The organism is Rickettsiales bacterium, assembly GCA_035765535.1.
GTDB lineage: Bacteria > Pseudomonadota > Alphaproteobacteria > Rickettsiales > JABCZZ01 > JABCZZ01.
The window spans coordinates 342,917-400,587 of sequence record DASTXE010000001.1; the positions used below are offsets into that span (position 1 = coordinate 342,917).

Below are 57,671 nucleotides of genomic sequence, written 5' to 3' on the forward strand. Positions count from 1 at the left end.
TTATTTTTTTAGTACGAATCACAGCGCTTTACCGTATTTGAAGCGCATAATATAGCAGGCAAGTTGCTAAGAATAAACAAATATTAATGTAACCCAATCTGATGGAGATACTATAGGAAGTAATTTATAGAGAGATTAATAATCCCCACGCATCGTTATTCAATGATAATTTTTTAGGCATGCTATTTGGCAGCTAGAATAGATATGCTGTCTGTAATGCTATGATTTATATAGAAATAAATAATAAAATGGCGGAGAGGAGAGGATTCGAACCTCCGAGACGGTTGCCCGCCTAACGGTTTTCGAGACCGCCGCATTCGACCACTCTGCCACCTCTCCGCGCGCGTAAGCGAGGGCTGTAGCTATAGCAGACCTGCACGCATTGTCCAGCCTGTTATTAGAGGCTCGACGAAATCGCATCGATGATGTTATAACCAGCCTTATCAATAGATTGAGGCTGGAATATGGCAAGCGAAGCGGTGACCGTAAGGGAATTAAAGGGCTTGGAAGAAATAAGCATTATATTTCCACTAATTACCCAATTAAATCCGGATGTGGACGAAGCCGCTTTTGCATCGCGCTTGAAAGTGATGCTGAAGGAAGGCTATCGCTGCATCGGGGCGTTCCAACAGGGCAAGTTGGTGGGCTGCACAGGCTTCTGGATCGGTACGCGTATGTGGTGCGGTGCATTCATTGAGCCGGATAATCTCGTGATCGACCGCGATCATCGCCGTCAGGGAATAGGCGAACAGCTTATGGCATGGGTGGAGCAGGAGGGCAGGCGGCATAACTGCCAGATAGTGAAGCTTGAAACCTATACGGTAAATGAAAAGGCCCGCGCTTTTTACGCCGGGCAGGGGTATGACGAGCCGGGAATCGTGATCGTGAAGCCATTGATGATCGACCCGGAAACCTGGCGCAAGAATCTGGAATCCAAAGCAAAATAATTAACCTATAAGCTCAAGCCACTCATCCTCGCTCAGCACATTCACACCGAGTTCCTTGGCCTTCTTAAGCTTGCTTCCGGCATCGCTGCCGGCAACCACATAATCCGTCTTGGCCGAAACACTACCTGCAACCTTCGCGCCGAGCGCTTCCGCCCGCGCCTTGGCCTCGTTGCGCGTCATGCGCTCCAGCGTTCCCGTAAATACCACCGTCTTGCCGGACACCGGGGAATCGGATTGCTGCGCCTCGGCATCTTCAATAGTGAGCTCGCTCTCAAGCTGTTTCAGGACATCCTGGTTATGCTGCTCATGGAAAAATTCCATCAACGCATCCGCCATCACTTCGCCCATACCATCAATGGTCAGCAAATTGTTCCAGGCTTCATTGCCATGCTCGAGGGCAAGCATTTCCTGGCTCCACTGTGCATAAGACCCGTAATGCCGCGCCAGTAGCTTTCCTGTGATTTCACCGGCATGGCGGATGCCAAGCGCATAGATGAATTTAGCGAGCGGAATCGTCCGTGCTTTTTCCACGGCAGCCTGCAGATTATCCGCCGATTTCGGCCCCCAGCCTTCGAGCTTCCTGATCTGCTCGTAATCAAGCCGGAAAATATCGGCAGGAGAGCGAATAAACCCTTTCTCCCAGAAGGAATGAATCTGTTTTTCACCTAGGCCTTCAATATCGAACGCATTGCGCGAAACAAAATGCCGCAGGCGCTCGATCGCCTGCGCATCGCAGATCAGTCCGCCCGTGCAGCGCCGCGCCGCTTCGCCTTCCTCGCGCACGGCATGAGAGCCGCAGACGGGGCATTTATCGGGAAATACATACGGCACGGAACCTTCCGCATGCGCGCGCGAGGCTACAATCTGGGGGATCACGTCGCCCGCGCGCTGCACGACCACCGTATCGCCGATGCGAATATCCTTGCGGGCAATTTCATCTTCGTTATGCAGTGTGGCATTGGAGACCATAACGCCTGCGACATTGACAGGCGTAAGCCTCGCCACCGGCGTAAGCGTACCCGTACGCCCGACCTGTATTTCGATATTTTCAAGCGTCGTGACGACCTGTTCCGCCGGAAATTTATGCGCGATCGCCCAGCGCGGGGCGCGGCCTATAGTGCCAAGCCTTTGTTGCCAGTCCATGCGGTTGACCTTATAGACAACGCCGTCGATTTCGAAATCAAGCTTTGTGGAATGACGCTCGCGGGCGATTTCATCGTAAAACGCCATGATGTCGTCAACACTGGTCAGCAGCCAGCTCTTTTTATGCCATACCTCACGGAAAAAACTGCCGATCGTATGGAAGCCGAAGCTTTGGAACGCATCCATATAACTGCTATAACTATCACCGAGTTCCGCTTCGATCTCGCCCCAGCCATAGATAAAATATTTAAGACCGCGCTGTTTGGTAATTTCAGCATCAAGCTGGCGCAACGAACCGGCAGCAGCATTGCGCGGATTGGCGAATTCCGGCTTGCCCGCAGCAGCCTGCTTTGCGTTCAGCTCCCTGAACTTCTCTGCGTTCATATAGACTTCACCGCGCACTTCCAGCACAGGCGGCGGATTATGCGCAATCTTTAGCGGTAGGATGCTGGCGAGGTTCGGGGTAATATCTTCGCCGACTTCTCCGTCTCCGCGCGTTGCACCTTGTACGAAATGGCCGTTCTCATATCGGGCCGAGAAAGATAGCCCGTCAATTTTAAGCTGGGGAACAACTTCGATAACATCACCGCTTTCAAGTCCCAGAAACCGCCGGATCCTCTCCAGCCAGTCTTCCACATCTTCCCGCGTGAACGCGTTGTTCAGCGATAGCATAGGAACTTTATGGCGAACTTTAGCAAAGCGCTCCGCTGGAGTATACCCCACTTTCTGCGTGGGACTGTCAGACAAAGCTAGATCGGGAAATTGCTTCTCCAGCGCTTCCAGTTTGCGCTTCAGCACATCATATTCGGCATCGGTGACTTCAGGATTATCCTGCTGATGATACAATTTGTCGTGATGGCGGATTTCCGCGCTGAGACGGGCGATCTCTTCTTTAGCCTGCTGATGGGAAATGCTCATCCGGCAGCCTGCAGCAATTTATCGGCGGCCATACGCGCTTCGGAAGTGATTTCCGCGCCGGCAAGCATGCGTGCCAGTTCTTCTTTGCGCTCCGCATCCGAAAGCGCGTGTACCTGTGTGAATGTAGCTCCGGCCTTTTCCTTCTTCATGATCCGCAGATGCTGGCTGCCCTGCGCGGCCACCTGCGGCAGATGCGTGACGACGAGCACCTGATGCGTCTGCCCAAGACGCGAAAGACGCTTGCCGATAGCGTCCGCCACTGCACCGCCCGTGCCGGTGTCGATTTCATCGAAAATCAGTGAAGGTGTGGATTTGACCTTGGCGAGGGCGACCTTCATCGCCAGCATGAAGCGTGAAAGTTCGCCGCCGGACGCGATCTTATGCAGCGGTGCAAGGCTTGCGCCCTTGTTCGTGGCAGCCTGAAACTGTACGCTGTCAATGCCGTTGGCGCTCCAACGCTCTTCCGGTAGAGATTCGATCAGTACATTGAACTGTGTAGCCGACATTTTCAGTGAATCCAGCTCGGAATCCACCGCCTTTTCCAGGCTCTTTCCGGCTTTCTCGCGCTGCTTGGAAAGCTTTTGCGCGGCCGTGAGATATTTCTCCCGAGCCTCTGCTTCCGCCTTCTGCAAATGGCCGATTTCATGTTCCTGATTACTGATGCTGTTTAGCTTATTCGTCACGTCCGCAAGCAGCGCAGCGAGCTGTTCCGCAGGGACATTATATTTACGTGCTGCGGCGCGGATGGCAAATAGCCGTTCCTCGATCTGTTCCAGCTTTGCAGGATCGTATTGCGAATCACGCAGCAGATTCTCAATCGCGACTTCCGCTTCTCCTGCCTCGGTTGCTGCGCGATCCAATGCTTCCAGCGCCGCTGCAAAGCGATTGTCATTGCTCATGGGCGAGCGTGCGAGCACACGATGTGCCGCCCCCAGCATACCCGCAACGCCTTTGCCTGTGTTAAGTTCGCTGAGCGCGTCTTTAAGTGTATCGGCCAGTTTTTCGCTCTGCATCATCGTGGTGCGCGAATCCGCCAAAGTGTTTTCTTCATCCGGCTGCGGCGCCAATGTGCCCAGTTCTTTCTGCATATGCTGCAGATAATCTTTCTCGCGCTCTGCGGCTTGTATATCGCTTTGCGCCTGCGCGAGTTTCTGACGGGTGGATTGCCATTGCTGGTAGGCATCTGCAACCCCATCCGCCTGAGTCTGTAATTCACCATGCAGATCCAGTATTTCACGATGCGTGGAAGGATCAAGCAGACCGCGCCCGTCATGCTGGCCGTGCACTTCTACTAATCTCTCGCCCAATGCTTTCAGTGCCGCCACACTTACAGCGACATCATTAACGAAACATTTCGTTTTGCCGTCAGCCGTAATAGTCCGACGCACGATCAGTTCGTCGGCGTCCTCAAGACCAAGCTCTTCCAGTGTGGTGCGGGCGGCTGCATTATTAGCGATATCGAAAGTGGCGTGGACGCTTGCGCTTTCATGCCCGTGACGGATAAGGCGGGTTTCCGCGCGTGCTCCGAGCGCCAGGCCGAGCGAATCCAGCAGGATAGATTTTCCGGCGCCGGTTTCCCCCGTCAGCACGCACAGGCCGCGTTGGAACGGAATTTCACAATGCTCAATCAGGACGATGTTACGTATGGTAATATGGGTCAGCATGCACGGATTATAGCGGCTGTAAACCTTGCGGCAAGCTATAGATGCAGTCCGGCGGCAACCGTTTCGAGCGCCGCCGAGATTTTATTGCTGGCGACAGGAAGATCGTATTTCTTCTTCACCGTATCGTAAGCATTGCGGGCGAGCAGCGCGGCTTCGGCCGGATCGGCCAGCAATTGCTCTATGCAGTCGGCAAGCATGGCGGGATCGCCTTTTTCAACAAGCATTCCGTCAATCCCGTTCGTGATGATCTCTCCCGGTCCTTCGCTGTCGGCGGCAATCACTGGCAGACCTTGCGTCATTGCTTCCAGCAAGGCAATCCCGAACGGCTCGTGACGAGAGGGGAGGCAAAACAGGTCAATTGCTTCAAAGAATGGCTGTTTCTGGGTAATCCAGCCGGGAAATGAAATCATATTATCCACCCCACGGGCGGAGGCAAGCGCTTTCAAACTTGCTTCTTCCTCACCGTCTCCAGCCAGTACCGCACGGAAAGCGACATCGCGCTTCTTAAGCAGGGCAAGGCTTTCGATCAGCACGTCAAACCCTTTTTTCTCCACAAAGCGGCCCATTGCGCCGATGACGGGCGGAGTGCTGCGCGGATGGGAAGCATATTCCGCCTGCACGCGTACCATGTTGGGAACGTGGAAGATGCGTTTTTTAGGGATATGCTGGCTTTGCACGAAATTACACAAATCATTCGTCGGGCAGAGGATGGCCTCGGCATTCGCGCATTTAATGTTATAGTTATGCATGACCGTGACAAGCCTGCAGCCTTTAGGCATATGGCGTGCAAGACTTAGGGCACGATTACCATGCGCAATGCAGATATCAGCTTGCCATACCTCGAGCATTTTGCGCAGCTTACGGGCTGCAAAGATATCCCATGCGCCCCAATCCGACAGAGCTTGGTAATGGATGGCCAGTGAAACAAGCCCGTTGGTGACTTCCGCTTCCGGATGGATGACGGCATAGGCATCATGCCCCGCAAGGCGGGCGGCTTCGCTGTAATCCAGCAATGCCTGCTCGATCCCGCCATGGCCGGTGCTAAGCATGACATTGACAAGCCGTAACTTCCGCATGCCCGTCCTCCGCTAAAATGGCAGTCAGGCAGGAACGCCTATTCCATGTACTGGCCGCCGTTAATCGACAGAGTTTCCCCAGTGATGAAGGAAGCTTCGTCCGCCACGAGGAACAGTACCGCACGCGCGATTTCCTCCGGCTCACCGAGACGGCCCACAGGAATGCCGGAAACAATCTGCTTCAGAATGTCTTCACGGATGGTCTTGAGCATTTCGGTAGCGATATAGCCCGGAGAAACAGCGTTTACTGTAATGCCTTTGGCAGCGGTTTCACGCGCCAGTGCTTTGGTAAAACCGAAGATACCCGCTTTAGCAGCGGAATAGTTGGTCTGGCCGAACTGGCCGAGCTGGCCGTTGATGGAGCTGATATTGACGATACGACCGAACTTCTTTTCGCGCATCTTTTCAATCACGGCGCGTGACATGTTAAAGCAGGAGGTGAGGTTCGTATCGATCACAGATTCCCAGGCGTCATAGCCCATTTTATGGATGGCCATGTCGCGCGTGATACCCGCATTGTTGATCAGGATATCGACAGAACCGCCCAGATCTTTCTGAACATGTTCAACGCCTTTTTCGCAAGCATCGAAATCGGCGATATTCCATTTGTAAACGGCGATGCCGGTTTCTTTGCTAAAGCTTTTTGCGGCGTCGTCGCGGCTGGCGTAAGTAGCGGCAACTTTATAACCGGCTTTCTGCAATGCTCTTGAAATAGCTTCTCCGATACCTCTGGTTCCGCCGGTTACCAATGCGATGCGTTGTTTCACGTTCTGCTCCTTGTTATTGTTATATATGAAGAAGTTTTCCTTCTTTCTTGTAATTAGCGTTCAATGCACAGGGCTACACCCATGCCGCCGCCGATGCACAGTGTCGCCAGGCCTTTTTGGGCATCACGACGGTTCATTTCGTGCACGAGCGTGGTGAGAATGCGTGCCCCGGATGCGCCGACCGGATGGCCGATAGCAATAGCGCCGCCATTGACGTTAACCTTGCTGATATCCCACTGCATAGCCTTATTGACCGAAATAGCCTGAGCTGCAAACGCTTCATTGGCTTCAATCAGGTCGAGGTCATTGGCTTTCCAGCCCGCCTTGGCAAGCGCTTTCTGGCTTGCCGGAATCGGACCGGTGCCCATGATCGAAGGATCAACCCCCGCATGCGCCCAGGATTTGATGGTCGCAAGCACTTTCAGGCCACGCTTTTCAGCATCGGCACGCGTCATCAGCATCACGGCGGCAGCGCCGTCATTGATACCGGAAGCATTACCTGCAGTCACGGTACCTTCTTTGCTGAAAGCAGGTTTTAGTTTCGCCAGTGCGTCTTTGGTCACGCCAGCGCGCGGGAACTCATCCACTTCAAACGTAATGTCGCCTTTGCGGTTCGATACTACGACCGGGATGATTTCGTCCTTGAATTTGCCCGCTTTGATCGCTGCTTCTGCTTTCTGCTGTGAGCTTGCTGCGAATTCGTCCTGCTCGTCGCGGGAAATATCGAACTGCTTGGCGATATTTTCCGCCGTGAGTCCCATATGGATGTTCTGAAAAGCATCGGTCAGCGCGTCATAAATCATGGTGTCGATCATGGTGGCATTGCCCATCTTCGTGCCGTTACGAAGGTTCATGGCGTGCGGAGCCTGGCTCATGCTTTCCTGGCCGCCTGCGATAACGATGGAGCTGTCGCCGTTCTTTATGGCCTGGAAACCAAGGCATACTGCGCGAAGGCCCGAACCGCAGACCTGGTTCAAGCCCCAGGCGGGAACTTCTTTGGGGAGACCGGCATGAATCGAAGCCTGGCGTGCCGGGTTCTGGCCCGCTGCGCCGGTCAGGATCTGGCCGAGAATGACTTCGGATACATCTGCGCCCGCAACGTTGGTGCGTTGCAAAATTTCTTTTAGGACGGCGGCGCCGAGTTTATCGGCGGAAAGGGGAGAAAGCGTACCGTTGAAGGAACCTACGGCTGTGCGCAGTGCGCTCACGATGACAACATCATTACCACTCATAATTACCTCTGCTGTATTTGTGAATCACCTGAGTTATATTCGCCAATTTAGAATATGCAACAAAATTACCCTTGAAAATTGCAGATCCGGTAAGTCATGCAAGGAAAACGTAAAGAAATATTGTGCACCGCAATATAGGAAAGCTCAGCAAGAGACGGGCTTTTTCAGGCTTTGCAAAATAGCTCTTACAGCTTTGAGGCTGTAATATTTTCCCATTCCCGTCGGCACAATAAAGTCCGCCAGCTTGCGTTTCCGGCTGTCCGGCATCTGGCGCGCCAAGATGGAAGCCAGTTTTTCCGGCGTCATATGCATCCGCTGCAACACGCGCTGACGTTGCAAAAAGGCGGGGGCAGTCACCACAACCACATAATCGCACCGCTTTTCCGCATGTGTTTCAAACAATAGCGGTATGTCGAGCACAACGATATTTTTCTTTCGTCCCCGCGCACGGCGGATAAATATTTGCTGATGCTTGCGCACGAGTGGGTGCAGTATGGCCTCGAGCGCTGCCAGTTTACCTTTTTGGCCGAAGACTTCACGCCCGAGCAACGTGCGGTTTATGATCTCACCCTCCAGCGCATGCGGGAATAGCTTGGCTACTTTTTCCACCGCCTCTCCGCGCCTGCCGAGCAATGCATGGACGATTTTATCAGAATCACAGACGGCAACCCCACATTCCGCAAATTGTTTCGCTACGGTCGTCTTACCCATGGCGATGGAACCTGTGAGGCCGAGAATGATCATCGCAGCTCCTGTAATACGCGCTCACGCAATTCATCCGTGACTTCCGGCATAATTTCCGGAAACCAGATATGAAAAGCATTTGCCGCCTGATATAATAGCATTCCGAGCCCATCCACAATTGCGTTACCGCGCGCCTTGGCTTGTCCGAGCAAGGGGGTGATCAATGGATTGTAGACGATGTCCGTTACCAGTGCATTTCGCGGGAGATTGTCGAGTGAGATCTCCAATGGCGGCTGCCCCTTCATTCCTAAGGAAGTAGTATTCACAAGTAACGTTATATCCTTTAAGTGGACCTCAATCTCGCTCCAGTCAATGACGGTGACATGGGCATTTTTTTCCTTGGAAGAAGCGGTTTTGATATGCGCTGCGAGTGCTTCCGCTCGCGCTCTCGTACGGTTTGTGATGATCAACTCATCGCAGTAAGGATCAAGGGCAAAACATACTGCCTTTGCAGCACCGCCTGCGCCCAGCACAAGGCTCTTCTTTGCAGTGTGCTTTAAATCGCATTTGGACGAGAGGTTTTTCTCAAATCCCCATGCGTCCGTATTTAGCCCCACAAGCTTCTCATCATGCATCCAGAGTGTATTAATCGCGCCGATATGGGAAGGGTGTACAGGAACGCCTTCAAGACTATCCACGAATTTCATGGCCGCTTCTTTATGCGGGATCGTCAGATTAACTCCGGCATAATTTTCCTCGAACATTGTATGGCGCATAAAATGTTCTAATGCTTCGGGTGCTACTTCAATGGCGTTATAAGTAGCATTGACGCCATACTGTCTGATCCACTCTCCATGGATGACCGGGGAAAGGCTATGGCGGATAGGGTATCCTAAAACCGCTAACTTCTTTACTGCCTCTGTCATATCTGTTCTTCCAAACTTACTTTTCGGGCGGTTTAGCAGGAGCGGGTATCGGCACCGGTGCTGGTTCAGCTTTTTTCTGCTCGGCGTCTTCTGCTTTTTTGTGGTCTGCCACAATCTTGTCGATATCCGGCGCAGGCTTATCGAACACATTGAAAATACCGCGCAGGAACCCAGGGGTAAGCGCCGAAAGCGGGTTCACGGTAACGGAAGGATCACCGGTTTTGCCCTTCATATGGTAATTCATACCGATAATACCCTTGCCCTCACCGCCCATCAGCATATCGCCGATCAGAGGTACATTACCAATAATGGTGTTCATCGTATAGGATGGAATAATCAACCCGCTGAGATCAAGCGTAGAGTTGTTCTTATCAATCGTGCCATCTGCTGTGAGGCCCAGCGCATTGCCATGCGTCTTGGCGCCTTTGAGCACAATAATCCCGCTACGATAGGTGTAAGGTGCCAGAAGCTTGTTAAACACGATGCCTTTGCCTGTCAGCGTATCGATAACGCCTGTGAGAGAGGCAATGGTAAGAATCTTGGTCAGCAGCGGCGCATTCTTCAGCGTGTAGTCGCTCATGACGAGCGCACCTTCCAGATTGTCGCCGTGATAAACGCCGCTCAGCTGCATCTTCCCGCCCTGGATACTGTCGCTGATGCCGATGACGCGGAACAACTCACCTGCATTATCGGTGGCGGCGTTCAGCTTGCCGTCGCGAATGGCATAGGTAAAGGAAGCATTGTCCGGTAATGTCCCGGTGACATCGGCAGATTTGCAGATCGTGGGGCAATCCGCCTGTATGTTTGCAGAAGTAAGCGTACGTTTGTCACCGAAAATGACTTTTCCTGCTTTAATATTCAGGTTGAAACCGAGATTGCTCGAACCGTTTCCATTTACATAAGGCGAGACATCCAGCACATTGCCGTTGGCTGTAACCGTAACGCCGCTATTTGTTTTACGGTAGTCCAGATGCGTGAGGTCATTCTCACCGAACAGCACTTTAGTAAAAATAAGCGAATTAAAACCGCCCGTCTTTCTATCCAGTTCACCGCTACCGGAAACTTTGACATCTGAACCCTGCAACATGAAGGACTTTATCTGGGTGTTACCTGATGGCAATGCCTGTGTTTCCACATCAAGCGTTTCAGGCACGCCTGCTTTTTTGTAAAAACCATGTTCGGCCAGTGCGATGTCCGTGCGGGTAAGGTCCAGTTTGGCCTTGCTGGTATCTGTTTTGGAGGATTCGGTGAATTGTGCGTTTACACCGATGCTGCCTGTGGCGAAATCGATGCCGGAGAGACCAAAGGTAGCAAGCTTATCGACAGGCATATCGCATTGGATGCTGTACTTCGTTTCATTGCCTTCCGCAAAACTGCTATAGAGATCAAGGTGCATCGGCACTTTATTAATCGTGGCAGCCCCCTGTACCTTGACGCCTTTATTATCCAGCGCCAGATCGACATTCGCGTTTTCAACGTCCTGTTTGCCAAGGAACTTAGGCTGTGAGACGCCGCCCAGTTTGGCGTCAATGGCGTAATGCATATCTTCGCCTTCTCTGTTCTGCTCAGAAAAGGCGATAAAGTCGAGTTTCGCGGTACCGGTGGCGTGGCCGGTAACGGCGTTGGTAATATGCAGCTTGTCAGCCTTTTCAACTTGCGGCAGGGCAAGGAAGGCTGCGACGTCGGTCGCAGGCGCATCCGCATTCAGTTCCATGAACATTTTAACATCGTCAGGGTACATATCCGGCATGCTGATATGGCCCGCGCTGATGATGCTTCCTGTCAGGAATTTCGCGCTCGCCACCTTTACATCCATCGACTTTCCAGTAAAAGCGATTACCGCGCTTACATCTGTTACAGCCGGGTGATTCGGCAAATATTTAACATCGGCGCCACGGACAGCGATAGTTGCGGCAATATCTTCTTGTGGCGTATCCTTAAGTTTCATATCGCCGGGTTTAAAGTGCAGGTCGACACTGGCTTTCGTAATTGTTCCGTTCATAATGCGCGTGGTAACCCAGGAACGCGAATGCGGCGAAAGTATTGTGGGCCATACATGTTTTACTTCATTGACAGCGACATTGGCGGTCTGCGCATGCATATCAAGTGCATAATCGCCGCCGACTTTCTGCGCGCTGCCGTTGAAGGAAAGTGATATGGGCTTGGAATCGCTGCCAATCAGCTCAAGTTGACCATTGGTAATGGTAACACCATCGAGTTTACCTGCTGTGCTGCCGAATATTTTTAGGCTTTTGAGGTTAATAGGATTAGGAAGCGCTTCAGGATATTTAATGCTGCCCGGCCCGGATTCCAGTCCAAAGTCAAGCTTTTGAATATCGCCCTTCAGATCGGAAGCGACATCGACTGAGCCTGAAAGTAAGACATTCACACCAGATAGCCATTGCTGGGAGGGAAACAGGCCATAAAGCACGGAGGTGGGAATAGACTTATAAACAAGCCGTGCGGAAGCTTTATCGTCATGTTTCTGCACGGTGAAATTAGAAAAGATCTCACCTTTGCGGTCGCTGAATGCAAGAGGAATTTCCAGTGCCCCGCTTAAAACGCCGTGTTTGCGGTATATTTCCAGTGAAGCTTCGGAAGACCGGAGCAATATGCCTGTCATCCTATTCTTAATGACGCAGTTTGCATGACGGATGATCAGGGATTTAAGGTGGCGTAACGGATTATTGCTCTCTTCCGACATAAGTAGTGGAATCAGCGGAGCAACAGGGGCAGGCTCTGCCTTTTCCGGCTGCGGCTGGCCGGGTAGCAATGTCTGCGGCGCTACCTGACGCTCATCCATACCGGTGGAGATACTGCCGTCATCATTCTGGATAAGGGTAATATTAGGGTATAGTACCTCCAGCGAATGGACATCAAACTGGCCCAGCAGCAGCCTTCGCAGATAAATATTCATGACGATCTGCGGGAAGTAAGCAACGACAGCATTATTTGCGTTGATAACTTCTACATTCTTGATGCTGATACCCAGCGGATTATGGATGCTTTCCCAACTGATCTCGGAGCTTTCGATCTTTACCTTAAATCCGTCTGCCGGAGAACTGAGCGAGGATTCGATATAGGGAGTCAGTGAGTCGATCGAGCGCGGCCCTGTCTTCACCCAAAGCAAGAGCGCAGCCATGCATACGGCGCAGAATACAACTACGCCGATCAGGAAGCCGCCAAGCAGCTTCAGAACATTACGCTCAATTCGTAGAATTCTGGGCATGATTCGCTGTTTTTAGTGGGCATTGAACGTTTACTATATAGTCTTTGGCGCGCGCTTCAATATAACTATCCGTAAATGCGACGCCGGAGCCGCTGATGGAAGTGAAAACACCATGTTCAAAAAGGAACTGCTGTAATGTTTTAAGCGTGATCACAACGCCTACGCTGTTAATTTTCTCCGGTTTGGGGGAGCCGGGCTGGAAAACGGCCTGTGCAACCACCACACCGATCACGTTGCCGCTAGTGTCGAACACAGGCCCGCCAGAATTGCCATGCGCCAGCACGTCGGTTATGTAGAGCCATTTATTATTGTCGACATTATTGATCTGGATATTTTCGATCTGCGATTCAACCATTTTATATTCCCCGCGTGCACCCGCTTCTCCGGGATAGCCGATGATCAGCACCTTATCCCCTGTTTTAAGCTCATCGATGTTATAACGCAGCGGCGCGAATTCCAGCGGTGGCATGTCGCTTTCGATAAGCGCCAGGTCGCGATTCTCGTCAATAAAGCTGACAGTCGCTTTGCGCTCGGAAACGGCTCCCTTGATGATCACCTTGCTGCATCCCTTGACCACGTGCGCGTTGGTCACGATATATTGCCGGTTAATAAAAAATCCAGTGCCGGAGAGAATGGAAAACTCCTCCATCTCCTCAGAATATGCAATGAGTGGCATAAGCAGGAAACAGAAGAAGGCAAAAAAACTGCGATACATAGCGGAACCGGCGAGAGAGAAATGGGTAGAAATTTTTCTGGATTGTCTTGGAAATATCTGAAACTAATATAATCCTATACGATAGTGCAATAAGAAATCTTTCCTGGTGCGGAGATGTGGCCCATGTGGGGAACGGACTGGAACGAACGTGCGGAAAAACTGGAAGCGCAGGGGCTATACCGCGCCGATACGGAGCATGACGCCTGCGGCGTCGGCCTGATAGCGGCCATTGACGGCAAGCCAAGACGCGAGGTCGTGGAAATGGGCATCCGTGCGCTCAAAGCCGTTTACCATCGCGGCGCAGTGGATGCGGACGGCAAAACCGGTGACGGTGCAGGCATTCACCTGCAGATACCGCAATTATTCTTTGAGTCCTACCTTGCGCGCATCGGCAAGAAGCTGCTGAACGACCGCTTTGCAGTCGGCATGGTATTCCTGCCGCGCAAGAACATGAAGGCACAGGAAGAATGCCGGACAATCGTAGAAAGCGAAGTGCTGCGCCTCGGCTTTTCCATCTATGGCTGGCGTCAGGTGCCCGTAAATCCCACAGTGATTGGGGATGTAGCAGCGGATTCAAGGCCGGAAATCGAACAGATTCTGATCGCAGGTAATGAGAGGGCGAATGAAGAAGAGTTCGAGCGTAAGCTTTTCCTGATCCGTAAACGCATTGAAAATGCGGTCTGCGCTCAGGCGATCAATGATTTCTATCTCTGTTCGCTGTCAGGCCGGTCGCTGATTTATAAAGGGTTGTTCAAGGCGGAGCAGTTGACGGAATTTTATCCGGATCTGCTGGATGTATGCTTCGTTTCTTCCTATGCGATTTTCCATCAGCGTTTCTCGACCAACACGGCTCCGGCATGGCATCTGGCGCAGCCGTTCCGAGTCCTCGCGCATAACGGCGAGATCAATACGCTCAAAGGCAACATGAATTTCATGAAAAGCCATGAAATGACCATGACCTGCCCGGAATTCGCTGGCATGGAAAAAGATCTGCGTCCCGTCATTCCGGCGAACACTTCCGATACAGGCGCACTGGATGCCGTCATGGAAATGCTCGTGCGCGCAGGCAGGCCGCTACCGCTCGCAAAACTGATTCTGGTGCCGCCTGCATGGCTTACGGCGTCGGATATGCCGCAGGCGCACAAGGATATGTTCGCCTATACCGCCTGCATATCTGAAGCATGGGACGGTCCGGCGGCGATTGCGGCAACAGATGGCAGGTGGGTAATCGCAGGGATGGACAGGAACGGCCTGCGCCCCATGCGCTATTCCTTGACGGAAGACGGTCTGCTCGTCATGGGGTCCGAATCCGGTATGGTGCCAGTGGATGAAACCAAGGTCCAAAAACGTGGCCGTCTGGGACCGGGTGACATTATCGGCGTGGATCTGAAAGAAGGCATATTCTACACCGACGGTGCACTGAAAGATATGCTGGCTGGCGTGGAACCGTTTGCGCAGTGGGTTAAAAATATTACGCATTTTGACGAACTGCCTCCTGTGGAAACGCCAGATGCAGCATTACTGAGACCGGAAGCCCTGCTAAAAGCGCAGATTGCCTCTGGTATTACGTCGGAAGATATCGAGCTGGTGCTGCAGCCGATGGCGGAAACCGGCAAGGAAGCAATCGGCTCGATGGGAGATGATACGCCGCTTGCCATTCTCTCTGGAAAGTACCGCAACCTCAGCCATTTCTTCCGCCAGAATTTCAGCCAGGTCACGAATCCGCCTATCGACAGCCTTCGCGAACGCCGCGTGATGAGCCTGAATACGCGCTTTGGTAATAACGGTAATTTCCTGGCGTTCGACGAATCGCATAGCCGTACCTTACTGCTTTCATCGCCCGTGTTGTTAAATGCGGAGCTGGAAAAACTGCGCCAACATTTCGCGGATAAAGTAATAACAATTGATGCGCTTTTTCCCGTAGATGGTGGAGAAGAGGCATTGCGCAAAGCAATCGATAATGTCATTGCACAAGCCGAGTCCGCGATCCAATCCGGGAGGCCGTATATTGTCCTGACGGACAAGAAACGTGACGAGAAACATGCAGGCATCCCAATGATTCTGGCAGCCGGCGCGCTTAATACGCATCTTGTGCGCCGTAAGTTGCGCAAGAGCGCCTCTATTATCGTACGCACAGCGGAATGTTTGGATGTGCACCATTTTGCCGTGCTCATTGGTGTTGGGGCTACGGTGGTCAACCCATGGCTTGCGGAAGCGACGATTTTCGACCGCCATGCACGCGGCCTGCTGGGTAAGCTTTCCATTACTGATGCATTGAATAACTTTAAAGAAGCGGCAGGAAACGGCATTTTGAAGATCATGTCCAAGATGGGCATTTCCATCGTCAGTTCCTATCGCGGCGGCTGTAATTTTGAGGCGCTCGGCCTGTCGCGCGCACTCGTAAGCGAATATTTCCTGAGCCTGCCGTCACGTATCTCCGGCATCGGGCTTGAAGGTATACAGAACAGGGTGCTGGAGCTGCACCATAAAGCTTATGCTAACGGCAATGTACTGCCTATCGGTGGTTTCTATCGCTTCCGGGCGCGGGAGGAGACACATGCATGGCAGGCGGAGGCGATCAGCCTGTTGCAAAAAGCTTGTGTAACCGGTGATTATAGCCTGTATAAACAGTTCAGCAAAATCATCGCGGATGAGCCGCCTATTGCACTGCGCGATCTTTTAGGATTCAGCTCCGACCGAAAAGAGATTGAACTTGCAGAAGTGGAGCCGACCGCGGCTATCCGCAAACGCTTTATTGCACCTGCCATGTCGCTTGGCGCATTGTCGCCGGAAGCCCATGAGACGCTGGCCGTTGCCATGAACCGTATGGGGGCGGCATCCAATTCCGGCGAAGGCGGGGAAGGGGCGGAGCGTTATAAACCCAGGGCCAATGGCGATAATGCCAATTCCGGTATTAAACAGATCGCATCGGCACGTTTCGGCGTAACGGCGGAATATTTGAATAGCGCTTCGGAGCTGCAGATAAAGGTAGCGCAAGGCGCAAAACCCGGCGAAGGTGGGCAGTTGCCGGGCTTCAAGGTGACCGCTGAAATCGCGCGCTTGCGTCATGCAACGCCGGGAGTGATGCTGATTTCTCCACCGCCGCATCATGACATTTATTCAATTGAAGACCTCGCGCAGCTGATTTTCGATCTTAAGCAGATCAATCCCGCTGCGACAGTTTCGGTCAAGCTGGTGGCGCAATCCGGTATCGGCACGATTGCAAGTGGCGTGGCAAAAGCAATGGCGGACAAGATCGTTATCGCCGGTCATGTCGGCGGCACAGGCGCAAGCCCGCTTTCCAGCATCAAGCACGCAGGCATTCCATGGGAGATGGGGCTGGCAGAAGCCAATCAGGTGCTGACGCTCAATCGCTTGCGTCATCGCGTGAAGCTGCAGACGGACGGTGGATTGAAAACAGGGCGTGACATTGTGGTTGCAGCCATGCTCGGCGCGGAGGAATACGCGCTCGGCACTGCGGCGCTGGTAGCGATGGGCTGCCTTATGGTGCGCCAATGCCATAATAACACCTGTCCGGTCGGTATCACGACGCAGGACCCGGATTTGCGCAAGCGGTTTGAGGGCAAGGTGGAGCATGTTATCAACTTGTTCAGCTTCGTAGCCGAAGAGATACGCGAAATTCTCGCAAAGTTAGGCTATACGACACTCGATGAGATCATCGGCCGCACCGATCTGCTCACACAGATTAATTATGGCAGCGAAGATCTGGTTGATCTGGATCTGAATCCACTGCTTTCGCTGGCCGATCCGGGCGTGCATGCGCGCCGTTTCTCGCTCTCGGGCCGTAACGAAGTGCCGGATACGCTTGACGCCCGTATTATTCAGGAAGCGCAGCAGGCGCTGCAAACGGGAGAGAAAATCCGCCTCCGCTATGACGTGCACAATACCCAGCGTGCAATAGGAACGCGCCTTTCATCTATCATGCTGAAACGCTTTGCAGGGACGGAAGTGCCGCCTGATCAGGTAGTGCTGGATCTTCATGGCTCGGCAGGACAGTCGCTCGGAGCTTTCGCCGTGCAGGGCGTAAAAATATGCGTCATGGGTGATGCAAATGATTATGTCGGCAAAGGACTCTCTGGCGCCACCATCAGCCTGAAACCTTCCGCCTCTTCTACGCTCTCAGCGCACGAGAATACGATTATCGGCAACACGGTGTTATACGGGGCAACATCAGGAAAGCTTTTTGCGGCAGGAGAGGCGGGCGAGCGCTTCGCTGTACGCAATTGCGGTGCAATGACTGTGGTGGAGGGCTGCGGTTCCAATGGCTGCGAATATATGACAGGCGGTATGGCCGTCATACTGGGGCAGGTGGGAGACAATTTCGCCGCCGGAATGACGGGCGGCATGGCATTTGTATATGATACAAATAATAATTTCGCAGCAAGGGTAAACCCTGAAACAGTCGTCTTCCAGCGCCTTGCTTCACCTTATTGGGAAGGAAAGCTGCGCACGCTGATAGAAGAACATGCAACGGAGACCGACTCTGCCTATGCAAAGGATATATTAAAACACTGGCACGCCAGCCTCGCGCGGTTCTGGCAGGTATGCCCCAAGGAGATGGTGGAACGTCTGGAACAGCCATTGCAGGCTGCTGCTTAGAGAGAGGAACAGGGTGAGCGAAAAGAAAAATTACTGGCTATTTAAGTCCGAACCGTTCAAATGGTCTTGGGATATGCAGGTAAAAGCTGGTGCAAAGGGTACGTTCTGGGATGGCGTGCGCAATCATCTTGCGAAACAGCAGCTCATGGCAATGCGCAAAGGCGACCAGGGCTTTTTCTATCACTCCAATGAGGGCAAGGAAATCGTAGGGATTGTTGAGGTAATCCGCGAGCATTATCCTGATCCTACGGCAGAACCGGGTGAGCCCTGGGTTGTGGTGGATATCAAAGCCGTGAAGCCCGTTCCCAAACTGGTAACCCTCGCACAGATCAAGGCGGAGGAACGCCTTGCTAAAATGTCGCTCGTCACGTCCGCTCGCCTTTCCGTACAGCCCGTAACTGCCGAAGAATGGAAGCTTATCTGCAAAATGGGCGGAATAAAATAGCCCTGCAGGCTAAGAAGTTAACAATAATTTAAGAAATGGAGGGTAATATTGTCAGCACATTTGTGCTGATGTAAGTGGCTACGTATGGCTAAGAAAATAGAGGATATGAATGACCGCCAGTTGCGGGTGGAAATTCATCATACGAATGATCCTGCGCGTATTGAGGCAGCAGAAAAGCGCCTGAAAGAAATCACGTCTGCAAAAAATCAGGGTACTCTGAAAGGGATTCTAAACACTGCTACTAAAAGGAAGGCGGAATTAAAAGCAGCGACGGATGCATCTTCTTCAGGCAGAGGAAATTCTGCGGGACGCGGAAAACCGTCCGGAGGTAATACTCCTTCTGGCAAGGACCGTTGGCCCGAAAGCAGATTGAGGAGAGCGATGCGGGATGAAGGAGATCCCGAAGCCTATGCGATTCTGAAAGGCCGTAACCGGGTTAATGGTGCGGATCAAAGAAAATATGATGAGGCACGCAATAAAAACACGCGGGCGGCTAGTGATACGCCTAGAATTTCTCCATGGGAACGCAGGCGCCTTAAAAAAAACGCGGCGGCAGGAGACAAGCAGTCTTTCGAGAAATTACAGCAGGCGGGAGAACTAACATCTGACATAGAACAAAGATATAAAAATACGAGCGCGCGTTCTTCTGGAGGGTGGGTTGACAGGACTTCATCGTCCCGTCGTCCACAGGGGAGTCAGGAAGAGCGCTGGATTGCAGAAATGCAGCGGAATGTTACTGATCCCGACCAGCGAAAATTTGCCGAAGAAAGAGCGCGAGTAACTTTTGAAGATCTCCGAAAGTCAGGGTACAGCGATGAAGTAATTGGGGAGGTGCTTGACCAATACAAAGGAAAGTTTGACTTAAGCCGCGAGCGGCAGGCAGGAAGGCAGCTCAGAGCAAAATTAGAGGAAGAAGAGCGCAGAAGGCGAAATGAAGAAGGCGACCAGAGGAGAGGGCGGTAGGTAATCTCTGGGTATCGCAAAGCGCATCAGTGCGGCATGCTTTGAGAGCCCGCAGGAAAGGAAGCTTCCAGATGGTAGTAGATCTGCTGTTTTATCCCGCCCGGCGCAGCAGCAGATAACCGTCCCCAGCCCCGGAAAGGCTGACGTTATTAATGTTCTGGACAATCTCTGCCAGCCGCTCGAAACAGACTGGTTTTACAAGATAGCCGTCTGCCCCCAGTTCTTCAGCCCGTCTGCGATCCTCGTCATAGGTGGAACCCGTGCACATGATAACGGGGATATGCTTCAGGTCACCACTGGAGCGTATATATTCCAGCACCTCAAACCCATCTATACCCGGCATATTGATATCGAGCAGTACCAGATCCACGCTGCGTCCTTCCATCACTTCCCGGCGTAGGGTTGAGAGCGCCTCCTGACCGTCATTGGCCACAAGCATCTTGCATTGCATGCGCGCATTATCCATGAGGATGATCTTGGTCAACTCGATGTCGGATTTGCGGTCGTCCACAAGCAGGATAGTTGCCAGTTTCTCGATATCGACTGCTTCCAGCTCTTCTGCACGGCTCGGAATGGCGACAGCCTGCATCTGAACGGCATCGGGCTGAGCTTTGGGTAAAGTGAACATAAAGCTTGTGCCGCCTTCTTCATTAGGCTCACACCAGATGGTGCCGCCATGCAGTTCGACAATTTTTTTGCAGATGGCAAGCCCAAGCCCCGCTCCCTGTTCTTTAACATCCGAAAGCCGTTTGAAAGGCATAAAAACCTTGGCATAATATTGCGGATCAATGCCCGGGCCGTCATCGCTGACGCTGAAGAGCCAGTGACCGTCATGTTCACCGGCACCGATACGGATATGCACATTCGGGCCGCCATGGCGAATGGCGTTGCTGAGCAGGTTCTGCCATACCTGAAGTATCTGGATTCTGTTGGCATAGGCGTAGGGCAGGGTTCCTACCGTAATCTCTGCGCCGTATTCGCTGATGAGGTGGTTGAGATTCTCTTTTGTATCTTTCAGCACCCGGATCATATCCAGTGTTTCCATCTGCACCTGTTCCTCCGCATCCAGCTGCGTATAGAGAAACACGGTATCGATCAGCATGGTCATGCGGCTGGTGGCATCCTGGATAAAGCGGAAATATTTCTGCATTTTATCGGGTGAATTCCAGTTCTCCAGAATCATAGCGGTAAAGGATTGTATCGTGCGCATTGGCTCTTTAAGGTCATGCGCCAGGGCGCGGGTAAATATTTCCAGTGAATTACGCTGATCATCGATACGTTTCTGCATCTCGCCATGTTCGACAGCCATCGGAATAATGCGCTGCATTGTATCGGCTGCGATGGTGGATTTCGTGATATAATCCTGCGCGCCTTCCTTCATAGCCTCTACGGCAACGCCTTCATTGCCATGGCCGGTGAGGATGATAACAGGAATATGGGCATTGCGTGCCCGGATACGCTTAAGCACTTCAACGCCATTCCTGCCGGGCAGCGAATAATCCAGTAATACGCAGTCGGGCTGGTAAGTCTCAATGGCTTCTAATCCGGAATCACCGCTGCCAGCTTCAAGCACGGTTACATTGTCGCCAAACGCATGGCGAAGCTCTCTCTGGCACAGAATACGATCGTCGATATTGTCATCAATCACTAAAACGCAAAGTTTCTGATTCATCAGGTCATTCATGAGGATTCTCCGGGCAATAACGCTATTTCAAACCAATATTCCTTAATGCGGGTAACGGCATCGATCAAACCGTCGAAATTAACAGGTTTCTGAATATAAGTGCTGGCGCCAAGCGTGTAGCATTGTTCCACATCTTTAGCATCTGCCGAGGTTGTGAGCACAATGACCGGGATTTTTTTCAGCCATTCATCCTGTTTGATGAGGTGGAGCACTTTTCTACCGTCGATACCCGGCATGTTCAAATCCAGCAGCACCAGTCCCGGACCGGGGTTAACGCCTTTGATACCGTTATTGAGATAATATTCGCTTTTCTGCAGGTAAGTCATGGCGTCTTTTCCGCTTTTGCACCATTGCACGGGGTTCTTCATATGCGCTGCTTTAAAACTGCGCATGGTAGCTTCATAATCGTCTTCGCTATCTTCAACCAGCAGGATGGTGGCATTCTTGGCATTTTTCGCCTGTCCCATTGTCATTCCCTTTGTGTAATAGTGAAATAAAATACGCTGCCCTGGCCGGGGATGGATTCCAGCCAGATTCTGCCGCCGTGACGTTCCACAATCTTGCGCACGAAGGTCAGGCCCACACCGGTGCCTTTCTTATTGTCATCTTCCTCATTCAGGCGCTTGAACATGCCGAATACATCTTCATGAAATTCCGGGTCAATGCCGATACCGTTATCCCGCACATAGAACACGTCCTGCTCGGGGCCTTTAGCGGTATCCACGCGATCCAGAAAGCCTATTTCGATGATCTTCGTTTCCTTGTCATTATATTTAATGGCATTGGCAATCAGGTTACGAAAAAGCTCGGTAATACGCAGGGTATCGCACACAATGGTTGGCAGGGGCTTGGGAACGACAAGCTTAAGATGATGCTGCATCTCCGTATCCAGCATGCTTTCAATGTCTTTGATCACGAGATTCAGATCCGTAGCCTTCACAGCCAGTTCCTGACGGCCGAGGCGTGAGAAGTAAAGCAGGTCATTCACCAGGCGTTCCATACGCTTACTGAGATATTCAAGACGCTGCAGGCGTCTGGCACCTTCCGCATCCAGTTTATTGTGGTAGTCCTGCTGCAGAAAACGCGCGTTATTATAAAGACCGCGCAGGGGTTCCTTCAAATCATGTGAGGCAATATAAGCGAATTCATCCAACTCTTTATTGCTGCGCTCCAATTGGCCCATATATTTTAAAAGACGGGCCTCGGTTGCCCTCCGTTCGGTAATATCGCGTATGATCCCTGAAAAATGCTGCTTTCCTTCCAGCATATAAACGCTGGCCGAAAGGTCGATCGGGAAAATCGAGCCATCCTTGCGCTTTGCCTTAACCTCACGACCGGTTCCAGGGATATTAGCCTCTTTTGTATCGAGATAGTGTTTTAAATAATTATCATGTTCATTGTGATAAGGTTCCGGCATCAGGATATTCAGGTTCTGACCTATGACCTCTTCTGCGCGGTACCCGAAAATCTTTTCGCATGCCTTGTTGAAACTCTCGATCTGTCCCGTCTCGTCGGTCGTAATAATACCGTCATTGACGTTATCTACTACTGCTCTCAAGCGGGATTCACCGCTTTCCCTGGACCGTTTATAGAGAACCTCCAGTTCCCTGTTCGCATTATGAAGCTGTGCATTGACATGTTCAAGCTGGGCAGTGCTGGGTAATTGCAGGGCTTTGGGCATCAGGGAACTCATGATAAAAAGAGTCGAAATCGAAGCGGCTGCCGTCATTGCCTTAATTACGCCCTCCACTGCGTAATCCGGGTGCCATATGACCCATATACTCATGATATGTGTAGTACCGCATAAAAGAATGAAGGCACCGAATAACAGGAAGACGGCCTGAAAAGGAACGTCTTGTCGCTTTCGTACAAAATAGATGAGCCAGAATGGAATGGCATAATAAGCGAAGGCGATCCCGGCATCGGAAAAAATATGCAGCCATAAAATACTTGGCTGCCATAGAAAACAATGCCCATGGGGCAGAAAATCACTGGAGCGAAAGAAATCGGCAATCGCCTGAATCATGCAGACATCCGTTTTGATTGTGCGGTGGAGATTTTTACACAATTTATGATTGGACTACAATATGTAAATACGACTGGTCAGTATGAATATACGCCGCTTTTTCCGAATATGTTACATATTTATCAATATGTTCCATATTGAGAACGATATAAAAAATACGAGTGCGCGCTAAACCCTGGCGTGTTTTTAATCTAAAATTAACCCCATCGTGATAATTATGGCACAAGTCTTTGACTGTCCGTGCGGAGTTATTTTTTTATATTGTGATTTTTACCGGATACTGTCAAAAAAATGAAACAAAGTTGTGATATAGTTCTAGGTGCTAAGAAGCTGGTCGTTAAAGAATTTTATGAAGTCAGTGCGATCAGCGCAACAAACCGGAATTATATCAGGGAGATAACGTATGTCTGAGTCAGGACGTCTACAAGCGGATCCGCTTTTTCAGGGGTTGGCGCGCCCGCCGATGGTAATGGGTGTAAGCTATATGTTTTTCGTGCTTAATGCTCTGACTTGTCTGATCGCATTCATCAATACGTCCAATTTTATCGTGTTGTTCTTTGTAGCGCCATCTGTCCATGCTGTGGGATATCTGCTATGTCTCAAGGAACCGCTGGCGATTGAATTGATCATTCTGCGTTGCAGTAAGGGAACGAGATGTCAGAACCGCCCGTTCCACGGTTATACTAACTCATATGATGTGTTTTAAATGATGCTGAAACCGAAGCTGAAACTAAAGCGCCGTGCAACTGCCAAAGCGGCTTATTCCAGAAAGGAATATCCGGTAGCGAATTTCATACCCTACCTGCACCATTATAATGATGAGACTATCATCACGAAAGATGGCGAGCTTGTCCAGTTTATCAAGGTAGATGGCTTCTCGTTCGAAACTTCGGACGACGAAGATCTCGACATGAAGAAAATGGTGCGTAATTCGCTGCTCAAAAGTATGGCAGATGGTACGCTGGCTATCTGGTTTCATATCATCAGGCGTCGTAAAAGCGCATTCCCCGGAGGGGAGTTTGCGCCCGGTTTTGCGCGCGCGGTGAACGACAAATGGAAACAGAAGCACCATTCGATGGACTCGTATGTAAACGAGTTATACATCACCGTGGTACGTAAGGCAGATACGGAAGGTGCGGCGAAGCTCGCGCACTATTTCAACAAGATCAGCGATAGCACAAACAAGTCTTCCAAAACGGAAAGCATGCGTGAAGCGCATAAGGAGTTGACGGACGTCTCGCATCGTATTCTCGCCAGCTTCCGCGATTATGGGGCAAGACAGCTCAGCATTTACGAAAGGGATGGCGGTGTTTTCTCGGAGCCTCTGGAGTTCCTGAGCAAGATCGTCAATTGCGGTGTGAGCCAGCCTATTCAGGTGACGCCCGGCGACATCTCACATAACCTGATGATGCAGCGCCTGTATTTCGGCAGGGACGCTATTGAGATCCGCGGCCTTACCAAGAAGCGCTATGCCGCTATGATCAGCATCAAGGAATATTCGAATGCGACGGCTGCAGGCATTATGGATGCGTTTCTGCAGCTGCCCCACGAATTCATCGTCAGCCAGTCCTTTGTTTTCACCAACCGCCAGACCAGCATCAGCAATATGCAGCTGCGCCAGCGCCGTATGATCCAATCCAACGATGCCGGTGTTTCCCAGGTCATTGAAATCAGCGATGCGCTGGATATGGCGCAAAGCGGACATGCAGCCTTCGGAAGGCATCACCTGACCATCATGTGTCTGGAAGAAAGCCTTGAACGGCTTGACGATGCGGTATCGATGGCGACATCCGAACTGATTAACGTCGGCATCAATCCAATCCGTGAAAAGATGATTATGGAACAGTGCTTCTGGGCACAGCTTCCGGCCAATTTCAGCTTTGTCGGACGTAAGGCTGAAATTAACACGCTGAACCTTTCAGGCTTTGCATCGCTCCATAATTATCCCACCGGGCGCATGGCCAATAACCATTGGGGAGACGCCGTAACGGTATTCGATACGTCTTCCGGCACGCCTTACTTCTTTAACTTCCACCTGCGTGATGTGGGCCATACAACGATTATCGGTCCTACCGGCGCCGGTAAAACCGTATTGATGAACTTCCTGTGTGCACAGGCGCAGAAATTCCGCTGCAGGCTTTTCTTCTTCGATAAGGACCGTGGTGCGGAAATTTTTATTCGTGCGCTGGGCGGTAATTATAACATTATCGAGCCGGGCGAGCGTTGTAACTTCAACCCGCTGCAATTACCCGATACGATGGAGAACCGCAATTTCATCGGCGAATGGCTAAAGGTGATGGTCACGGTGAACGATGAACCGTTCACGGCAGAAGATATGGAAAAGATTACAGATGCGGTGGTGGGCAATTATAAGCTTGATCCCAAAGACCGTATCCTACGTAATATCGCACCGTTCCTTGGTATGGAAGCGCCGGGGACGATCGCAAGCCGCCTCAAAATGTGGCATACCGATGGGCAATACGCGCAGTTATTCGACAATCTGAACGATACGGTAGATTTCAGCGACGCTGCTGTGTTCGGCTTTGAAATGGGGCCGGTGCTCAACAATAAGGCCACGCTTGCGCCGGTGTTGCTCTACCTGTTCCATAAGATCAATCTTTCACTGGATGGCACACCGACCATCGTCGTACTGGACGAAGCCTGGGCGCTTATCGATAATCCGATCTTTGCCAGCAGGATTAAGGACTGGCTGAAAACCCTGCGTAAGCTGAATGCAATGGTGATCTTCGCTACACAGAGCGTAGAAGACGCCACTAACAGTTCCATCAGCGATACGCTGGTGCAGCAGACCGCAACACAGATATTCCTGCCCAACCCCAAGGCTACGGATGTATACCGCAAAGCCTTCATGCTTTCCGAACGGGAATTCAATCTGCTCAAAAGTACGGACCCCGGATCGCGCTTCTTCCTGGTGAAACAGGGTAAGGACGTGGTGGTCGCCCGAATCGACCTCTCCGGGATGGACGATATTATAAGCGTGCTTTCAGGACGTGCGGAAACTGTTGGTATATTGGACGAAGTGCTGAATGAATACGGGGACGACCCGGCAATCTGGCTTCCGATATTCCAGCAAAGGGTGCGGGAGTTATGAAGGCTGCCGCCGAGGGAAATTCTGGTCTGGTGCTGAAAATGGGGAGTTGGCGGGTCATTATTATGGCGTTGCTGGCCGTTGTGGTGGCAGGGATGTTTGCCGCCCCGGCCAGGGCCGACCTGGCCAACTGCGACCAATTGCGTCAGGCAAACCCCTGGCAATTCTTCAATCCTCTGATGAGGTGTTTTACCGATCCCGATCCCCAGATGCAGCCGACGGACCCGTTCGGCACACAATATGGTGCACCGCCTACGACCACTGGACTGATCCCGACAGCGACCATCAATTTCATGAAAAACACCAAGAGCTTTTTCATGCCGGCCATAACGGCCATGGCGACATTTCTGATTGCCTGGTTCGGGTATAAATTAATGATGGGGGATGCCCAGAACGTCAAGGGCGATACATTTACGATCTTATTCAAGATTGCCGGGGTGTATTTCTTCCTGGCCGAAGCGCCCGTAATTTATAATTACATGCTGCAAATCATGTTGAACCTGAATCAGATCATCAATGATGTGGTGAACAAGGCGGGGGGATTATTCTGTACGAAACCCGACCTGTGGCAAAGATTCGACTGTCTTATGGTCTGGCTGGCGGGGGCTGGGGGAATAGGATTGCTGCTTATCATAGGGCTTGTCGTTGTGACGACGGCCGGGGTTGGAATTGTGGTGGCGTTTGCGTTTATCTATTTAATGGTGACGCTATTTTTTACCATCGCACGCTTTGCCCAGATTTACCTTATGGCAGTCATTTCATTGTCCCTGATGTTCGCGCTGGGCTATCTCTTCGTCCCCCTGATGTTTTTCAAGAATACATTCCATTTCTTCCAGAAATGGCTGGCCTTGTGCCTGGCCTATGTGCTTATTCCGGTGCTCATGTATGGCTATATGGGCATGATGTTCGTGGCCCTGGATATGAGCGTCATATCGGGGCAATATTCCATCTATCATGAAATATTCGGGCAGAAGGATGTTGCCGGTATGAGCCCGGATAATCCTGCCGTAAGTCCGGCTAATCGCATAAAATGCCCTGATAAACCCACCCAGGACGACCACGGACAAAACGACACGGGCAATTCCGGTACCGGTTGCAGTAACTATGAGCATATATATGCCCTGGTGGGAACGGACGATGCGCAGACGACTGCTGCTAATAAGACAGATTCAGGTATGCTCGGCAATACGGCCAAGGATAACGGTATCCAGGCAATGCAATACCGCTCCTGGTTCCACTCCTCGATGTTTAAATTCTCGACATGGAGCAATGAAGCGGATTTGAATAATATGTCCTGGAATCAGGGGCAGCAGAAAACCCCGGCACAATATTTATTCGACATATTATACGCGTTCCTGGTGGCCTGCCTTTTGATTTACATTATGTATAGCCTGTTGAGCTATATTCCCGACCTCGCAAGCGAACTGGTCTCGCAGGGCACGAGTGCAGGCAAGAATGTAGTCAAGGCGCAGGTGTTTGGGGAAGCGACAACCAAATTTGCACTCGAGTTGATAAAGGAAACTGCAATCGGAGCGCTTGAAGGTGCTAAGACGGGCGGAATACATGGCGCTGCGCTGGGGGCTGGAAAGGCCGCGCTGCAGAAGACGGCTGAAGAAGGTGCAAAGCGTGCAAATGAAATGAAGGATATGGCCAAAGGTGAGGGCGAAGGCGGAGATAAAGGTGGTGATAAAGGCGGACAGGGCGGCGGTGGCGGCCTTGGTGGAGCTCTCGGGGGCGCTGGTGGAGCCGGCGGCGGTCTGGGCGGTGCGCTCGGCGGAGCCGGTGGCGCGGGTGGTGGCCTTGGCGGTGCGCTCGGTGGCGCAGGTGGAGCTGGCGGCGGTCTAGGTGGTGCATTGGGTGGTGCAGGTGGCGCGGGTGGTGGCCTCGGCGGGGCACTTGGCGGCGGCGGAGGTGGCGGCGATAAAGGTGGCGACAAAGGCGGAGGCAAGCAGAAGCAATAATGGTCGGTCGTTCTGGAAATAGAAAGCTGTTCAATATGCTGTCGGGTGCATTATGTGCGCTTGTAGTGTTGTTTTCGCTTGGCTTTCTGCAGGACGCACAAGCAGCCATCTGTAAGGATAGCGCAGGTAATGACGTAAAAGGATTCACCGTTGCATTAGTGTTCTGTGTCCGCTCTTCGATTACGGATGCTTTGACCGGAAGTCATATTACCAATATCATGGGGGCCGGCCATCTCGGCTATTTGACGCAGGTAATACAGTTTCTGACGGCCTATAAATGGGCGGCGATTACGCTGGCAATTGCACTGTATGGCACTAAGCTTGCCACGGTAAATGTGGAAGAGCTTTTAAAGGAAAGTTCGGGGCTGCTCTTCAGGATAGCGTTTGTGTTGTTTCTGTGCGCCAATCTCGGTGCAGCCGGGCAGACGCAGCTATATAATTCTGCCTCCGGCAGCGGTATATACGGCGCGGCGGTAGACTTTGCCGGGGAACTCGTCTCGTTCGTTTCGCTCGGGTTTACCAAAATTACTCAGCATTGCAGTGCGCAGTTCGCAGCATTGCCCGCGGGCGTTAACCAGCAGGAATATTCAGTCTGGCAGGCATTCGATTGTATATTTGAAGGATTGCTGGGCGGCACTGCCGGCCTGACATTTGCGGCAGCCGCTATCATTCTGGCTCTGATAGCGGCCCTATTCTCGGGGGGATTGGGAGTGGCCGTCATTGTTCTCGCGATAACATTATTTGTCATGATACTGCTTTCGCTGGGGAGAGCCGTTTATACTTATATATTATCTTACTTCGTTCTGGCGCTGCTGATCATTATCGGGGCGCTGATCGTTCCGCTATTTGCGTTTGATAGCGAGTATACGAAAGGTATTTTCTGGAAATGGGTCAGCCTGATTGTCTCCACAGTGATGCAGCCGCTGTTCCTGGTAGGATTTCTTTCCTTCTTCATGATGACCGATTACCAGTTCATATACGGTTCGTTCTCCTCGCAGCCCGATACGCCGACGGCAAACGGCGCATATGTTTTTGCCGATGGTACCCAGGCAAGGTGTAACGCGCAGCCTTATGCGGAGTATGCTGCCGGTAATCAGGACAATCCCGACCTTGGCAATGGCAGCGGCGTCTGCTCATTCCCGCAGTTATTGGCAAGCTGCGGCGGGAACATTACGGGATGCATTAAGTGGGAGCCCATTGTTCCGGTGCTTAACCTGCATTGGAAGATCCCTAATGTAAAACCGACCAATGGCGTAACTACAGCATTGCACGATGCGGTAGACGGGCTCAATTTTGTAATCAATTTGCTGGAAGATGCGATTAATGCGGTCGTCAACAGCATCACTGGCTTTTTCTTTAAAGTTCCCAAGCTGGTGCATTTCCCGCTGCAGCAGTTTTTTATTACATTATTTGCCTTTATCATTATTACTTTCGTATTGATGGAGCTGATGAAGAAGATCCCGGAAATGGCAGAGCGCATGACGATCACAGTGGGAATAGGATTAATGAGAATGGCGCAGGTACCGATGGAAGCAGCCATAGTGCGTGCGGTTAAATCGGGCGGCGATGCAATGAAAGGCTCCATGCAATCCACCCTGTTGAAGGGCGGCGGACAGGGGAACCTGAAAGGAATGGGCAAGTCGCTGGCGGGTGGCGGCGCAGGCGCAGCCAAATCCATGGCACGCGGCGGCATGGGAGCTATCGGTTCTATCGTAAAAGGTGGTGCAGGTGCAGCCAAGTCGGCAGCGAAAGGCGATATCAAGGGAGCAGCCCAGTCGCTGGCAGGCGGTGGTACCGGCGCATTGAAGTCGCTGGCGGGTGGTGCCGGAGGCGCAGTCAAATCCATTGGCGGCGGTGTCAAAGGGGCGGCAAAGTCCGCTGGCCAGATGGCGAAAGGACAGGGGATGAGAGATGTCGGCAGAGCATCGAAGGCTGGTGCGAAGTCGGCACTCAGAAGTATCGGCAACAGTCTTTTAAAACGGTGAGACGATACAAAATGAATATGGGCAGGGAAATAATGGAGAGGTTAGGAAGGCAGGCTGCAAAGCTGGCATTCCCGCTCGTGCTCATAATGGTGCTGCTTACCGGCTTTCTCATAACGGCAGGCGGAGCTTTGGCATGTGACAATGACGGCGATGTGAAGAACGCCAATAATGATTGCCGTTGCATGAGCTATATTGAAGGTAAGCTGACGGCGGCAAGCGTGAAGGCAGCCACAATCACGCAAGGCAACGGCTATGACATCGTAAACGGTGTGTTTGAAGCGGTGAATGTGGTCATGCGCAACATGTCGCAACTGTTTTATACCACGATTGTTCAGAATCCCTCTTTCCAGCACGCTGTAAGCGCAGTCGCCATATTATATATTGCGGTGTACGGTGCCATGATAATGTACGGTCTTGCGCCGTTCAGGCCTAATGAAGTGTCCATGCGCCTGATGAAACTGGGCATATTATGGGGAATGGTAGGCGCAGGCGGTTGGACATTCTTCAGCCAGTGGATCGGCGATCCGGCCATCGCCATCATCAACCAGCTTATCACGCTTTTCTCTCAGGCAGGCGGCAGCAACATCACGCCGAATCTCACCACGAACAGCGAGCTAAGTCCCGTCAGTATCAACCTGCTGGTCGGCTCGATGAACATGGTCTTTTCCATGCGTTTCTGTATTGCCATCATCGCAATGATGTTTACCGGCGCATTCGGGTGGTTTTTCGCGCTCATGATCATATGGGGTATCGTCGAGTTCCTGCTGATGATTATCGGTGCGATCATAACCTATGTAAAAGCCATTGTAGCGCTGTCGTTCCTGTTTGCACTCGCCCCTATTTTCTTTGCCTTCATATTGTTTGAGCACAGCAAGAAAATATTCATGCAATACGCCAATACCATAGGAGGATATTTCATACAGCCTATCCTGCTGTTTGGCTTTATCGGGTTCTATGCGAGCGTTCTGACCAGCGTGCTTGCGGATATCCTGTTCAGTTCCGATTATTGCAAGCTGCGCTGGTTCTCCATAGGTTTCATCGATATTGACTGGTGGCGTCCCATTCAGATTGATCCCAATAGCACCAAATGCCTTGCCCATTGCGGCGGTGGTTTCTGGATAGGCAATCCCACTATTTCCGTGATGAACATATTCTATTTCCTGTTGTTGACCCATATGGGTAAGAATCTGGCGAAATTCATTGAAAGCATGACGTCCGATATCACCCAAGGCTATGGCGGTGCTGGCGTTGTCAGGGGAAGTGCCGTTCAGCAATTCCTGCAGAACCATATCCCGGGTGTCAAAGGACGCAGTCCGACTGAGCTGATAGGAGAGGGCGTTGGCCGTATAAAGCATAATATTCAGGCAGGCATTGCAGCCAGGAAGCCGGTCGGCGGCGGCACTCCAAGTGGCGGCGGAGGTGGGGACGGAGGTTCAGGTACGGGCGCGGGTGGCGGCGGTGGTGGTAACACGCCGTTTGCCGGTGGCAGCGGTCAGGGAAGCGGTGCTGGTGGAACAGGCACATACGGTGCTGGCACAAGCGCAACAACGGGACCGGGGACCGGTGCAGGGGCCAGGAAAGCAACACCTGAAGAGCTCGCACGCATGGGGCTATCTCCTTCACAGGGACGGGGAGCGGTTATACTTGGTGAAGGTGGAGAGGGAGGCACCGGACAAAATACGGGCTCGGCTTCCAATGGGGGGACGACGGTTGGCAGCAGGCCGCCGACGGGTACGGTGAGTGGCCATGGAACACTGAATATCAGTGCGGGTGTCAAATATATAGATGCAAGCGGTAAAGAACATGTGACGACGGGAGGAATTCATATCAACAGCGGTGGCATGCTTAATAATAGCGGTCTCTCCGATGCAATGGCGCTTGATCTGGCAGGAACGGCAGTTAATTATGCTCAGAATGCGGTAAGCAACGCTCAGAACGACCCCAATCTGAGTGCTGCACAGAAGAGTAATCTGAACGCACAGCAAGGTAACTTAAACGCACAGCAGCAGAATATCGATAAAGCTAGGAATACTGCGCAATCAGGAGGCGGTAATACCGGAGGAGGTGGTGGCGGTGGACCAAAGCCCGGCGGTAGCGGTACTCCTCCCAAACCAACCGGTGGCGGTAAATAAGTAAGAATGGATAATACGTGAAAAAAGGGTTCACATTCAATATTGCGCTGATCATCGGAATGGTATTCTTGTGCCTTTCCAGCGGAAACGCTTATGCTGCCTGCACAGTCACTAATCAGTGCGAATGTTTTTACTCTGCTGCGCAATGCAAGGCCGCCCGCTGCGTAAGTGAACTGGAGCCAAACCTGAAGCAGGTGGCGCAATGTGCGGGCCAGCCGGGCTGTGTACCTCTGCAGCAGCCGGGAGTTCAAAATACCGCCACAAACCCCAACCGTGGTGCCGGTTATGATATAATCGCCGGGGTGTTTGCCGATGTGAACGGTATCATGACCGACATCGCCAAGAACTTCTTTAACGGTATTATTAACCAGCCTAATTATTCAACAGCGGTAAACGCGGCGGTGCTGCTGTATCTGACGATATACGGCATCATGATCGTCTTCAACCTGGCCTATCACAGCACAGGGGAAGTGTTTAAACGCCTGGTGAAAATAGCCATCGTATGGGCGATTATGAGCCCGAACGGGTGGCTATTCTTTTCTACCTTCGTGACTAATCCGCTCATCGGGGGCATGAACCAGCTGATCTCGCAATTTACGGCATCGGGTGGCAATGCGGGGATACAGGCTGTCTGCAGCGGCGCAGCTCCATTGCCGCCGGGCTGTAATCCGAATGATTACGTTAATCCGATCAGCCTTAATATGCTCATGGGAAGCATGACGCTGGTATTCTCGCTGCGCTTCCTGCTGGTACTGGTGTCCATATTGTTTACCAGCCCCGCATTCGGCTGGATCATCGCACTCCTCATCTTCTGGGGTATTATCGAATTCATCCTGATGCTGATCGGCGCTATCGTTACCTATGTCAGATCTATTGTAGGGCTCGCATTCCTTTTCGGGTTGGCACCTATTTTCGTGACCTTCATCCTGTTTGACCGAAGCAAGAACCTGGTTGTCGGTTATGTAAACGCGGTACTGGGTTTCTTCTTTCAGCCCGTATTGCTTTTCGCATTTCTCGGATTTTATGCGACGCTGTTTACCAATTCGCTGATCGCAATGCTTTTCAAGGCGGATTACTGCTATATACCGTTCCTGGATCTGGTGCTTTTCAAAGTGCCATTCTGGCAACCGGTGAATGCACAGAATAATCTGGCGGGCCTGAAGGGGTGGATTGGAAATCCGCCGATGGATATTGTGGATGTGCTGTATTTTCTCCTGCTTGCCCATTTGGGTAAGAATCTGGCGAAATTTATTGAGCAATTGTCGCAGAAGATCACGGATAGCCAAGGCCCGGGCATGGTTGGGGGCGACCTGGTGGGCAAGTGGTTTGCTAACTATATTCCGGGCGTTAAAGGACGCAGTCCGCAGGCCCTGCTTGCCGATGGCATCAGTGCTTTAAGGCATAAAGCGAAGGCGGCAAGCTTCGATGAAGAAGTATCGCGCAGAGGCATTGCACCTGTTCCCAAGAGTGGTGGCGAAGGAAAAGGCAATGAGGGCGGAGAAGGTGGCGGCGGTGGCGGTGCGCCCAGAAAAGCTACGGCAGAAGATATTGCAGCAACCGGGCTGACGCAATCGCAAGGCAGGGGGGCAGTATTACTCGGGGATAAACCGGCTGATTCTTCATCGCAGGATAAAGGCAACAATTCCCCGCAGACGACTTCGAGAACCGCGCCGTCTCAGGGCACACAGCAGCAGACAGCGCAAAAGCCAACTCAGCAGGAGCCAAAACTCAGCGCTTCGCAACAAAGGGGCGCGGTAATTCTGAAGCCGCCAGGCTCCGGCGGTACATCCGGTAGTGGTAGTAGCGGCGGCGGAAGTTCCCCCTTTAGCGGTGGCGGTGGTGGTGGAAAACCACAGGGAGGCGGCAGCGGCCTGATTCTCCCCGGCTCACAAAGTGCGCCTAGCGGCGGCGGCATAATTCTGCCAGGTTCCGGTGGTAAGCCCTCAGGTGGCGGAGACGGAAATGGCGGCGGCGCGGGCGGCGGTGCAGGCGGTGGTGGCATCATTATCCCCGGGAAAAAATAAACGGAAATAATTGCGGAAGATGCATTTTAGCAACAGTTGTTTGCGAATAATCCCTATCGCTCTTAAAAAATTATTAATGAGAACGATTTCCGTTTATACTTTCTTAAACATTTACGTATGGGAATCATCCGGCCGGGATTATGTTTTGGATCTTCTGGGGACATTTTGTAAATAGCATGAATCAGACGGGTGCATCAGGAAAGCGGCGCTCCCGCTACCGTGATCGTATGGCTGCGCAGGCCATGCCGCATGCAACCGCCACGGCTTTTTCAGCATACAGCAGGGATGTGTTCTGCATTCTGGATCGAGAGTGCAATTGCCTGTTTCTGTCAGAAAATATCCTTGCCACTACCGGACTCTCATCAGCGGAAGGCTTGGGTGAAGGATTAAGAGCGCGCATTGCCGAGCAGGATCTTTCTTTGCTGTGCGATTATCTGGCCATGGAGGATATAAGACATTCTCCGGTGCGCTTGCGGATTATGGATGCGGACAATGCATGGCGCTGGTATGAAATGCAGCTCGTGCGCATGTACCGTGATGAGAAAACCTGCGAAAATCGCTACGAATGCCTTCTGCATAACGTGAATGAACTGGTCAATGCGCAGGACAATCTGGAAAAGGCGCTGTTGGAAGTGGATATCGCCAATAAGTCCCGGATGGAGTTTCTCGCGAACATGAATCATGAGTTGCGCACGCCCCTCAATGCTATCATCGGTTTCGCTCAGATGATTGAAAGCGGCATATACGGCGATGTAGGCCACCCGAAATATTACGATTATATCAGCAACATCCAGTCCAGCGGGCAGAACCTGTTATCAAAGGTGAATGATCTCATCGAGATCGCCAACATTAATTCCGGCGACATAAATCTCAATGAGGGCGAGCACGACCTGATTAAGATAACCCGTAATGCGATCGAACTTTACGCGCATAAAGCCTTCATGGCGCATGTGGAGCTGCATGATAACCTGCCCGATAAGCAGATATTTGCGAATGTAGACCGCGTGCGGATATTGCAGGTTATGATGAACCTGATTTCCAATGCCATCAAGTTCAATAAGAATGGCGGAACGGTGGACGTCTATTGCGAAAAACTTAAGAATGGTGGCGTCAATATCGTCATTGAAGATAGCGGCACTGGCATCGAAAAGAAGCATTTGGAACGTATCCGCTCCGCATTCGGCCAGGAAAACAGCTTCTTTGCGCGCAGCCGCGATTGCGTGGGGCTTGGGCTGGCGCTTTCCAAAGAAATAGTGAAGCTGCATCAGGGCAGAATTGAGATTGAAAGCGTGCAGAATAAAGGCACGGTGATCAAAATCGTTATGCCGTCTGCCAGGATTACAAGGCAAGTGCCGCTGGCCCATTCAGGCAGAAAACTGGCAGCCATTTCGTAAGGTAGGATTGCCATGGATGACAAAAAACAAGCTATCCTTAAGCACGCTCTGAAACTGGTGCCGTTTGACGGCTGGTCCGAATATACGCTATCGGAAGCGGCCAGGCAGGCAGGCGTGCCGGAGCAGGAATTGAAAAAGCTTTTCCCTGCGGGTGTCAGGGACTGCGTCACCTTCCTCCTGGAAACGCAGAATGATGAGCTTGCACAGGCCATGCAGCATGAAAAGCTGGAAACACTCCGCGTGCCGGATCGCATTGAGAAAATCATACTGGCAAGGCTCGAGAAATGGCAGTCCATGCGCGAGGTTATACGCAGGACGGTGAGCTTTAACGCGTTGCCGTGGAACAGCATGGCGGCCTGTAAAGGTTTATATGATGTGGTAGACCTGATCTGGCGGCTGGCAGGTGATAAGTCCACGGATTTCAACTTTTACACCAAGCGCATGACGCTTTCTGCAGTCTATTCGAGCACCGTATTATTCTGGCTGAATGACGATTCGGAACAGCATGAGGAAACGGTGCAGTTTCTGAAGAGGCGCTTGAATGATGTAGCGGCTTTCGGACGTTTCACAAACAAATTCAAGCGTGCATAATTTTATCGCTGCTGGGTAGCCACGGCGGCTTTTTCTTGCACTTGTGTATGCAGCTGTGAAAGATTTTCAGCGCGGGAAGGTGGCATAAAATCCTGTGCTGCTTCGGCGCTATTGACAAAATCACGAGCATTCTTTGCGGCTGTTGCGGTTTTCCATCCCGCCATTCCGAGCAGTGTGGAAATAGCGCCGGAAGCCATGAGGCTGGCTCCGGAAACGGTTCCGATGATTTTAAAAATTTCAACCTGGCTGCGCTGTCCCCGGATAAGAAACGTAAGTCCTGCGGCAACACTGCAGGCGCCGCCTGCAAAAGCGATGCCGGAGACGAGTTTTGTTGTGCCGGTGGCAAGGCTGCTGGCCGGTTTGATCTTATCCCTGAAGTTAATATCATTAGGCCGCGATGTGTCAGGCATGATAACACAATTCTGAAAAGGTATATCTCGCATACTATAGCAATTCGGCGGTTTACGCACCACGTCATGATTGTGAAGTTTTTGTGACAATAGGCTTATGCGCGCATGTCACTAACTTATATTGACATTTGGCTCGCAAAACGTCTTAATCATTAGACCGTAACACTATTTAAGGGTATGACAATGGCAGAGGCAAAACCGGTCACAGTAGCATATGGCGACGGAATCGGGCCGGAAATTATGGAAGCTACGCTCAGCATCTTGAATGAGGCAAAAGCCAATCTCGCGGTGGAAACAATTGAGGTCGGAGAAAAACAATATAAAACCGGCAACACAAGCGGAATTCCGGCAAGCGCCTGGGAAAGCCTCCGCCGCACCAACATATTGCTCAAAGCGCCGATCACGACCCCGCAGGGCGGCGGCTATAAAAGCCTGAACGTAACGATGCGAAAAACGCTGGGCCTGTATGCCAACGTTCGCCCCTGTGTCTGTTATCATCCATTCGTTAAAACCAATCATCCGAAGATGGATCTGGTTATCGTGCGTGAGAACGAAGAAGATCTTTACGCAGGCATGGAATATCAGCTCACGCATGATGCCGTGCATTCGGTGAAGCTGATCACCCGTTCAGGCAGCGAGCGCATCATCCGTTATGCGTTCGAATATGCCGTGCAGAACGGTCGCAAAAAAGTGACCTGCATGTCCAAGGACAATATCATGAAGATTGCCGACGGCATGTTCCACAAGATATTTAACATGGTAGGCGAGGAATATCCGCAGATCGAGAAGGAACATTACATCATCGACATCGGCACGGCACGCATCGCAAGCGCGCCGGAACGCTTTGATGTAATCGTAACGGAAAATCTCTACGGCGACATTATTTCAGACGTGGCGGCAGATGTCTCCGGTTCGGTGGGGCTTGCGGGCTCGTCGAACGTGGGCAATAGCTTCGCCATGTTTGAGGCGATCCATGGTTCTGCACCGGATATCGCAGGCAAGGATATTGCAAACCCTTCCGGGCTGCTCAATGCCGCCATTATGATGCTCGTGCATATAGGCCAGCCGGAAGTGGCTTCGCTGGTGCATAATGCCTGGGCTGTAACAATCGAATCCGGTATTCACACAGCGGATATTTTCAATCCCACCAGCAAGCGCAAGGTCGGTACGCGTGAATTCGCCCAGGCCGTGATCTCGCATCTGGGAGAATCTCCCCGGGCGCTTAAGGCGGCAAAATTCCATGCGCCGTCAAAAACGCAGCCAGCTCATCAGGAAAAGCTGCTGAGTGCTGAGGAAAAACGTACGCTGACCGGGGTGGATGTCTTTATCCACTGGACCGGCGACATAGATATTGCGGCTAAGAAGCTGAAAGAACTGGCAGCAGGCTCGGGCCTCGATCTGCATAATATCGCAAACAAAGGTTTAAAAGTATGGCCGGATTACGTCCCGGGCATGAACCTGACGGATCAGTTCAACTGTCGCTTCAAGAAAACCGGTGAGATGCTGCAGCATAAGGATGTGGCTGCATTACTCGCCAAAATCGCCGCAAGCGACATAGAATTCCTCAAGATTGAGAATCTTTATGAATATGGCGCTTGGCTCGGCTATACGCTGGGACAGGGCGAATAATTCCCCTAAATATATAGAAAAAGGGCAGAAACCGCATCTTGAAAGGTGGGGAATGTAGCGATACGGCTTGTGTTTGTGCCGCAAATAGCTACAATCCCTCAAAATAAAAAGGAGCAGCTTATTAATACCCCGCTTTTGGATAAGGTGAAGGACCCCGCCGACATCAGGAACTTTTCCCTGGAACAGCTTAAGCAGCTGGCCGACGAAGTGCGTGCGGAAACGATAGAAGCCGTTTCCGTCACAGGGGGGCATTTAGGGGCTGGACTCGGTGTAGTAGAGTTGACGATTGCCCTGCACCATACGTTTAATACACCGGAAGATCGCCTTATCTGGGACGTAGGTCATCAGACCTATCCGCATAAGATCCTGACCGGCCGCCGTGATCGCATCCGTACGCTACGCCAGCCTGGCGGACTTTCCGGATTCTGCAAACGTGATGAAAGCCCTTATGATGCATTTGGAGCGGGTCATAGCTCGACCTCCATTTCCGCTGCGCTCGGCATGGCTGCCGCGCGTGACTTCTCTGGCAAGCACAATGAAGTGATCGCCGTGATTGGCGACGGAGCCATGAGCGCAGGCATGGCGTTCGAAGCGCTGAACAATGCCGGAAGCCTGGGCAAGCGCCTTATCGTTATCCTGAATGACAATGATATGTCCATTGCGCCGCCGGTCGGAGCGATGAGCGCCTATCTTTCACGTATTATTTCTTCTCATCCTTATCGCAGTTTCCGCCATATCGCCAAAAACGTCGCTGGAAAGTTTCCCGCGCCGCTGATGCGTGCGGCAAAGAACGCAGAAAAATACATGCGTGGTATGGCAACCGGTGGAACATTGTTTGAGGAACTCGGGTTTTATTACGTAGGACCTGTGGACGGCCATAATCTGGAGCAGTTGCTACCGGTTTTGAGAAACATAAAGGCGGAAAAAGACAGCGGCCCCGTACTGCTTCATGTTGTAACGCACAAAGGCTATGGATATGGCCCTGCGGAAGAATCCGACGATAAATACCATGGCGTCAGTAAGTTCGATGTGGCCACGGGCGAGCAGAAGAAAGCGACAGCTTCGGCCCCGTCCTATACGGAAGTATTCGCTCACGCGCTGATCGATCAGGCGAAGAAAGACGCTAAAGTCGTCGCCATTACCGCCGCCATGCCTTCCGGCACAGGGCTGGATCTGTTTGAAAAGTCATTCCCGGACCGCATGTTCGACGTAGGTATCGCTGAACAGCATGCGGTAACCTTTGCTGCCGGGCTGGCTGCGGAAGGCTATAAGCCTTTTGCCACGATCTATTCCACCTTTTTGCAGCGCGCATTCGACCAGGTTGTGCATGACGTAGCGGTGCAAAGTCTGCCAGTACGCTTCGCAATCGACCGCGCAGGGCTTGTCGGTGCGGATGGCGCAACTCATGCCGGAACATTCGACATCGCCTACCTGACCATGCTGCCTAATTTCGTGGTCATGGCCCCTGCGGATGAAGCTGAACTGACACATATGGTGGCAACGGCTGCCACAATTGATGATAAACCCAGCGCTGTGCGTTATCCGCGTGGAAACGGCACGGGAGTAGCCTTGCCGAAAGAGCCGGAAATACTGGAAATCGGCAAGGGCAGGGTATTGCGCAAAGGAAGGGAAGTGGCGTTGCTCTCACTCGGAACGCGCCTTCAGGAATGCATGAAAGCAGCAGACGAGCTGGAAAAGCAGGGTATCTCTGTCACGGTGGCGGATGCACGCTTTGCCAAACCGCTGGATACGGAACTGGTAACACAGTTGATGACTTCACACAGCCTGCTCGTGACGGTGGAAGAAGGCAACTCCGGTGGTTTCGGTGCCCATGTGCTGGAATTCGCTTCCGGGATGGGGTTGCTGGAAAATTGCCGCATACGCGCGCTGTATCTGCCGGATATGTTCATCGAGCAGGGTATTCCGCAGCAGCAATATGAGGAAGCAGGGCTCAATGCTGGCGGCATTGTCCGCACGGTGCAGGAAATACTGCAGCCTTCCACGAAGGCAAGACTGATCTCCTGATATGATCGTGCTGGGCATAGAGTCAAGCTGCGACGAAACGGCCGCCGCGCTTGTAACGGAAGATCGCCGCATTTTATCCAGCGTCATCCTCTCGCAGACAACCGATCATGCTCCTTACGGCGGCGTAGTGCCGGAAATCGCCGCGCGCTCCCATATCACGCATATCGATAAAGTAGTGCAGCAGGCATTCGCAGAAGCCGGTTGCAGCTTTGCGGATGTGGATGCCATTGCTGCAACCACCGGGCCCGGCCTGATCGGCGGTGTCATTGTCGGTACAATGGCCGGAAAAGCATTTGCATCTGCGTTGAATAAGCCGTTTATAGCCGTCAATCACCTGGAAGGCCATGCGCTGACGGCGAGGCTGACCGATGCTGTGGAATTTCCTTACCTTCTGCTGCTGGTTTCCGGCGGGCATTGTCAGGTGCTGGTGGTCAAAGGAGTAGGGCAATATGAGAAACTCGGCGGCACGCTGGATGATGCGCTGGGCGAAGCGTTCGACAAAGTGGCAAAGCTCTTAGGGCTCGGCTATCCCGGCGGACCTCAGGTGGAAGAACGGGCGAAATCTGGCAACCCAAAGCGTTTCAGCTTTCCGCTACCGCTAAAAGGACGCGAAGGTTGCGACTTTTCATTCTCCGGTCTGAAGACGGCAGTCAGGCTGGCCATCCAGGAACTGGGAACGCTCACCGGGCAGGACATTGCCGATATCTGCGCGTCCTTTCAATATAGCGCAGGCGAAGTGCTGAAAGATCGCATGCGCAATGCGTTTGTCTCTTTTGCAGCGCAATTTGCGGCCCGGACACTCGTCGTGGCGGGGGGCGTTGCCGCCAATCGCTATTTGCGTGATGTGCTTGAATCCATAGCCGCGAAGCATGGCTTCACTTTGACTGCACCGCCATTGAAACTTTGCACGGACAATGCCGCCATGATAGCATGGGCCGGAATCGAGCGGCTGAAGCTCGGGCAGATGGATTCGCTGGAAACAGAGCCGCGCGCACGCTGGCCATTGACGGAGCTGCAATGAAAAAACATGAAACATTGCCTAATGGGAATGGCAATAACCGGCGTAGAAGGCTTGTCAGCCGCAACAGAAAAGAGCGCCTCCGCGCTATTGCCATCGGCAAGCGGCATGACTGGTTCAGCGATATGTATGCGCGGCTGCTGGATGTCTCCTGGGCGACGCTCGCCATCATCATTGTCCTTATATATCTCTCTGTAAACCTGGCCTTTACGTTCTTCTACCTATCCATCGGCAATGGGATTGAAAACGCGAAGCCCGGCTCGTTTGCCGATGCATTCTTTTTCAGTGTGCAGACGCTCGCCACAATCGGTTACGGGAAGATGTCGCCTGTGGGAATCATGGCCAATACGCTGGTCACGGTAGAGGCGTTTTTCGGCTTCTGCTTCATTGCCATCGTCACGGGCTTGTTATTTACAAAATTTTCGCGCCCCACAGCGCGCCTCCTATTCAGTAACGTCGCTGTCATCGCGCCCTATAACGGTGTGCCGCATTTGATGCTGCGCCTTGCAAACCAGCGCGGTAATCGGATTGTGGATGCCAATGCCCGCATGACGATGCTGCGCACGGAGACCTCGCAGGAAGGCCAGATGATGCGCCGTTTTTACGATCTGAAGCTGACGCGCACCATGATTCCTATTCTGCAATTAACCTGGACGCTGATGCACCCGATTGACGAAAACAGTCCGCTCCATAACATCACATCCCAGAAACTGGAAGATGAAGAGGTGGAAATTATCGTCTCCATCGGCGGGCTGGATGAGACGCTTTCCCAAACTGTGCACGCACGCTATTCTTACGTGTGCGATGAAATAAAATGCAACGAAAGATTCGTAGATATCTTACGGCTTCTGGATAATGGCGGCGTAGAGATTAACTACGCGCTATTCCATCAGACCATTCCGGTATAAACCGCTACTCTGGGCGATATTTCCTGTAGAGGCGCAGTACCAGCAAGGTCACGATAAAGGAGAGAATCAGGGTGCCCGTAACGTCGGACGGGAAATGAACACCGAGCGCAATACGTGAAACAGCAATTCCGAGCACAAGGGCGATTCCCGCAATCTTGCTAAAGCCATTCAGCCTCGACCAGAATACTACCAGCATCAGCATGGCAAAGCCGGAGTGACCGCTGGGAAAACTCACGAAGGGCTCTTCTTTCTGGCGAATGCTGTCTTTGATAAAGACCGTGCCTTCCGGCAGGTATGCGAATGGTCGGGGCAGGGAAAGCAAGTGTTTCAGCCCTGTTACCCAAACAAGATAAACCACATAGCACAGCACCAGCGAAATAACCAGGTGCCTTGCCTGTTTGATATACACCGTATAAGCTTCCGCTCCCTGCAGCGCCCTCACATTCTTAGCGCGCAAGGCCAGCCAGCCAACAATCAACAACAGATAAAGCGGAAAAAGCTTATAATTTCCAAGTGCCGAAAGCGCCTGCATGGCGCTCTGGAAACCTGCATTCTGGATGTTATTGATAGCATGAAAAATCTGGACGTTCAGGCTGTCGGGAGCATAAAGAATCGAAGGAAGCATAGTAACCTTGCAAGAGAGTTAAGGAGAAACGCTGATACTACATCCCGAAGCTTCGCACAAGGCTGCCGCTGAGGCTGTACCAACCGTCGACAATCACAAAGAAAATCAGCTTGAAGGGCAGAGAAATCAGCACGGGCGGAAGCATCATCATGCCCATGGCCATCAGGGTTGAGGCGACCAGCATGTCGATAATCAGAAACGGCAGATAGACAAGGAAGCCGATCTCGAACGCACGCTTAAGTTCCCCGATCATGAAGGCCGGAATCAGGATGCGGTAAGGCGTGTCAGCCGGTGTAGCGATTTTAATGCCCGGGGACATATCGATAAACAGACGCAGATCCTTTTCGCGCACATTGCGCATCATGAAATCATGAAACGGCGCACTGGTCTTTTCAATAGCGTCTCTTTCGGAAATCTGGCCGTTTACCAGCGGTTCGATACCATCCGTATATGCCTTTTGTAAAACCGGAGACATAATGAAAAACGTGAGGAACAGCGCAAGGCTGATAAGCACCTGGTTCGGCGGCGTCTGCTGAAGGCCAAGTGCAGTGCGCAGCAGGGAAAGCACGATGATAATACGCGTGAACGACGTCACCATCATGATGATGGAGGGCGCAAGCGGAATGATCGTCATCAACACCACGAGTTCGATCAGGCGCGAGGTGACGGAACTGTCGCCATCGCCGATCGCACCCGCATTATTGCCCAGATCAAGCGTCAGTTTCTGTGCCATTGCATCCACCGGCAGCATGAACAGGACAAGCGCGAACAAGCCCGTAAACACCATGCCCCAGCTCAGCAGATTCTTTTTATGTTGTCGTGTCATGCAGGTTCCTTTTGCGCATGCGATTCGATCAGCAAGTCACCCGATGCACCGAGCAGCAGCAGATGCTCCTGTTCGCCGCATTTAACCAGCACAAGCCTGCGTTTGGGGTCCAGATAAAGTGTTTCGCTTACGGAGAGTCTTTTATCCTGAGCATTATTGCCGGTCAGTCTTTTATCCAATCCGGTTTTTCGCAGGAGCGCAGCCAGCAGGAAGATCAGTCCCGCCACGAAGGCAAGCGCCAGTATGGCCCGCAGATAGGTGAAAGCATCACTCTCCATCGTCATCCTGCGGTATGATTTTCTTTGGCGTAATGCCGTCGGAAGTCTGGTAGGCGACGTTAGCTTTGCGTATGCGCTCCATTCTGCCCAGTTCCGTCTGCACGGAATCGCGTGCGGCAACCAGTTCTTCACCCAGCAGCGTTACCTGTTCCATCAGGGCGTTCAGGTCTTCCCGGTGCTGCAGCCCTTCTTCCATCGGCAGCGCGGCGATAGATTGGCAATAAGCACGCACGCTGTTTTCCACGCCGGAAAGGTCCACATTGCCCTTACGCAGATTCTCCCTGCATTCGGCGACCAGATCGAACGTGGCTTTTTTTAGGGTTTCAGGGGGGAGATATTCTACGCTCATTTCGCTGCCTTTTTAATGTTTTTCGCTTTGGCGTTGCTGCGGTAGACATAGTTCAGGATTTCAGCCACGGCGGCATAGGCTTCAATCGGAATAATCGTATCGAGATCAAGCTTGGAAAGTATTTCTACCAGCCCAGCATCTTCATGGATGGTAATGCCATGCTCCTGTGCGATCTTGATAATCTGCTCGGCGATTAACCCCTGTCCTTTCGCGGCTACCCTCGGAGCATGCTCTTTTTCAGGCTCGTATTTTAGGGCGACTGCAACCGGCTTTTTTTCTTTTTTGTCTGTTTCATCCGCCATGATTGATCCTTAATGTGCTTATTCTTTCAGATCAATATCAAAGTCGAAATCCCCCTCCATGCCACCTGTATCGCCGGATCTGGAAGCGGCAAGGTTTTGCTCCATGATGCGGTCATGAAGCTCTTTGCGCATGATGGTGGCTTCGGGAGGGAAATTGAAACCGATCTTTACCGAACGCCCCTTCACCTCAACGACAGTCAGTTCTATCGTGTTGTTGATGATGACCGATTCTCCGATTTTGCGTGTGAGATAGAGCACTTAACCGATTTCCATGTTGTAAACCATTTGCGCCCACTGTTGCCATGCACGGCTGCAGTGAAATTATCAACCTTCTTATACTAAAATAGTTGCAAATACCATACTGCTAATATGAAAAACATGCCCGATTATGCTTTTTGTGCTTTTTTACTGGCCAAGCGTGTCTAAGATTCTATAATTACAAACGGATTATCGCATGCTGAAACAGCAGAAGAGGAATGCGGATGGCGGCCCTTAATCTTACGGACATGGTCCAGGTGAAAATGCACTATGATGCCGAACGGCAGAAGGTGCTGGCGCAGAATATTGCGAGCAAGGGCATTCCGGGCTACAAGGCGCAGGATCTGGTTCCCTTGGACTTCAGCAATGTCCTGAAATCGCAGACCAGCAAGGTGAATCTCGCAACCACCAGCGCCATGCATTTAGCGGGCGGCACATCTTACACACCTAAGTTCCTGACAGTAACGGAAAGTAACCCGTTCGATATGACATCGACCGGAAATACGGTGGTGACTGAAGAACAGATGATGAAAGTGGCACAGAATTCGCTTGATTATCAAATGTCGACGAATCTGTACAAGAAGATCAACAATCTTTTCAAGGAAGCGCTGGGACTTCAGCCTTCAGCATAACGCGGTTCTTAGGCGCACGGGAGAGAAAATATGGGTGGAATAACAGATGCTTTCTTTATCGCCGGGGCGGGTATGCACGCGCAGGGCGACCGTCTGCGTGTGGTCGCGGAAAATATTGCCAACGTCGATTCCACGGGCGATACGCCCGGTGCAATTCCCTACCAGCGCCGCACGATCACCTTCCGCAATGTGCTGGACGAACAATTAGGGATCGATAAAGTTGTGACGTCCGGTTATGGCGTGGATAAAGCGCCTTTTAAGAAGAAATATGAACCCGGCAATCCGGCAGCGGACAAGCAGGGATATGTGCTTTACCCGAACGTGGATTCGATGGTAGAACTGGTGGACATGCACGAGGCACAGCGCGACTATGAAGCGGATCTGAACGTGATCGACGTTTCAAAAAGCATGATTTCACAAACCCTTGGATTATTGAAGTAATTGAATTATGGATATTAAGGCAGCAGCATCGGCTTATAATCAGGTTGCAAATATCGCGCAGAATAATCCTGTAGCGGACAATATCCCTGCGTCCGAGACTTCAGGCCCCTCCTTCGCCGATCTCGTCAATGATGCGCTGGTCAGAACCGTGGATACGGGCCGCAAGGCAGAAGACGTCAGCACATTAGCCATGATGGGTAAAGCCGATATAACCGATCTTGCTACTTCTGTTAGCAAAGCGGAACTCGCGCTGAACACGGTGGTCGCCATCCGTGATAAGGTGATCAGCGCCTATCAGCAGATCATGCAGATGTCGATTTAAGAAAGCCTCCAATGATGTCACAGGAACGCCCACCTTTGCCTCCGTTCACGCGTGAAACGGCAATTATTAAAGTGCGCGCGGCGGAAGATGGATGGAACAGCTGTAATCCCGAGCGTGTATCGCTGGCCTATACGGAAGACAGCAAATGGCGCAATCGCAGCGAATTCGTCACCGGGCGCCGGCAGATCGTGGAGTTCCTGACCCGCAAATGGAACCGAGAACTGGATTACCGCCTGATTAAGGAATTATGGGCGTTCGGCGAGAACCGGATCGCCGTGCGGTTTGCCTATGAATACCATGACGATTCCGACAACTGGTTCCGCGCTTATGGCAATGAAAACTGGGAGTTCGACGAGCGCGGCCTGATGCGCTTGCGCCATGCCAGCATTAACGATCTTCCGATCAAAGAAGCCGAGCGCAAATTCCATTGGGACCGCAAAAGCCCACGGTCGGCAGATCATCCCGGCTTAAGCGATCTCGGATTATAAGCCCTTATTTAGCAGGTGGTGTTTGCGGCTGCTGCGCGCGCGTCTGCCATTCTTTCAACTGGCGGGCAATACGGTGCTCCAGATGCTTCGTGTCGGCCAGAACGTCCGGCTGCGCATCACGATGCTGCAGCGTAACGCGGAAATGGCGCACTTCCTTGCTGAGCACCGTTAGTCTTGCAATAGCGTTTTTGTCTTTTTCATGGATACCGTAAAACTTGCTCGCAAGGTCGTTCAGCTTGCGGTCGTCCTCTTCCGGTGAGCTCGCCTCAGGAACAGGGCCAGCAATCGGTTCCGGGTTGCTGACATGATGCGTGCGTATCACCGGCTGTTGTGGCTGCTGCTGCGGTGCTCCGCCTCCGGATTTCCAGGGCAAAGCCTGACCGAATGTGGTCTGGGGCATGACGATAACAAGAGCAAGCAGGGCAGCGCGGAGCAGGGAACGGTTAGACATAGTGAGAAATCCTGATGGTGTTAAAAGTTAGTTTGGCGTTTTTGCATTGCCGGGATGTTTGAAAGGATTGATGCCTTCCACTTCCAGATGCACACGCACCTCATCGCCCACGGCGGGCAGATAGGCATTCATGCCGAAATCCGAGCGCTTCAGCTTGATATCAGCAGAAAAGCCCGATTCGTAATTGTTGCTATAGGGATTGATGCCGGACTTGTTATAAACCACCTGCATTGTCACCGGCTTGGTCACGCCAAGCATCGTGAGTTCGCCTTCCACGTCACCTTTTTGTTTGTCGGTGACGGTAATCTTCGTGCTCTTGAAATGCATCGTGGGGAACTTTTCAGTATTCAGGAACTTATCGCCACGCAATTCCTTGTCCAGATCCGGCACGTCTGTGGCAACGCTTGCCGATTTAAGTGTCACATCAATTTCGCTCTTTTCCGGCTCCTTCGGATCGAACGTGAAATAACCGTCATAATCCGTGATACGGCCGATCGTATTGGAAAACTCCAAGTGATTGACAAGAAACACGATATGGGTGTGGGATTTGTCGATATTGTATTTTTCCGGGCCAGCCAGCGCCGCGGAGGCGAAGAGGAATGGCAGTGTCAAGAAAACTATCTGCTTTTTGCGCATGGAATCCCCCAAATTTTGTTTGATTTGCGGCGAGTATATTATATTAGATGGGTTAGACAATCATAATCTTAACAACATGGAAGTCAGGATTAGTTATGGTGGAATTCTCGTTGCCGGCCAACTCGAAAGTAACCAAGGGCAAGGAATACAAGGCCGCGAACGCCAAGCGCGTCAAGAAATTCAACATCTATCGCTACGACCCGGAAGACCGCAACGAAAAAGGCCAGCCGAAAAACCCGCGTATCGACACGTATGAAGTCGATCTGGATGCCTGCGGCCCCATGGTGCTGGATGCACTGCTGAAAATCAAGGATGAGGTGGATTCCACGCTGACCTTCCGCCGTTCCTGCCGTGAAGGCATCTGCGGCAGCTGCGCCATGAATATCGGTGACGGCACTGGCACCAACACGCTTGCCTGCACCAAGCCGATCAGCGATATGAAAGGCGATGTCACCATTTATCCGCTTCCCCATATGCCCGTGATCAAGGATCTCGTGCCGGATCTCACGAATTTCTATGCGCAGTATGAATCCATCAAACCGTGGATCGAGACGCAATCCACCGCTCCAAGCGGCAAGGAACGCCTGCAGTCGCCGGAAGACCGTGCGAAGCTGGACGGGCTTTACGAGTGCATCCTGTGCGCCTGCTGCTCCACAAGCTGCCCGAGCTACTGGTGGAACAGCGACCGCTTCCTCGGCCCCGCTATCCTTCTGCAGGCTTACCGCTGGATCAACGACTCGCGCGATGAAACCACGGGCGAACGTCTGGATAATCTGGAAGATCCATTCCGCCTGTATCGCTGCCACACGATCATGAACTGCGCAAACACCTGCCCCAAAGGCCTGAACCCGGCCAAGGCAATCGCGCAGATCAAGAAGCTGATGGTCGAGCGCCGCGCATGAGCGAAACACTGCCGCTGAAGGATAAAACGGTTTTCATAACCGGGGCGACATCCGGATTCGGCAGGGCTTTTGCGAATAAGTTCATTGAAAAAGGGGCGAAAGTGGTCGCCTCCGGCAGGCGTGCCGAGCGGCTGGAAGAGCTGCAGGACGAAGTAGACAGCGACAACCTCTACACGATGACGCTCGACGTGCGCAATCAGGCGGAAGTGGAAAGCGCCATTGTTGGCCTTCCGGCGGCGTTCGCGGATATCGACATCCTCATCAATAACGCCGGGCTTGCGCTGGGGCTGGGCCTCGCGCCCGATATTTCCATGATCGAGTGGGAGCAGATGATCGACACGAATATCAAAGGTGTGCTCTACTGCACGCACGCGATACTGCCGGATATGATCAAACGCGGCGGCGGCTATATTGTGAATATCGGCTCCATTGCAGGCAACTACCCCTATCCGGGCGGCAATGCCTACGGCGCGACGAAAGCCTTCATTCGCCAGTTCTCGCTGAATCTGCGGGCAGATCTGCTGGGCAAGAACGTGCGCGTGACGAATATCGAGCCGGGCATGGCCGAAACCGAATTCTCGCTCGTGCGCTTCCACGGCGATCAGGAAAAAGCAAAATCCGTCTATACAGGGGCGCAACCGCTGACGGCGGAAGATATTGCGAACACCGTACTGTTCTGCCTGACCTGTCCGCCGCATGTGAATATCAACACGCTGGAGGTCATGCCAACCTGCCAGGCCTTCTCGCCCTTTGCGATTTACAGGGAATAAAGAAATTTAGAGATGGTCGGGGCGGTGGGATTCGAACTCACGACCCTCTGCTCCCAAAGCAGATGCGCTACCAGACTGCGCTACGCCCCGACACGAAGGAAACCTCTATAGCATGTTGTAAGTGTTTGTATATATCTATGTTATTGAGTGTTTAATTTTTTATAGAAAATATCAATCTTGATTACACAGAATTATAAAATATACTTAATTAAGGTACTGTAGAACAAAATAATAACATAATTCCGTTAAATGCCCGAAGCAATAAGCCCTCATTTAGTTAACCTTACTTACGATGCAGCAGTAAAATCATTCTGGTACAAAGATACATTGCGTCGTTTTTTACGTTCTTGTTCAATATCAGAAAATTATATTAGTAGTTGGGGAAGTGAAGAAAAGAAGCGTAATTTTCTTGATCGAGTTTTTACTGAGTTACAAAAATCTACAGAAGGAAAAGCAGCTATTAGAAAAATGGCTCTATCTCTTGCCGATCAAACCACATTTCCAGATTTTAAGAGTCTAGAAGACTTTGAAAGAAGAAACAGTGAAGCTGCTAAAGCCGTAAAAGATTTAAAATATTATTTAGAACGTCAGCAAGAACAGTATAATGCAGAAAAGAATAGAGCAGAACTCCAGAAAGTTGCTAAAGATAAATTAAAACAAGTTCAAAGAACTAAAGCTGATAAAGGCAATTTAAAGAAACGACTCGAGGAATTATATAAAGGGCTGGGCGAACAGAAAACCGGATATGCTTTTCAAGAATGGTTTTATGATCTCTTAGACTTCTGTGAAATAGTAAATAGGCGTCCCTACATTATAGATGGTAGACAAATAGATGGTTCTCTAACGCATGATGGAACTACATATCTTGTCGAACTTAAATTTACTGCTCAGCAATCTGACGCAACTGATATAGATTCACTTAGAGCCAAGGTTGATGATAAAGCTGATAATACAATGGGTATTATGGTATCTATATCGGGCTATTCGAGTGTTGCTATTCGAGGGGCTTCAGGAAGAAAAACAACTCTTGTATTAATGGACGCTGGACACCTATATCTTTTTTTATCAGAAATAATGGATTTTACGAATATTATAGCTCGCCTTAGGAGGCACGTATCCCAAACTGGCGAAGCGTATCTTGCGCCGGGTAGTTTTAATTAAGCTTGTTAGCATTAACTTATAATTAAATCAGCTCACCCGTTCGCAATCGTAGCGATATCAATCACAAAGCGGTAGCGCACATCGCTTTTCAGCACGCGTTCATAGGCTTCGTTAATCTTCTGCGCCGGGATCAGCTCAATATCGGGCGTGACATTATGCTTGCCGCAGAAATCCAGCATTTCCTGCGTTTCCTTGATACCGCCGATGAGCGACCCGGCAAGGCTTCTGCGGCCCATGATGAGGGAGAACGCGCCGAGCGGCACCTGTTCTTCCGGCACGCCGACCAGCACCATCGTCCCGTCCACCTTCAGAAGGTTCAGGTACTCATTCCAGTCAATCTTGGCGGAAACCGTGTTGATGATCAGGTCAAAATGGCCTTTGAGCTTCTCAAACGTCTCCGGCTCGGAGGTGCTGTAGAAATAATCCGCCCCCATGCGCTTTCCGTCTTCCTGTTTCTTGAGCGAATGGCTGAGCACCGTCACTTCCGCGCCCATCGCATGCGCGAGCTTCACACCCATATGGCCAAGCCCGCCAAGGCCGACAATGGCAACCTTCTTGCCCGGCCCGGCATTCCAGTGCTTAAGCGGGGAATAAAGCGTAATGCCCGCGCACAGCAGGGGTGCGGCAGCGTCCAGCGGGAGATTGTCCGGCATTCTGAGTACATAATTTTCATCCACGACGATATGCTGCGAATATCCGCCCTGCGAAAGCGTCTTTCCGTCGCGCTCGATAGCGTTGTAAGTGGCCGTCATGCCCTCGTCGCAGAACTGTTCCAGCCCGCTATGGCAATGCTCGCAGTGGCGGCAGGAATCGACAAAGCAGCCCACGCCGACCTTATCCCCGACCTTGTATTTACTGACCTTGCTGCCCACGCTTGCAACCACGCCGGCGATTTCATGCCCCGGCACCATGGGGAACAACGCGCCGCCCCATTCCTCTTTCACCTGATGAATGTCGGAATGGCAGATGCCGCAATATTTGATATCGATAACGACATCATGCTCGCGCGGTTCACGGCGTTCGAAGTGATAAGAACCTAAAGGGGCTTTGGCTTTCATGGCAGCGTAACCGGTCGTCTTGATCATGGGATCCTCCGTCAGTGGCTGTTAAGATAAAAACGTAAAGCTTTAAGCGGGCAGGTTAGCTTGCGGCTTTCTCAGGCTGCTGTTCCTGCTGCTTTTTATTGTGCTCGTACAGCGCCGTGAAATCGATCGGCTCCAGCATGAGCGGCTGGAATCCGCCGTCACGCGTAACGTCCGACATGATGCGGCGCGCGAATGGGAAAAGAATCGTGGCGCAATCGATAAACAGCACCTGTTCCGTCTTTTCTTCCGGAATATTCACCAGCTGCACGATGCCGGAATAATCCAGCTCCACAACAAACAGCGTGTTTTCCTTGCCCTTGGCATGAACCGTGATGTTCATTGTGAGCTCAAAATGCTCATCATTGAGGCGCTGGGCACGCAGAGCCACGCCGACATTGATCGTCGGCTGCATTTCCGGGCGCACGAGCGTGTGCGGGGCATGCGGATTCTCAAATGACAGATCCTTGATATACTGCCCCTTCATGATGAAGCGGGAGCCTTGATTTGCGTCGTTATTCTGGTCTGTCATAATGCCTCTGAAACTAAAATCGGACAAAAATATCTACGATTATTATCTTGCTTATGCAAGCATATAAGATAACGTCAGGCAAAACCTTTGCGGGGAGATGCAATGCGTAAAATCTTCATGCTGGCCTGTATGGCGTTTTTCTATGCGTGGGCGATGCCTGCGGCTGCAACAGAGGCGGCGCACGAAGGCGAACCGGCCTATGGCCTGTCCGTTTTCGGCAAGCTGAAATATCCGGAGAACTTCAAGCATTTCGACTATGTCAATCCGGATGCGCCCAAGGGCGGCGATGTCCGCATGTTCGATGCCGGCTCGTTCGATAATCTCAACCCTTTTATCGTCAAAGGCAATAAGGCGCCTGCCATCACCATGCTGTTTGAAAGCCTGATGGTGCCTTCTTACGACGAACCAGAATCCATGTATGGGCTGATTGCCAAAAGCGCAATCCTTGCGCCGGACCGCAGCCATATCGATTTCATCATGCGCCCCGAAGCGCGCTTTCAGGATGGCAGCTCCATCACTGCGGACGATGTGGTCTTTTCATTCAATACGCTGAAGGAAAAGGGCGATCCGACTTACCGCATCACTTATGATTCCATCGCTTCCGTGGTCAAGCTGGACGAGCACAAGGTTCGCTTCAATTTCAGCGACACGACCAAGCGCGAGCTGCCGCTGATAGCCGCCGGAATGCCAATCCTTTCCAAAGCCTATTACAGCACGCATGATTTTACACAAACCACGCTGACACCGCCGCTCGGCAGCGGGCCCTACCGCGTCAAATCGGTCGATCAGGGCAGGAGCATCACTTATGAGCGCGTGAAGAATTACTGGGGAGCAAAGCTTCCGGTGAATGTGGGGCAATATAATTTTAACACCATCACTGTCACCATGTATCGCGACGAAACTGTGGCGCTGGAGGCTTTCAAGGCCGGGGCATATGATTACAGGCTGGAAAATATCGCACGCGTCTGGGCGACCGGCTATGACTGTCCGGCGCTGCGAGCAGGGAAGATCAAGAAAATAGAATTCCCGAATCAGGTGCCGCAGGGAATGCAGGGATTTGCGTTTAATATAAGGCGGGATAAATTCTCCGACTGGCGCGTACGCAAGGCCATCGGCCAGACGCTGGATTTCCAGTGGATGAATAAAAGCCTGTTCTTCAGCGCCTATAAGCGCGATGACAGTTTCTTCCTGAACACGCAATATGCGGCAAAAGGCCTGCCGAGTGATGCGGAAAAGAAGCTTCTGGAGCCCTATAAGGATGAACTGCCGCCCGGCATTTTGAGCGAACCCTTTACACTGCCGGTGACCGATGGTTCCGGCAATAACCGTGCGCAGCTTATTGAAGCCGATAAACTGCTGAATGAGGCAGGATGGATCATCAAGAACGGCAAGCGTGTAAACGCAAAAACCGGTGAGCCGCTGACATTTGAATTCTTACTGAATTCGCCGACATTCGAGCGTGTGGTCGCGCCGATGCGGGAAGGGCTGGCGCGGCTCGGCATCAATGCGACAATACGGGTGGCGGATGCCGCGCAGTTTGAAAAACGCCTGGAAACCTTCGATTACGATGTCATCGTGATGGTCTTCAACCGCAATGTATTCTTCCCCGGCAACGAGCAGATGGCCTACTGGCATTCCTCGCAGAGTAAAGTGGAAGGCAGCAATAACGTGATCGGCACGAACAGCAAAGTGATCGATATGCTGCTGTCGAAGATCACGAGCGCCAAGACGGAAGAAGAACTTATTCCGCCGGCGCGCGCGCTTGACAGGGTGCTGCTATGGGAGAATTATGTGATCCCCAACTGGTATCTGGGAGCCTACAGGATGGCGTACTGGGATAAGTTCAGCCAGCCTGCGGTCAAGCCCAAATACTCACCGGGCTTTCCCTTTACGTGGTGGATGAAGTAAATGCTGGGATATATTTTTCGCCGCCTGCTGCTGGTCATCCCGACATTGTTCGGCATCATGGCGATCAATTTCATCATCGTACAGGCCGCACCCGGCGGGCCGGTAGAGCGTATGATTGCGCGTATCAAGCATGCGGATATGGGAGCAACCGAGCGTATCAGCAGCATGGGAGGGGAACTGAGCGGCATGCGTGCTTCCTCTGTACCGCAGTCGGGTCCGAATTCCCAATATATGGGCGCGCAAGGGGTGGACCCCAACCTGATCAAGCAGATTGAAAAAATGTATGGGTTCGACAAGCCGCCACTTGAGCGGTTCGTGCTGATGGTAAAAAACTATCTGCGCTTCGATTTCGGCAAAAGTTATTTCCGGGATGAATCAGTGACGAAACTGATCATGGAGAAAATGCCGGTTTCCATTTCATTGGGGCTGTGGACCACACTATTGGCCTATCTCATTTCCATTCCGCTTGGGATTATCAAAGCAGTCAAAGACGGGGAGCGATTCGATGTCTGGTCGAGCACCGTCATCATCATCGGCTATGCTATTCCGAGCTTCCTGTTCGCCATATTCCTGATTATTCTCTTCTCCGGCGGCAATTACTGGAACATCTTCCCGATGCGCGGTCTTGTCTCGGATAACTGGCACGATCTTTCCACATGGGGAAAGATCAGCGACTATCTGTGGCATATGGTTCTGCCCGTTACTGCCATGACGGTGGGAGGATTCGCCAGCCTGACGATGCTGACCAAGAATTCATTCCTGGATGAAATCGGCAAGCAATATGTGGTGACCGCACGTGCGAAGGGGTTAAACAACCGTCAGGTATTATTTAACCACATATTCCGCAATGCCATGCTGATCGTCATTTCCGGCTTTCCCGCGGCCTTTATCGGTGTGCTGTTCAAAAGTGCATTGTTGATCGAAATCGTATTCTCGCTGGACGGTATGGGATTGCTGGGGTTTGAGGCTGCCATCAATCGCGATTATCCCGTCATGTTCGGAATGCTCTATATTTTCACGCTGATTGGGCTGGTATTGAACCTGATCGGTGACCTGACTTATGTGCTGGTCGATCCGCGTATCGACTTTGAAAGACGGGGCAATGCCTGAGGGCTTTCTGAAGAAAAGGCGCTAGGGGTTGACTATACAGCATAAAAAGAGTAAATTACTGCTCAGGCAGTGATAATGAACATGGCTTATGAAAAACGCATATTACTCTGCAGATGATTACCAGGCACACCGTAGCATTGGCTATCTGCTGCGCAGTTCCAGCAAGCTGATGACGCAGCATGTAGAGGCTTTGTTTGCGGAAGAAGAAGTCAGCTTTGTGCAGTGGGTGATCCTGATTAACCTGCGCGACAAGCTCGCGACGACGGCGGCGGAGCTCTGCCAGGGTATCTGCCATGACAGCGGCGCCTTGACGCGCGTGCTGGAGCAGCTAGAAAAACGCGGCCTGATTCAAAAGAAACGCAGCCAGAAAGACCGGCGCACGGTGGAGCTGAAATTAACGGCAGCCGGGCACAAAGCCATCCAGACCGTGCTGCCGCGTATTGTGGGTTTCCTCAATAACCTGCTGGATGACGACTTCACCAAAGACGAAATAGACACGCTGATCAATCTGCTCAGCCGCCTGAAAACGAAGCTCTCTCAGGTGTCCTAGGCGCGGGTCAGCGTGCGTGCGGCAAAGGTCTTGTTCGCAGGTGCCTGATAAGTGTAATGCTGCTCTTCTTCGGCCACCAGATTGTCCAGATATTTCGCTTCGCACAGGCTGTAGAAGCCCTGCCAGTGCTTTCCAAGATCAAACACCCTGTAAAGCTTGTCGTTCTTGACCTTCTCATCAGCGTCGATATCGGCAAAATGGCTGCTGAGCTTTACCATGACGGGCTTCATGACGCCCTGGAACAGGATAAAGATGTCACCATCTTCGCACAGATAGACAAAGCCGCCCATATCTTCCATCAGGCTGATGATCGGCTTGACGATGAAGTTGGAATAAAGCGACTGGTTATTGCGTTCCGGCTTGTCGGAAAATTTCAGGTAAACGCAACGCCAGCTCTCATGCGGCTCCTGGCCTAGTGCTTCGGCTTTATCAAACAGAAGATTGACGGTATTGCGGTTGATAATCTTCATATTAAATGCTCCTCATTCGGTTTCTGCTATAAGATAAGCAAGCCCCGTGCCAAAAATGGGATTAGAGAATATATAAATAACAATAGGTTGTTTGTGTAAATAAAGCATAAATGCCGTAGCGCACCATGAAAGTACGCGCCAGAAGGCACAATTTGCCGGACATTTTTAACCAATCGGGGCAAAAAAGGTTAAGCCACTTCGCCCATCAGCTCTACATTGAAGCAGCGCTGGTAATATTCCGCGATGACAGGCTTTTCCGTTTCGTCGCATTTATTCATGAACGTCATACGGAAAGCCGTATCGACATTGTCGAATATGCGCGCGTTTTCCGCCCAGCTGATAACCGTGCGCGGCGACATGACGACGGAAATATCGCCCGCCTTGAAGCCTTCACGCGTCATGCCCGCCATGGCGACCATGGATTTGATAAGCGCCTTGCCTTTGGCGTTGTTATAGGTCGGGGATTTGGCCAGTACGATGGCGATTTCTTCTTCTTCCGGCAGGTAATTAAGCGTGGCGATGATGTTCCAGCGATCCATCTGGCCCTGGTTGATGGGCTGTGTGCCATGATAAAGCCCGCTCGTATCGCCAAGCCCCACCGTGTTCGTGGTTGCAAAAATGCGGAAATACGGATGCGGCGTAATAACGCGGTTCTGGTCGAGCAGGGTAAGCTTGCCTTGTGCTTCCAGCACGCGCTGGATCACAAACATCACATCCGGGCGCGCGGCGTCATATTCGTCAAGCACCAGTGCCACCGGACGCTGCAGCGACCAGGGGAGGATGCCTTCCTGGAATGCCGTAATCTGCTTGCCTTCCTGCAGGATGATAGCGTCCTTGCCGATCAGATCCACGCGCGTAACATGGCTGTCGAGATTCACGCGGATGCACTGCCAGTTCAGGCGCGCCGCCACCTGTTCGATATGCGTGGATTTGCCCGTGCCGTGGAACCCCTGCACGAGCACTTTGCGATTATGCATGAACCCGGCGAGGATCGCGCGCGTAACTTCCTCGTTGAAACGGTAAGCCGGATCGATCTCCGGTACATGGCTGTCCGCAGTGGAGTAGGCGGGAACCTTCATATCCGTACTGAGGCCGAACACTTCCTTCGCCGAAACGGTGATATCCGGTTCGCCGGATTCCTTCTTATTTTTCATCTTGCTTTCCATAGGTTTCCATCAGCACTTTATAGGCGCTTGTAATGCGCTTGAACATCTCTTCTGAAGCTTTATCACCCTTATTAACATCAGGATGGTGCTTCTTTACAAGCTTTTTGTACTGGGATTTGATGGTCACAAGCGTTGCGTCCGCTTCCAGGTCGAGCGTCGCGAGCGCCTCGCGCAGCTTACGCGGAAC

53 protein-coding genes and 2 tRNA genes (2 of these 55 running past the window's edge) are annotated in these 57,671 nt (G+C 51.9%); 26 read left to right on the forward strand and 29 right to left on the reverse strand.

The annotated features are described in order from the left end of the window. Together VFT64_01720 and VFT64_01725 are read right to left on the reverse strand one after the other, a co-directional pair. On the reverse strand, positions 1 to 22 hold the 5' end (the start) of the coding sequence (locus VFT64_01720) for a hypothetical protein (GenBank protein ID HEU5046541.1). 896 nt of this gene lie to the left of the window's left edge; only the first 22 of its 918 coding nucleotides appear in the window; the start codon lies at positions 20 to 22; its stop codon lies beyond the left edge, outside the window. A gap of 227 nt (positions 23 to 249) precedes the next feature. Further along, positions 250 to 339 (reverse strand) — tRNA-Ser (locus VFT64_01725). Between the two features lie 125 nt (positions 340 to 464). On the opposite strand from VFT64_01725, the gene VFT64_01730 reads away from it, so the two are divergent. Continuing rightward, positions 465 to 947 (forward strand): GNAT family N-acetyltransferase, encoded by a 483-nt coding sequence (locus VFT64_01730; protein ID HEU5046542.1) that lies wholly within the window; start codon positions 465 to 467, stop codon positions 945 to 947. On the opposite strand, the gene ligA is transcribed toward VFT64_01730, so the two are convergent. The 9 genes from ligA to VFT64_01775 form a co-directional block, all read right to left on the reverse strand. After that, entirely contained in the window at positions 948 to 3,008 is a 2,061-nt protein-coding gene (ligA, locus tag VFT64_01735; protein HEU5046543.1) for an NAD-dependent DNA ligase LigA, read from the reverse strand. It lies immediately after the preceding gene. Further along, the gene (gene recN / locus VFT64_01740) at positions 3,005 to 4,672 is read right to left on the reverse strand and encodes a DNA repair protein RecN (GenBank protein ID HEU5046544.1); all 1,668 of its coding nucleotides are present in this window, start codon (positions 4,670 to 4,672) and stop codon (positions 3,005 to 3,007) included. Before recN ends, ligA begins: the two co-directional genes overlap by 4 nt. 35 nt (positions 4,673 to 4,707) lie before the next feature. Beyond that, positions 4,708 to 5,748 carry a glycosyltransferase family 4 protein gene (locus VFT64_01745; protein ID HEU5046545.1) on the reverse strand — a complete coding sequence of 347 codons (1,041 nt, stop codon included), beginning with the start codon at positions 5,746 to 5,748 and terminating at the stop codon, positions 4,708 to 4,710. A gap of 38 nt (positions 5,749 to 5,786) precedes the next feature. Further along, positions 5,787 to 6,515 carry an acetoacetyl-CoA reductase gene (phbB, locus tag VFT64_01750; protein HEU5046546.1) on the reverse strand — a complete coding sequence of 243 codons (729 nt, stop codon included), beginning with the start codon at positions 6,513 to 6,515 and terminating at the stop codon, positions 5,787 to 5,789. A gap of 53 nt (positions 6,516 to 6,568) precedes the next feature. Next, the gene (locus tag VFT64_01755; GenBank protein HEU5046547.1) at positions 6,569 to 7,747 is read right to left on the reverse strand and encodes an acetyl-CoA C-acetyltransferase; all 1,179 of its coding nucleotides are present in this window, start codon (positions 7,745 to 7,747) and stop codon (positions 6,569 to 6,571) included. Between the two features lie 144 nt (positions 7,748 to 7,891). Beyond that, positions 7,892 to 8,491 (reverse strand): dephospho-CoA kinase, encoded by a 600-nt coding sequence (coaE, locus tag VFT64_01760; protein HEU5046548.1) that lies wholly within the window; start codon positions 8,489 to 8,491, stop codon positions 7,892 to 7,894. Next, positions 8,488 to 9,357: a shikimate dehydrogenase gene (locus tag VFT64_01765; GenBank protein ID HEU5046549.1), complete on the reverse strand. Its 870-nt coding sequence runs from the start codon at positions 9,355 to 9,357 to the stop codon at positions 8,488 to 8,490. Before VFT64_01765 ends, coaE begins: the two co-directional genes overlap by 4 nt. Positions 9,358 to 9,373: 16 nt before the next feature. After that, the gene (locus VFT64_01770) at positions 9,374 to 12,586 is read right to left on the reverse strand and encodes an AsmA-like C-terminal domain-containing protein (GenBank protein HEU5046550.1); all 3,213 of its coding nucleotides are present in this window, start codon (positions 12,584 to 12,586) and stop codon (positions 9,374 to 9,376) included. Then, positions 12,564 to 13,235 (reverse strand): trypsin-like peptidase domain-containing protein, encoded by a 672-nt coding sequence (locus VFT64_01775; protein HEU5046551.1) that lies wholly within the window; start codon positions 13,233 to 13,235, stop codon positions 12,564 to 12,566. The genes VFT64_01770 and VFT64_01775 overlap by 23 nt, the downstream gene beginning before the upstream one ends. 180 nt (positions 13,236 to 13,415) lie before the next feature. On the opposite strand from VFT64_01775, the gene gltB reads away from it, so the two are divergent. The 3 genes from gltB to VFT64_01790 all read left to right on the forward strand — a co-directional run bounded on the left by gltB (position 13,416) and on the right by VFT64_01790 (position 19,329). Next, the gene (gene gltB / locus VFT64_01780) at positions 13,416 to 17,921 is read left to right on the forward strand and encodes a glutamate synthase large subunit (protein HEU5046552.1); all 4,506 of its coding nucleotides are present in this window, start codon (positions 13,416 to 13,418) and stop codon (positions 17,919 to 17,921) included. 13 nt (positions 17,922 to 17,934) lie between these two features. Then, a complete protein-coding gene (locus VFT64_01785; GenBank protein HEU5046553.1) occupies positions 17,935 to 18,366 on the forward strand; it encodes an EVE domain-containing protein in 432 nt (143 codons plus the stop codon). 84 nt (positions 18,367 to 18,450) lie between these two features. Beyond that, the gene (locus tag VFT64_01790) at positions 18,451 to 19,329 is read left to right on the forward strand and encodes a hypothetical protein (GenBank protein HEU5046554.1); all 879 of its coding nucleotides are present in this window, start codon (positions 18,451 to 18,453) and stop codon (positions 19,327 to 19,329) included. A gap of 91 nt (positions 19,330 to 19,420) precedes the next feature. On the opposite strand, the gene VFT64_01795 is transcribed toward VFT64_01790, so the two are convergent. From VFT64_01795 to VFT64_01805, 3 genes are read right to left on the reverse strand one after another with little or no spacing between them, the layout of a single operon-like run. After that, positions 19,421 to 21,013: a response regulator gene (locus VFT64_01795; GenBank protein HEU5046555.1), complete on the reverse strand. Its 1,593-nt coding sequence runs from the start codon at positions 21,011 to 21,013 to the stop codon at positions 19,421 to 19,423. Then, the gene (locus tag VFT64_01800; protein HEU5046556.1) at positions 21,010 to 21,480 is read right to left on the reverse strand and encodes a response regulator; all 471 of its coding nucleotides are present in this window, start codon (positions 21,478 to 21,480) and stop codon (positions 21,010 to 21,012) included. The genes VFT64_01795 and VFT64_01800 overlap by 4 nt, the downstream gene beginning before the upstream one ends. A 2-nt stretch (positions 21,481 to 21,482) precedes the next feature. After that, complete coding sequence (locus VFT64_01805; GenBank protein ID HEU5046557.1) at positions 21,483 to 23,039, reverse strand: PAS domain S-box protein; 1,557 nt, start codon at positions 23,037 to 23,039, stop codon at positions 21,483 to 21,485. Between the two features lie 403 nt (positions 23,040 to 23,442). On the opposite strand from VFT64_01805, the gene VFT64_01810 reads away from it, so the two are divergent. The 8 genes from VFT64_01810 (at position 23,443) to VFT64_01845 (ending at position 36,235) form a co-directional block, all read left to right on the forward strand. Further along, positions 23,443 to 23,745, forward strand: coding sequence for a VirB3 family type IV secretion system protein (locus VFT64_01810; protein HEU5046558.1), 303 nt, complete (start codon positions 23,443 to 23,445; stop codon positions 23,743 to 23,745). A gap of 3 nt (positions 23,746 to 23,748) precedes the next feature. Continuing rightward, the gene (locus tag VFT64_01815) at positions 23,749 to 26,151 is read left to right on the forward strand and encodes a VirB4 family type IV secretion/conjugal transfer ATPase (GenBank protein HEU5046559.1); all 2,403 of its coding nucleotides are present in this window, start codon (positions 23,749 to 23,751) and stop codon (positions 26,149 to 26,151) included. After that, complete coding sequence (locus tag VFT64_01820; GenBank protein HEU5046560.1) at positions 26,148 to 28,109, forward strand: type IV secretion system protein; 1,962 nt, start codon at positions 26,148 to 26,150, stop codon at positions 28,107 to 28,109. Before VFT64_01815 ends, VFT64_01820 begins: the two co-directional genes overlap by 4 nt. Then, positions 28,109 to 30,094, forward strand: coding sequence for a hypothetical protein (locus VFT64_01825; protein ID HEU5046561.1), 1,986 nt, complete (start codon positions 28,109 to 28,111; stop codon positions 30,092 to 30,094). The genes VFT64_01820 and VFT64_01825 overlap by 1 nt, the downstream gene beginning before the upstream one ends. Positions 30,095 to 30,126: 32 nt before the next feature. After that, positions 30,127 to 32,226 carry a type IV secretion system protein gene (locus VFT64_01830; protein HEU5046562.1) on the forward strand — a complete coding sequence of 700 codons (2,100 nt, stop codon included), beginning with the start codon at positions 30,127 to 30,129 and terminating at the stop codon, positions 32,224 to 32,226. Positions 32,227 to 32,243: 17 nt separating this feature from the next. Next, a complete protein-coding gene (locus VFT64_01835; protein HEU5046563.1) occupies positions 32,244 to 34,250 on the forward strand; it encodes a type IV secretion system protein in 2,007 nt (668 codons plus the stop codon). Positions 34,251 to 34,426: 176 nt separating this feature from the next. After that, positions 34,427 to 35,644 (forward strand): PAS domain-containing sensor histidine kinase, encoded by a 1,218-nt coding sequence (locus tag VFT64_01840; GenBank protein HEU5046564.1) that lies wholly within the window; start codon positions 34,427 to 34,429, stop codon positions 35,642 to 35,644. A 12-nt stretch (positions 35,645 to 35,656) separates the two neighbouring features. After that, a complete protein-coding gene (locus VFT64_01845; GenBank protein HEU5046565.1) occupies positions 35,657 to 36,235 on the forward strand; it encodes a COQ9 family protein in 579 nt (192 codons plus the stop codon). 2 nt (positions 36,236 to 36,237) lie between these two features. Here the strand turns inward: VFT64_01845 and VFT64_01850 are convergent, their stop codons facing one another. Next, positions 36,238 to 36,645, reverse strand: coding sequence for a hypothetical protein (locus VFT64_01850; GenBank protein HEU5046566.1), 408 nt, complete (start codon positions 36,643 to 36,645; stop codon positions 36,238 to 36,240). 183 nt (positions 36,646 to 36,828) lie between these two features. On the opposite strand from VFT64_01850, the gene VFT64_01855 reads away from it, so the two are divergent. The 4 genes from VFT64_01855 to VFT64_01870 all read left to right on the forward strand — a co-directional run bounded on the left by VFT64_01855 (position 36,829) and on the right by VFT64_01870 (position 42,225). Further along, the gene (locus VFT64_01855) at positions 36,829 to 38,274 is read left to right on the forward strand and encodes an NADP-dependent isocitrate dehydrogenase (protein HEU5046567.1); all 1,446 of its coding nucleotides are present in this window, start codon (positions 36,829 to 36,831) and stop codon (positions 38,272 to 38,274) included. A 75-nt stretch (positions 38,275 to 38,349) separates the two neighbouring features. Then, positions 38,350 to 40,299: a 1-deoxy-D-xylulose-5-phosphate synthase gene (gene dxs / locus VFT64_01860; GenBank protein ID HEU5046568.1), complete on the forward strand. Its 1,950-nt coding sequence runs from the start codon at positions 38,350 to 38,352 to the stop codon at positions 40,297 to 40,299. Position 40,300: 1 nt separating this feature from the next. Beyond that, complete coding sequence (tsaD, locus tag VFT64_01865) at positions 40,301 to 41,320, forward strand: tRNA (adenosine(37)-N6)-threonylcarbamoyltransferase complex transferase subunit TsaD (GenBank protein HEU5046569.1); 1,020 nt, start codon at positions 40,301 to 40,303, stop codon at positions 41,318 to 41,320. Beyond that, positions 41,317 to 42,225: an ion channel gene (locus tag VFT64_01870; protein HEU5046570.1), complete on the forward strand. Its 909-nt coding sequence runs from the start codon at positions 41,317 to 41,319 to the stop codon at positions 42,223 to 42,225. The genes tsaD and VFT64_01870 overlap by 4 nt, the downstream gene beginning before the upstream one ends. Before the next feature lie 4 nt (positions 42,226 to 42,229). Here the strand turns inward: VFT64_01870 and VFT64_01875 are convergent, their stop codons facing one another. The 6 genes from VFT64_01875 to VFT64_01900 are packed head-to-tail and all read right to left on the reverse strand — an operon-like array spanning position 42,230 to position 44,863. Then, on the reverse strand, positions 42,230 to 42,850 hold the full coding sequence (locus tag VFT64_01875; protein ID HEU5046571.1) for a phosphatase PAP2 family protein: 621 nt from the start codon (positions 42,848 to 42,850) through the stop codon (positions 42,230 to 42,232). A gap of 37 nt (positions 42,851 to 42,887) precedes the next feature. After that, the gene (gene fliP / locus VFT64_01880; GenBank protein ID HEU5046572.1) at positions 42,888 to 43,676 is read right to left on the reverse strand and encodes a flagellar type III secretion system pore protein FliP; all 789 of its coding nucleotides are present in this window, start codon (positions 43,674 to 43,676) and stop codon (positions 42,888 to 42,890) included. Further along, positions 43,673 to 43,960 (reverse strand): flagellar biosynthetic protein FliO, encoded by a 288-nt coding sequence (locus VFT64_01885; GenBank protein ID HEU5046573.1) that lies wholly within the window; start codon positions 43,958 to 43,960, stop codon positions 43,673 to 43,675. The genes fliP and VFT64_01885 overlap by 4 nt, the downstream gene beginning before the upstream one ends. Then, a complete protein-coding gene (locus tag VFT64_01890) occupies positions 43,944 to 44,303 on the reverse strand; it encodes a hypothetical protein (protein HEU5046574.1) in 360 nt (119 codons plus the stop codon). The genes VFT64_01885 and VFT64_01890 overlap by 17 nt, the downstream gene beginning before the upstream one ends. Then, a complete protein-coding gene (locus VFT64_01895) occupies positions 44,300 to 44,605 on the reverse strand; it encodes an EscU/YscU/HrcU family type III secretion system export apparatus switch protein (GenBank protein HEU5046575.1) in 306 nt (101 codons plus the stop codon). The genes VFT64_01890 and VFT64_01895 overlap by 4 nt, the downstream gene beginning before the upstream one ends. A gap of 18 nt (positions 44,606 to 44,623) precedes the next feature. Continuing rightward, positions 44,624 to 44,863, reverse strand: coding sequence for a carbon storage regulator (locus tag VFT64_01900; GenBank protein HEU5046576.1), 240 nt, complete (start codon positions 44,861 to 44,863; stop codon positions 44,624 to 44,626). 224 nt (positions 44,864 to 45,087) lie between these two features. Here VFT64_01900 and flgB point away from each other — a divergent pair, with 224 nt between their 5' ends. The 4 genes from flgB to VFT64_01920 are packed head-to-tail and all read left to right on the forward strand — an operon-like array spanning position 45,088 to position 46,746. Further along, positions 45,088 to 45,495: a flagellar basal body rod protein FlgB gene (gene flgB, locus VFT64_01905; protein ID HEU5046577.1), complete on the forward strand. Its 408-nt coding sequence runs from the start codon at positions 45,088 to 45,090 to the stop codon at positions 45,493 to 45,495. A gap of 30 nt (positions 45,496 to 45,525) precedes the next feature. Beyond that, a complete protein-coding gene (flgC, locus tag VFT64_01910; GenBank protein ID HEU5046578.1) occupies positions 45,526 to 45,936 on the forward strand; it encodes a flagellar basal body rod protein FlgC in 411 nt (136 codons plus the stop codon). Between the two features lie 7 nt (positions 45,937 to 45,943). Continuing rightward, positions 45,944 to 46,258 (forward strand): flagellar hook-basal body complex protein FliE, encoded by a 315-nt coding sequence (locus tag VFT64_01915; protein HEU5046579.1) that lies wholly within the window; start codon positions 45,944 to 45,946, stop codon positions 46,256 to 46,258. 11 nt (positions 46,259 to 46,269) lie between these two features. Beyond that, on the forward strand, positions 46,270 to 46,746 hold the full coding sequence (locus tag VFT64_01920; GenBank protein ID HEU5046580.1) for a nuclear transport factor 2 family protein: 477 nt from the start codon (positions 46,270 to 46,272) through the stop codon (positions 46,744 to 46,746). Between the two features lie 4 nt (positions 46,747 to 46,750). Here VFT64_01920 and VFT64_01925 read toward each other — a convergent pair whose 3' ends face one another. After that, positions 46,751 to 47,197, reverse strand: a complete 447-nt coding sequence (locus VFT64_01925) for a hypothetical protein (protein HEU5046581.1) — start codon at positions 47,195 to 47,197, stop codon at positions 46,751 to 46,753. Between the two features lie 27 nt (positions 47,198 to 47,224). Continuing rightward, complete coding sequence (locus VFT64_01930) at positions 47,225 to 47,833, reverse strand: YceI family protein (protein ID HEU5046582.1); 609 nt, start codon at positions 47,831 to 47,833, stop codon at positions 47,225 to 47,227. 95 nt (positions 47,834 to 47,928) lie between these two features. Between VFT64_01930 and VFT64_01935 the strand changes: the two genes are divergently transcribed. Continuing rightward, on the forward strand, positions 47,929 to 48,735 hold the full coding sequence (locus VFT64_01935) for a succinate dehydrogenase iron-sulfur subunit (protein ID HEU5046583.1): 807 nt from the start codon (positions 47,929 to 47,931) through the stop codon (positions 48,733 to 48,735). After that, positions 48,732 to 49,505 (forward strand): SDR family NAD(P)-dependent oxidoreductase, encoded by a 774-nt coding sequence (locus VFT64_01940; GenBank protein HEU5046584.1) that lies wholly within the window; start codon positions 48,732 to 48,734, stop codon positions 49,503 to 49,505. Before VFT64_01935 ends, VFT64_01940 begins: the two co-directional genes overlap by 4 nt. Before the next feature lie 13 nt (positions 49,506 to 49,518). Here VFT64_01940 and VFT64_01945 read toward each other — a convergent pair. Then, positions 49,519 to 49,595 (reverse strand) — tRNA-Pro (locus VFT64_01945). 159 nt (positions 49,596 to 49,754) lie between these two features. Between VFT64_01945 and VFT64_01950 the strand changes: the two genes are divergently transcribed. Further along, positions 49,755 to 50,666 carry a hypothetical protein gene (locus tag VFT64_01950; GenBank protein ID HEU5046585.1) on the forward strand — a complete coding sequence of 304 codons (912 nt, stop codon included), beginning with the start codon at positions 49,755 to 49,757 and terminating at the stop codon, positions 50,664 to 50,666. 32 nt (positions 50,667 to 50,698) lie between these two features. Here VFT64_01950 and VFT64_01955 read toward each other — a convergent pair whose 3' ends face one another. Together VFT64_01955 and secB are read right to left on the reverse strand one after the other, a co-directional pair. Continuing rightward, positions 50,699 to 51,751: an NAD(P)-dependent alcohol dehydrogenase gene (locus VFT64_01955; GenBank protein ID HEU5046586.1), complete on the reverse strand. Its 1,053-nt coding sequence runs from the start codon at positions 51,749 to 51,751 to the stop codon at positions 50,699 to 50,701. A gap of 55 nt (positions 51,752 to 51,806) precedes the next feature. Next, a complete protein-coding gene (gene secB, locus VFT64_01960; protein ID HEU5046587.1) occupies positions 51,807 to 52,280 on the reverse strand; it encodes a protein-export chaperone SecB in 474 nt (157 codons plus the stop codon). Between the two features lie 102 nt (positions 52,281 to 52,382). Here secB and VFT64_01965 point away from each other — a divergent pair, with 102 nt between their 5' ends. The 3 genes from VFT64_01965 to VFT64_01975 all read left to right on the forward strand — a co-directional run bounded on the left by VFT64_01965 (position 52,383) and on the right by VFT64_01975 (position 55,848). Further along, positions 52,383 to 54,188 carry an extracellular solute-binding protein gene (locus tag VFT64_01965; protein ID HEU5046588.1) on the forward strand — a complete coding sequence of 602 codons (1,806 nt, stop codon included), beginning with the start codon at positions 52,383 to 52,385 and terminating at the stop codon, positions 54,186 to 54,188. After that, positions 54,189 to 55,298 carry a microcin C ABC transporter permease YejB gene (locus VFT64_01970; protein HEU5046589.1) on the forward strand — a complete coding sequence of 370 codons (1,110 nt, stop codon included), beginning with the start codon at positions 54,189 to 54,191 and terminating at the stop codon, positions 55,296 to 55,298. Positions 55,299 to 55,386: 88 nt separating this feature from the next. Further along, complete coding sequence (locus VFT64_01975) at positions 55,387 to 55,848, forward strand: MarR family transcriptional regulator (protein ID HEU5046590.1); 462 nt, start codon at positions 55,387 to 55,389, stop codon at positions 55,846 to 55,848. On the opposite strand, the gene VFT64_01980 is transcribed toward VFT64_01975, so the two are convergent. The 3 genes from VFT64_01980 to VFT64_01990 form a co-directional block, all read right to left on the reverse strand. Continuing rightward, positions 55,845 to 56,318 carry a hypothetical protein gene (locus VFT64_01980; protein HEU5046591.1) on the reverse strand — a complete coding sequence of 158 codons (474 nt, stop codon included), beginning with the start codon at positions 56,316 to 56,318 and terminating at the stop codon, positions 55,845 to 55,847. The genes VFT64_01975 and VFT64_01980 overlap by 4 nt on opposite strands. Positions 56,319 to 56,506: 188 nt before the next feature. Beyond that, on the reverse strand, positions 56,507 to 57,472 hold the full coding sequence (locus VFT64_01985) for an AAA family ATPase (protein ID HEU5046592.1): 966 nt from the start codon (positions 57,470 to 57,472) through the stop codon (positions 56,507 to 56,509). Next, a protein-coding gene (locus VFT64_01990; protein HEU5046593.1) for a DnaJ domain-containing protein crosses the window boundary here: on the reverse strand, positions 57,462 to 57,671 show its 3' portion. Its footprint extends 360 nt past the window's final position; 210 of the gene's 570 nt are visible here — the last part of the coding sequence; the start codon falls outside the window, past its right edge; it ends in the stop codon at positions 57,462 to 57,464. Before VFT64_01990 ends, VFT64_01985 begins: the two co-directional genes overlap by 11 nt.

Excerpts from the sequence above, each read along its gene's own strand:
- VFT64_01920 (HEU5046580.1), top strand. The coding sequence starts at position 46,270 with ATGATGTCACAGGAACGCCCACCTTTGCCTCCGTTCACGCGTGAAACG.
- VFT64_01730 (HEU5046542.1), top strand. The coding sequence starts at position 465 with ATGGCAAGCGAAGCGGTGACCGTAAGGGAATTAAAGGGCTTGGAAGAA.
- VFT64_01885 (HEU5046573.1), bottom strand. The coding sequence starts at position 43,960 with ATGACGATGGAGAGTGATGCTTTCACCTATCTGCGGGCCATACTGGCG.
- VFT64_01755 (HEU5046547.1), bottom strand. The coding sequence starts at position 7,747 with ATGAGTGGTAATGATGTTGTCATCGTGAGCGCACTGCGCACAGCCGTA.
- VFT64_01855 (HEU5046567.1), top strand. The coding sequence starts at position 36,829 with ATGGCAGAGGCAAAACCGGTCACAGTAGCATATGGCGACGGAATCGGG.
- VFT64_01840 (HEU5046564.1), top strand. The coding sequence starts at position 34,427 with ATGAATCAGACGGGTGCATCAGGAAAGCGGCGCTCCCGCTACCGTGAT.
- recN (HEU5046544.1), bottom strand. The coding sequence starts at position 4,672 with ATGCTGACCCATATTACCATACGTAACATCGTCCTGATTGAGCATTGT.
- coaE (HEU5046548.1), bottom strand. The coding sequence starts at position 8,491 with ATGATCATTCTCGGCCTCACAGGTTCCATCGCCATGGGTAAGACGACC.
- VFT64_01955 (HEU5046586.1), bottom strand. The coding sequence starts at position 51,751 with ATGATCAAGACGACCGGTTACGCTGCCATGAAAGCCAAAGCCCCTTTA.
- VFT64_01970 (HEU5046589.1), top strand. The coding sequence starts at position 54,189 with ATGCTGGGATATATTTTTCGCCGCCTGCTGCTGGTCATCCCGACATTG.
- VFT64_01815 (HEU5046559.1), top strand. The coding sequence starts at position 23,749 with ATGCTGAAACCGAAGCTGAAACTAAAGCGCCGTGCAACTGCCAAAGCG.
- VFT64_01765 (HEU5046549.1), bottom strand. The coding sequence starts at position 9,357 with ATGACAGAGGCAGTAAAGAAGTTAGCGGTTTTAGGATACCCTATCCGC.
- ligA (HEU5046543.1), bottom strand. The coding sequence starts at position 3,008 with ATGAGCATTTCCCATCAGCAGGCTAAAGAAGAGATCGCCCGTCTCAGC.
- VFT64_01850 (HEU5046566.1), bottom strand. The coding sequence starts at position 36,645 with ATGCCTGACACATCGCGGCCTAATGATATTAACTTCAGGGATAAGATC.
- VFT64_01950 (HEU5046585.1), top strand. The coding sequence starts at position 49,755 with ATGCCCGAAGCAATAAGCCCTCATTTAGTTAACCTTACTTACGATGCA.
- VFT64_01825 (HEU5046561.1), top strand. The coding sequence starts at position 28,109 with ATGGTCGGTCGTTCTGGAAATAGAAAGCTGTTCAATATGCTGTCGGGT.
- VFT64_01770 (HEU5046550.1), bottom strand. The coding sequence starts at position 12,586 with ATGCCCAGAATTCTACGAATTGAGCGTAATGTTCTGAAGCTGCTTGGC.
- VFT64_01875 (HEU5046571.1), bottom strand. The coding sequence starts at position 42,850 with ATGCTTCCTTCGATTCTTTATGCTCCCGACAGCCTGAACGTCCAGATT.
- VFT64_01830 (HEU5046562.1), top strand. The coding sequence starts at position 30,127 with ATGGAGAGGTTAGGAAGGCAGGCTGCAAAGCTGGCATTCCCGCTCGTG.
- VFT64_01985 (HEU5046592.1), bottom strand. The coding sequence starts at position 57,472 with ATGAAAAATAAGAAGGAATCCGGCGAACCGGATATCACCGTTTCGGCG.
- VFT64_01895 (HEU5046575.1), bottom strand. The coding sequence starts at position 44,605 with ATGGCGGATGAAACAGACAAAAAAGAAAAAAAGCCGGTTGCAGTCGCC.
- VFT64_01790 (HEU5046554.1), top strand. The coding sequence starts at position 18,451 with ATGGCTAAGAAAATAGAGGATATGAATGACCGCCAGTTGCGGGTGGAA.
- tsaD (HEU5046569.1), top strand. The coding sequence starts at position 40,301 with ATGATCGTGCTGGGCATAGAGTCAAGCTGCGACGAAACGGCCGCCGCG.
- VFT64_01975 (HEU5046590.1), top strand. The coding sequence starts at position 55,387 with ATGAAAAACGCATATTACTCTGCAGATGATTACCAGGCACACCGTAGC.
- VFT64_01915 (HEU5046579.1), top strand. The coding sequence starts at position 45,944 with ATGGATATTAAGGCAGCAGCATCGGCTTATAATCAGGTTGCAAATATC.
- fliP (HEU5046572.1), bottom strand. The coding sequence starts at position 43,676 with ATGACACGACAACATAAAAAGAATCTGCTGAGCTGGGGCATGGTGTTT.
- VFT64_01935 (HEU5046583.1), top strand. The coding sequence starts at position 47,929 with ATGGTGGAATTCTCGTTGCCGGCCAACTCGAAAGTAACCAAGGGCAAG.
- VFT64_01940 (HEU5046584.1), top strand. The coding sequence starts at position 48,732 with ATGAGCGAAACACTGCCGCTGAAGGATAAAACGGTTTTCATAACCGGG.
- VFT64_01980 (HEU5046591.1), bottom strand. The coding sequence starts at position 56,318 with ATGAAGATTATCAACCGCAATACCGTCAATCTTCTGTTTGATAAAGCC.
- flgB (HEU5046577.1), top strand. The coding sequence starts at position 45,088 with ATGGCGGCCCTTAATCTTACGGACATGGTCCAGGTGAAAATGCACTAT.
- VFT64_01925 (HEU5046581.1), bottom strand. The coding sequence starts at position 47,197 with ATGTCTAACCGTTCCCTGCTCCGCGCTGCCCTGCTTGCTCTTGTTATC.
- VFT64_01805 (HEU5046557.1), bottom strand. The coding sequence starts at position 23,039 with ATGATTCAGGCGATTGCCGATTTCTTTCGCTCCAGTGATTTTCTGCCC.
- secB (HEU5046587.1), bottom strand. The coding sequence starts at position 52,280 with ATGACAGACCAGAATAACGACGCAAATCAAGGCTCCCGCTTCATCATG.
- VFT64_01965 (HEU5046588.1), top strand. The coding sequence starts at position 52,383 with ATGCGTAAAATCTTCATGCTGGCCTGTATGGCGTTTTTCTATGCGTGG.
- VFT64_01800 (HEU5046556.1), bottom strand. The coding sequence starts at position 21,480 with ATGGGACAGGCGAAAAATGCCAAGAATGCCACCATCCTGCTGGTTGAA.
- gltB (HEU5046552.1), top strand. The coding sequence starts at position 13,416 with ATGTGGCCCATGTGGGGAACGGACTGGAACGAACGTGCGGAAAAACTG.
- VFT64_01870 (HEU5046570.1), top strand. The coding sequence starts at position 41,317 with ATGAAAAAACATGAAACATTGCCTAATGGGAATGGCAATAACCGGCGT.
- VFT64_01810 (HEU5046558.1), top strand. The coding sequence starts at position 23,443 with ATGTCTGAGTCAGGACGTCTACAAGCGGATCCGCTTTTTCAGGGGTTG.
- VFT64_01930 (HEU5046582.1), bottom strand. The coding sequence starts at position 47,833 with ATGCGCAAAAAGCAGATAGTTTTCTTGACACTGCCATTCCTCTTCGCC.
- VFT64_01745 (HEU5046545.1), bottom strand. The coding sequence starts at position 5,748 with ATGCGGAAGTTACGGCTTGTCAATGTCATGCTTAGCACCGGCCATGGC.
- flgC (HEU5046578.1), top strand. The coding sequence starts at position 45,526 with ATGGGTGGAATAACAGATGCTTTCTTTATCGCCGGGGCGGGTATGCAC.
- VFT64_01890 (HEU5046574.1), bottom strand. The coding sequence starts at position 44,303 with ATGAGCGTAGAATATCTCCCCCCTGAAACCCTAAAAAAAGCCACGTTC.
- VFT64_01845 (HEU5046565.1), top strand. The coding sequence starts at position 35,657 with ATGGATGACAAAAAACAAGCTATCCTTAAGCACGCTCTGAAACTGGTG.
- VFT64_01820 (HEU5046560.1), top strand. The coding sequence starts at position 26,148 with ATGAAGGCTGCCGCCGAGGGAAATTCTGGTCTGGTGCTGAAAATGGGG.
- VFT64_01775 (HEU5046551.1), bottom strand. The coding sequence starts at position 13,235 with ATGGAGGAGTTTTCCATTCTCTCCGGCACTGGATTTTTTATTAACCGG.
- VFT64_01795 (HEU5046555.1), bottom strand. The coding sequence starts at position 21,013 with ATGAATGACCTGATGAATCAGAAACTTTGCGTTTTAGTGATTGATGAC.